This window comes from Prosthecobacter fluviatilis (assembly GCF_042655725.1).
Taxonomy (GTDB): Bacteria; Verrucomicrobiota; Verrucomicrobiia; order Verrucomicrobiales; family Verrucomicrobiaceae; genus Prosthecobacter; species Prosthecobacter fluviatilis.
Genome location: NZ_JBHSMQ010000005.1, coordinates 1 through 57671 on the forward strand (window position 1 = coordinate 1; position 57671 = coordinate 57671).

The window sequence follows — 57671 nt, forward strand, 5'->3', positions numbered from 1 at the left end:
GTGCCCGCAGGCTCCCCGGAACGCTCTGCGGCAGGTTGGTGTAAAGGGCCAGCCTGCCGCAGCATCCAGCCTGCGGCCAGCTTAGCCGCAATCACGATTGCAGAACAACCCCATCATACAAGGAGTGCCCGTCGTACTTCACGGGCTGGCTGTCATGGGTGTAGTGAGAGCTGTGGATGGAGGAACGAGATGGGAGCCGCACTCGGAGAGTGCGGACCCCGCCGCGCAGGGCTGGAATGGCGGCGGTGTGGGAAAAAGTGATGGAGGAGTGAATCGGGGCTTGTGAGGGATGTGGCATGCGGCATTCGTCAGGGCCCGATGAACTGGCTTACTGAACACACGCTCCTGCCCGCAGACACCTGGCAACTTGTGCTGGCGGCGCTGGGGGCGATGTGCATCGGGATGTCGAAGGCGGGGCTGTCGGGGACGTCGACGCTGAATGTAGTGCTGATGGCGCAGATCTTTGGGGCGAAGCAGTCGGTGGGGGTGATCCTGCCGATGCTGATCGCGGCGGATTTCATGGGGTTCATCATCAACCGCAAGGGGGGGAGCTGGCGGCGGATCGTGCCGATGGTGCCGCCGGCGATTGCGGGGGTGGTGGTGGGGTGGCTGCTGCTGGGGAAGTTTGACAACTCGATGGCGCGCATTGTGATCGGGTGGATCATCATTGTGCTGCTGGTCTTTAACTACGTGCTGAACAAGAGGCGGCAGGATTTTCTGGCGCTGACAGAGCACAAGGTCTTCACGTGGTCGATGGGGTTTCTGGCCGGGGTGGTGACGATGCTGGCGAATGCGGCGGGGCCGGTGATGACGGTGTACCTGCTGGCGCAGCACCTGGAGAAGAAGGAGTACCTGGGGGTGTTCAGCCGGTTCTTTCTTTTCATCAATCTGTTCAAGGTGCCGTTCAGCACGGATCTGGGGATCATCAATGGGAGGTCGCTGATGACGAATGTGACACTGATGCCGTGCGTGGTGGTGGGGGTCGTGATTGGGTGGTGGATTTTGAAGCGGCTGCCGCAGAAGGTGTTTGAGAATGTGCTGTTCTGGCTGACGGCGTTTGCGGCGGTGTGGCTGATTCGGGGGTGAGGGGGGAGTTGACCGTTGTTTACGATTGTTGACGGTTGTTGGCCGGAGGTGTGGGAGTGGAGAGGGTGATGGGGCGAATGAGAGATTTGGAGGCAGCGAATGGTGAGGCGAGGGCGATGGGTGTTTGCGGAGCAGATGCGTGGCGGGACGCAGTGCAGACGCTGCTGGGGCCTGGTGTGGGGTGGCGAAGCGCTGGGTTTGCTTCCCCGGGTGTTTGTACGGTTGACCCAGGGCTTGTCGCTGCGCGACTGCTCCCTGGGCTGAATCCGACGCCCCTTTGGGGCTGATGAGCAGCGAATTAGAGAGCTAGAGGTTGTTTACGATCGTTGACGGTTGTTGGCCGGAGGTGTGGGAGTGGAGAGGGTGATGGGGCGAATGAGAGATTTGGAGGCAGCGAATGGTGAGGCGAGGGCGATGGGTGTTTGCGGAGCAGATGCGTGGCGGGACGCAGTGCAGACGCTGCTGGGGCCTGGTGTGGGGTGGCGAAGCGCTGGGTTTGCTTCCCCGGGTGTTTGTACGGTTGACCCAGGGCTTGTCGCTGCGCGACTGCTCCCTGGGCTGAATCCGACGCCCCTTTGGGGCTGATGAGCAGAGAGAGGGCTAAAAGTGGTTTACGACTATTTGACGGAGGCGTGTGGGATGCTGGCATGCCTCCGGTATGCGATCTTGGGTGAGGGAGAGGTGTGAGCTTTCCAGGGGGCTGCGCCCTCCTGGCTACCTGCTGGGATTCCCTTGGGGGATCAGCTGGAGGAATGATGCAGCGTGTGTAGAGGGCGAGGATCCAGACGACCTATGGAATGAGCGGTTCACGCCGCGCTGGGCTGCGGCGATGTGACAGAGAGTGATCGAAACCTACCGGGCAATTCTGCCAGTCATCCTTTTTGCAATCGTTTCACCATGATCAACACTACCGCAGATATGCAGGGGGATACCAGCAACAGCAAAACCACGCCTGCGGCATCGCCACCAAGAACAGAAGGCAGGAACGGCAGAATGCCCAGTACAGGCAGTGATATGACAAGTGATGCGAAGGCGAGCCATTTGGCGAACGAGCGTCGGCGCGGCCACCCAAGCAACAGAGCGGAAAGCAAGGCCATTGGAACTGAGAGAAGGTACACTTTGCCTAGCAACATCATGAATTGGGAGGCCGCATGGGCGAGCAGGTGCATCAGAAAACGGCTGGCGGTTGAGTTGAGACTGAGGGCGACGCAGACTTTGTGTCAAGACAAGCGAGCTGCGATGGAGGCACATTTGGCGGATTAATAATTTGTGGAGGGTCTTGTCAGGGGGGGAGTCCGCAATAGGCTTTGGGCTCCCATGAAGCCTGTATTGTTTGCCCTGCTCTTTTCGTCGCTCGCGTCTGCTGCTGATTTTCCTGCGCTGTATAACAGTGATCCGGGGAATCCGCAGCCGACGCCGGCTGGGGAGGCGCTGAAGATGCTGAAGGTGCCGGAGGGATTTAAGGCGACGCTGTTTGCGGCGGAGCCGGATGTGCAGAATCCGGTGGGGATGAGCTGGGACACGCGTGGCCGCATGTGGGTGGCGGAGAACTACACGTATGCGGAGCGGACGAAGCGCTTTGACCTGAGCCTGAAGGACCGCGTCATTATCCTCGAAGACAAGGACTGGGACGGTGTGGCGGAGACGCGGAAGGTCTTTACCGAGGATGTGCAGATGCTGACGAGCGTGGAGGTGGGACGCGACGGGGTGTGGCTGATGTGCCCGCCGCAGGTGCTCTTCATCGCGGACCGGAATCATGACGATGTGCCGGATGGCGAGCCAGAGGTGGTGCTGGATGGGTTTACGGTGGCAAAGGACAACTACCACAACTTTGCCAACGGGCTGCGCCTGGCGCCCGATGGATGGCTGTATGGACGCTGCGGGCACTCTTGCCCAGGGAAGCTGGGTGTGCCGGGAACGGCGGAGGAGAAGCGTGTGCCGATGAAGGGCGGGATCTGGCGCTACCACCCGGAGAAGAAAGTGGTGGAGGTGCTGACGCATGGGACGACGAACCCGTGGGGGCATGACTGGGATGCGAACGGGGAGATGTTTTTCATCAACACGGTGACGGGGCATCTGTGGCACCTGATCCACGGGGCGCACCTGATGGACTCGAGCAATGCGAACCCGTATGTGTATGAGAAGCTGGACACGATCGCGGATCACTACCACTACGACCGGAGCGGGAGCTGGACGGCATCGCGCGATGGGAAGGCGAACAGCCTGGGCGGCGGGCATGCGCACATCGGGATGATGATTTATCAAGCGGAGCAGTGGCCGAAGGAGTACCAAGGGAAGCTTTTCACGCTGAACATGCATGGCCGCCGCGCAAATGTGGAGCGGCTGGAGCGCAACGGGAGCGGGTATGTGGGCAAGCATGAGCCGGATGTGTTTCTGAGCGATGATCCGTGGTTCCGGGGAATTGAGATCAGCACGGGGCCGGATGGCAGCGGGTTCATCCTGGACTGGAGTGACACGGGCGAGTGCCATGAGTCCACAGGGGTGCACCGCACGAGCGGGCGCATTTTCCGCGTGAGCCATGGTGAGGCAAAGAAGGCGGAGGTGCCGTTTGCGTGGAAGAAGGCGTGGCCTAAGGCGGACCTGAACTCGGCCGACGAGCATGCGCGTGCGCTGGCGATCCGTGAGCTGACGCAGTTCTCGCCGCTGGATGCGATTCCGGGGCCGATGGAAGGAGCGGTTTATCCGGAGCTGGGATTTGATGCGGTGAAGATGGCGCGGGAGGAGAAGTCGAGCTTTGTGAGGCTGACGCTGGCGAGCACGCTGCAGCGGCTGCCGGTGAGCAAGCGCGCGGAGCTGGGAGCGGCGCTGCTGGCACATGCGGAGGACGCGAACGACCCCTTCCTGCCGTATCTGGTATGGTATGGCATTTCGCCGCTGGCAAAGCAGGACCCGATGGCGCTGGTGAAGCTGGCGAAGGAGTGCATGTGGCCGAAGACGCTGAAGTGGATGACGCGGAGCCTGGCGACACAGCCGGAGGCACTGAATGCGCTGCTGGCGGGTGCGAAGGCGGAGCAGGCGGGGATGATTCTTGAGGGGATGGCGGAGGCATTTAAGGGGATACGGAAGGCGGCGAAGCCGGAGGCGTGGGATGGATTTGCCAGCACGGCGGGCAAGGCGGAGGCGGACAGGAAGCTCGTGCAGGAGCTGAGCATCCTGTTTGGCGATGGAAGGGCGCTGGATGATGTGAAGAAGATGGCGCTGGATGAGAAGGCGGATCTGGCGGCGCGAGAGGCTGCGCTGAAGACGCTGATCGAGAACAAGCCGGATGATCTGCGCGCGATCTGCACGCAGCTGCTGGAGGTGCGGGGGCTGAATGTGACGGCAGTGCGCGGGCTGGCGCTGTTTGATGATCCGGAGATCGGCACGAGGCTGGCGGCGAGCTACAAGAAATTTGCACCAGCGGAGCGGACGACGGTGATCGACACGCTGGTGTCGCGCCCGGCTTTTGCGAGGGCGCTGCTGAAGGACATGTCGGCGGGCAAGATCCCAAGAGCGGACTTGAGCGCGTTCCATGCGCGGCAGATCGCGGCGTTTAAAGATGAGGCGCTGAGCAAGGAGCTGGTGGAGGCGTGGGGCGAGCTGCGGGAGTCGGCTGCGGACAAAAAGGAGCTGATCGAGAAGGTGAAGAAGCAGCTGACGCCAGCGACGCTGGCGAAGGCGAACCTGAGCCAGGGGCGAATGCTCTTCACGGCGATCTGCGGATCGTGCCACATGATGTATGGGCAGGGCGGGAAGATCGGGCCTGACCTGACGGGATCTGGACGTGCGAATCTGGACTATCTGCTGGAGAACATTGCGGACCCGAGCGGGGTGGTGAGCGCGGACTACCGCATGAGCCTGCTGACGCACAAGGACGGGCGAGTGCTGAGCGGGGTGGTGACGGAGTCGAATGCGCGCACGATCACGCTGCGGACGATGACGGAGACGATGACGCTGGACCGTGCGGACATCACCAAGCAGGAGGCGTCGCCGCTTTCCATGATGCCGGAGGGTCTGCTGCTGGCCTTTGGCCCGGAGCAGGTGCGCGATCTGATTGCCTACCTGATGCATCCGGTGCAGGTTCCGCTGCCTAAAGCGCCATGAGTGCCTCTCCGAACAAAAAATTTCAGTTTGGCCCCGGGTGGCTGCTGTTCTTTGGCATGATCTTCATCCTGGGCTTCAACAAGAACAGCCGTGAAGTGGTGAAGGTGCTCATGGAGCGCCTGACGTCTGAATCGAAAAAGGTGAACAGCCAGCTGGAGGTGATGAAATCGGCCCTGGAGAAGAAGCAGGAGGGCAAGTGAGGCCGGATCATTTGCTCAGATGAATTTAAGACAATCTTTGTTTGGCAGCAGGCTCCACGGCTGCTGTATTTACCCCCATGTCAAAAGGAACACTCCTCATCACCGGCGGCGCAGGTTACATCGGCTCGCACACCGTGCGTCATTTGCTGGAACAAAACGAACGTGTGGTGGTGCTGGACAACCTTGTCTTCGGACATCGTGAGGCGCTGCCCCTGGACCGGGTGAGCTTTGTGGAAGGAGACATGGCCGACGCCGCGCTGCTGGAGAAAGTTTTCTCGGAGCACCAGCCGGAGGCAGTGCTGCATTTCGCGGCGTTTGCGTACGTGGGGGAATCGGTGACTGATCCCCTGAAGTATTACCGGAACAATCTTGCCGCACCGCTGACGCTTCTTGAAGCCATGCAGCGCCACGGGTGCAAACGTTTCATTTTTTCGTCCACCTGCGCAACGTATGGCGACCCGGTGAGAATCCCGATCGATGAAACACATCCGCAAGCGCCGGTGAATCCGTATGGTGCGAGCAAGTGGATGCTGGAGCGAGTGCTGCGCGACTGCGGCCATGCGTGGGGGCTGAAAAGTGTGTTTCTGAGATACTTCAATGCGAGCGGATGCCATCCGAGCGGTGAGATTGGTGAAGATCACAATCCTGAGACGCATCTGATCCCGCGAATTTTGATGGCGGCGACGGGGGAGATCGAAAACATCACGGTGTTTGGCACCGACTATGCGACGCCTGATGGCACGTGCATTCGCGATTACATCCATGTGTGTGATCTGGCCTCAGCCCATGCGCTGGCATTGAGCTATCTGAGAAAAGGCGGTGAAACAGTCGCGGTCAATCTGGGCACGGGAAGAGGGTTCAGTGTGAAGGAAATCATCACGACGGCGGAAGAGGTGACGGGGAAGAAAATTCCTGTGAGTTTTGGGCCGCGCCGTGCGGGAGACCCCTCAGAGCTCATCGCAGAGCCTAAATTGGCTAAAGAAATTATTCAGTGGGAAGCGCTTCACAAAGACCCGCGGGAGCACATCGAGTCTGCATGGAAATGGATGAGCGGAGAGCGGCATGGACGGTATTCTGCTTGATTCTCAAGGATTCAAGCTGCCGGTGATCGCGCCTCCCGCGACACCGCCAAGCAGCACAAGAATTAGGCATTTAGCCTAAACTTGTAAAACATTTATTCAGCCAGGACGATTCATATCGTTTTGCGAGAGTGTATTGACTCATACGTGAGATGAGCGAATGGAAGGGCATGTGCATCTCACTGTTTGAACGGTCTTCCCTTAAGACTGTCACACTATAGATGCATCGAGTGTCACATTTATAATGAGAACTTTCGGTCATTGGGTTGTCTGCATGATTGCGTGTCTTAGTGGCACGCTGATCCGTGCTGTTGAACTGACCGGGCCAGTGCAGACGACAACCACTGAGAGCACCGCCACCATCCAGTGGCGCACCGATGTGGAATGCGGCACGCGACTGCAATACGGGCAGACCGCTGCGGCGCTTGACCGCAAGGCGGAAGGTGCGGTGACGCGGGAGCATACGATCAAGCTGGAAGCCCTGACTCCGGCCACCACGTATTACTTCAGCGTCGGCAGCGCTCGGACGCGACTGGCGGGAGGGTCCTTCACCACTGCAGGAGCTGCGGCGGCGACTGCAACGCCCCAGCCTTCGCTGGTGCGTCGTGTGCTGGATGTCATCGCCCCGGGGAAAAAGGACAGGGAGCAGACGGACGCCGCGGCAAAAGCTCCGAGTGCCCGCGAGACGTGGGGACACCTGGACTCACTGCAGGATCACTATGACCGCCATGGGCGCGACTTCGGGAGCAAATCGCCGGAAGAGTACGCGGCCCAGGCGTGGCGATTTCTCCAGCGTGCCCGCACTGAGGATCTGCCGATGAAGCTGGACCGCACAGACGGAACGCTGCGCGTCTTTGATCCGGCGACGGGCGTATTTGGTGCATACAACAACGCCGGCAGGACCAAGACTTTTTTCAAGCCTGGCAGTGTCAGCTACTGGCAACGCCAGCCCGGGCAAACAGTGAAGGCAACCCATCTTCGCTTTTTCGAACGCTGACCAAAGCCCTGCGAAAATTCCAAACAACCAACCATGAAAACAAACCCCAACTTCTGCCCCGTCTGCGGCTATGACAAGCTCGCAGAGCCGCCACGCAACCGCACCGGGGGCGCATCGATGGAAATCTGCGCGTGCTGCGGATTCCAGTTTGGCGTCACTGACGACGACAAGGGCGTCAGCTACGATGATTTCCGCCAGCAGTGGATCGCCGGCGGGATGGTCTGGACCAGCGCCGCAAAGAAGGCCCCCAAGGGCTGGAATCCGCAGACGCAGCTGGGATCACTGGCCCTGCGTGCCACGCTGAGCCGTGTGAAGGGCCGCCCGCCACGCATGGCCTTGATGGTGTAGGCTCAGGCAGCGCCTTTGAGCAGGCTGAGGGCATGCACGCGCGCGCTCTCGGCACTGCCGCCAAGCATGCGTGCGAGCTCATTGACACGCTGCTCGTCGCTGACGGGCTGGATCTGTGAGCGGGTGGTGTTGCCAGTGATTTCCTTGGTGACGACGAAGTGGCTTTGCGCGAGCGAGGCGACCTGCGGGAAGTGCGTGATGGCGATGACCTGATGCGTGGCCCCCAGAGCGGCCATCTTGCGGCCGACAGCCTCGGCAATATTGCCGCCGACATTGGCGTCGATTTCATCAAAGACGAGGAGGGGAACCGCGTCCTGCTTGGCGAGGGCGCTTTTCACGGCGAGAAGCACGCGGGACATTTCGCCGCTGGAGGCGGTGAGGCGGAGGGGTTTGGAGGGTTCGCCGGGATTGGGCGCGAAGTGGAAGTCCACTTCTTCGAGGCCGTTGCGCTCGGGAGCAGGCAAAACTGCGAGCTGTGCCTCGAAAACGCTGCGCTTGAAGCCGAGGTCTGCGAGGTGTGTGGCGACTTCCTTGGCGAGTTTGGGGGCGGCATCGGTGCGCTTCTTTGAGAGCTGTTTGCCGAGCTTGAGGACATCGGCTTCGCGTTCTTTGACGAGCTGCTGCAGTCTGGCAATCTCCTCGCCGCGGTTTTCCATTTTGGCGAGCTTGCGCTCGGTTTCGGCGAGGAACTCGAGTATCTCGGCGATGGTGCGGCCGTATTTGCGCTTGAGGGTCTGGATGGTGTGGATGCGGCTTTCGAGCTTGTCCAGCTCAGCGCCGTCGATTTCCAGATCGTCTGCGTAGTCCTGCACGCTGCTTTCCAACTCGGTCAGTTCGATTTGAGCCGACTTGAAGCCTTCAAACATGGTGGCGGTGGCGGGGTCGATTTTTTCCAGCTCGTGGATGCTGCGGCCGAGCTCGCGGAGGCCGTCGATGATGCTGCCCTCTCCCTCGCTGAGGCGGCTGGTGATGCTGCCGCAGAGCTCGGCGAGGCGTGCGCCGTTGGCGGCGATGCGGTGGCGGGCTTCGATCTCCTCCTCCTCGCCGGGTTTGAGGTTGGCGGCGGCGATCTCGTTGGCCTGGAATTTGAGCATGTCGATCTGCTGGCTGCTGGCGCGCTCGGAGTTTTCGAGTTCATCGAGCTCGGTGGCTGCGGTGCGCCAGAGCTTCCAGGCGGCCTGGTATTTGCCCAGGAGGTCTTCGATGCCAGAGTATTTGTCGAGCATCTCGAGCTGGCGCTCGCGGGAGTTCAGCGACTGGTGATCGTGGGGGCCGTGAAGATCGACGAGGAATTCGCCGAGGCTCTTGAGCACCTGGATGGTGACGGGGGAGCAATTGACGAACTGTTTATTCGCCCCGCTGGCACTGATGGTGCGCTTGATGAGGAGCTCGCCATCCTGGCAGGGGTCGAGTCCGGCCTCTTCGAGCACGGCGTCGATGGCAGCGGTGTTTTTGAGGTGGAAGCTGGCCTCGACCGTGCAGGCGTCCTGGCCGTTGCGGATGAGGCTGCGGTCTGCGCGTTCGCCCAAAATCAGCTTCAAGGCGCCCACGATGATGGATTTACCCGCGCCGGTCTCGCCTGTGACTCCGATCAAACCGGCCGCCAAATCCCAGGTCACATCTTCAACGAGGGCCAGATTGCGGATTTTGAGGAAGGAAAGCATGGGTGGAGGGAAATGGTGGACAAATGAACATGCAACGTTCTTTTCGCATTTCAACCACCACGAGGCGATCTTCCACTCCAAGATTTGAATGCGCGCGAGAAATGTGCGGCGGACTTGTAACCGAGCTCGGCGGCGACAGCTTTCACGAGGGCATCGGGCTGACGGAGCTTGATGGCGGCCTGGGAGAGCTTGAGCCGGGTGAGGCAGGCGAGGGGTGTTTCGGTGTCGTAGCGCTGAAACAGCCGGGTGAAGTAGGCGGCGGAGACGTGGCAGGCTTTGGCGGCCTGCTCGATGCTGCTGAGCACCGGGTAATTGCGCAGGAGATGGCCACGGCAGCGGAGGTAGGTGGCGTAGGCGGGGTCGATCTTGGTGGTGGCGGACTGGCGGGAGTCTGCGCAGAGAACGAGGGCGTGCTCGAGTGCGGCGGATGCGGCCCGCAGACCGAAGCGGCCGCCGCGCAGCGCGTGGTCGATGACCTCCTCCAGCAGGGAGACCACGCGGGAGGCATCTGCAACACGGAGAACGCTGCCGGGCGGGAGATCAAGATCGCTCATCAGCCGGAGAGCGCGCTGGCCGGTGAAGTTGAAGAAGTACTTCACCATGGGGTCGTCCGCAGCGCTGCGGATGACCTGGGGCGTGGTGGAGTCGAAGATAAAGGCGTGGCCGGCCTCCAGCTCGTGTGCCTGATCTGCCAGCGTGACGCTGCCGCGCCCTTTGGAAACGAACTCAAAGGCCATGAACGGAAAGCTGCGGCGGTCCACGACGAAGTCGGGTGCGCACCACTCGCAGCCACCGCCAACGAGGCAGAGATGCATCTCGTCATGCGGGCGCTTCTCCCAGTCTGGAAGGAAAAAGCGGCGCGTACGCACGACTTGCTTGGAGAAATAGTCTGCCTGGTCGGTGGCTGGCATGGTTGGGGGACAACTTTCAAAGCCGTGAATGCGGAGATTCTTGCGAGAAAGAGTCAAGAATCGTCATGCCGTTGGCAAACATTCAACGCAGTGAGTGGTTGCCTTGAAGGCCGGTCCCGAGTCCCTTTTCAGGCATGTCCCAACCACTTAGCGGCATCATTCCCCCACTCGTCACCCCATTGCGTGATCGCGACACACTTGACTGCGCCGGTTTGGAGCGGCTGATCGAGCATCTGATCGGTGGAGGTGTCTCCGGCCTGTTCATTCTCGGGACCACAGGTGAAGGCCCGAGCCTGAGCTACCGGCTGCGCCGTGAGCTGATCGAGCGCACCTGCAAGCAGACTGCGGGACGTGTGCCGGTGCTGGTGGGGATCACGGACACTTCATTTACGGAGAGTGTGAACCTGGCCAAGCACAGCGCGGAGGCCGGAGCGACGCATGTGGTGACCGCGCCGCCCTACTACTTCCCTGCCGCGCCGCCGGAGATGCAGGAGTACATCCAGGATCTGGTGGCGGAGATGCCGCTGCCGATGTTTTTGTACAACATGCCGGGTCTGACAAAGGTGAGCTTTGAGATCGACCTGGTGCGCCGGGCGCTAGACATGCCTGGTGTCTGCGGGGTGAAGGACAGCTCCTGTGACATGATCTACTTTCACCGGCTGATTGAGGTGGCGAAACAGCGTGCGGACTGGAGCGTGCTGGTGGGGCCTGAGGAACTCACTGCGGAAGCGGTGCTGCTGGGAGGGCATGGGGGCATCAACGGTGGGGCGAATCTGAACCCGAGGCTGTATGTGGAAATGTATCAGGCGGCCGCAGCTCAAGATTTGAAGCGCACGCGCGAACTGCATGCGCAGGTGATGCAGCTGGCGGGGAGCATTTATACGGTGGGCAGGCACAAGTCCGCGATCATCAAGGGGATCAAGTGCGGGCTGTCGCTGCTGGGCATCTGCGAAGACCACATGGCGGAGCCGTTTCAGCGATTCCGTGAGCCTGAAAGGGCGATGATTCGTGAAAGGCTTGTGAAGCTGGGATTGATCTCTTAAAACCCAAACACAATGAAATTTGTCTCGCTACTCTACCTTGCCATCTTCCTGCTGATCCAATGCGATCTCCACGCACAGATACCCGGAGGTTTCAGCGTCCTTTCTCCAAGAGACAAGGAGGCGCTTGCCGCTGCGGAGTTTGCGGTGAAGACGAAGGATCCGAAGCTGAAGATGGAAGGCATCGCAAGTGCAGAAAGCCAGGTGGTGGCCGGAATGAACTTCAAGCTGGTGCTGAATGTGCTGGATGGCAGCACGCCAAAGCAGGCGGCGGTGGTGGTGTGGCACAAGCTGGACCGGACGCATGAGCTGACCTCCTGGGAATGGCTGGGAGCTGCCAAACCGCAGCCAGGAGTGCTGAAGACGGAGTACATCTATGACACAGGGCCGTACCCCTCGGTGCATGCGACGACGATCGTGGAGACGCCGACGGGGATGGTTTCGGCGTGGTTTGGCGGCACGGCGGAGAAAAATCCGGATGTGTGCATCTGGGTGTCACGACTGGTGGATGGGAAGTGGACGGAGAGTGTTGAAACGGCCAATGGCGTGCAACCGGATGGCACGCGCCACCCGACGTGGAATCCTGTGCTGTTTCAGCCGCGCAATGCTCCGCTGATGCTGTTTTACAAGGTGGGCCCCTCCCCCAGCACGTGGTGGGGTGAGCTAAAGACCTCGACGGATGGCGGCAAGACGTGGTCGGCGGCGCAGAAGCTGCCGAAGGGAATCTTTGGCCCGATCAAGAACAAGCCGGTGCAACTGCCGAATGGCGACATCCTGTGCCCGACGAGCAATGAGACTGACACCAAGCCGAGCGCGTGGGCGATCTACTTTGAGCGGACGAGCGACCTGGGCAAAACGTGGCAGCGCACGGAACTGCTGCACGACGGGCTGAAGGTGAGTGCGATCCAGCCGAGCATTCTGGAGCTGGGTGGTGAGAAGATTCAGGCCATCGGCCGGACGCGGCAGGGGAAAGTCTTCCAGATCAGCTCCAATGACCTTGGCAAGACCTGGGGTGAGATCTCGCTAACGGAACTGCCGAATCCGAATTCGGGAACGGATGCGGTGACGCTGAAGGATGGGAGGCATCTGCTGATCTACAACCATACCGCCAAAGGCCGCAGCCCGCTGAACCTGGCGGTGAGCAAGGATGGGCAGACCTGGGAAGCGGCACTTGTGCTGGAAGACGAGCCGAAGAAGGAATTCAGCTATCCGGCGATCATTCAGACGAGCGACGGGCTGGTGCACATGACATACACGTGGAAGCGCCAGAAGGCGAAGCATGTGGTGATTGATCCGGCCAAGCTGGAGCTGAAACCCATGGTCGACGGAAAGTGGCCCCAGTAATTCACCGTGCGCATGCAACCACGCCCGCTTTTAGCTTTAATCTTTGCCACGACCTGTGCGAGCCTTGCGCCCGCTGAGGAGCCGGGGCTTTCCACCCAGATTGCACAGGCATGGGATGTCACGTGGAGCCGCTTTTATCTGCCGCAGGTGCAGACGTTTGGCGACTACCTGAGCAGCTACGACAAGGGCAAGGAACAGGCGCATCTGCCGACGGCTGAAGAGGTGAAAAGGCAGTATCCGAACCCGTGTGGATACAGCACGGGCATGGAGGATGGCGCGATCCTGGGCGGGGCGATGCTGAGTGTGCTGTGCGACCGCTTTGCCGTGACAGGCGAGGAGGGACTGCGAGAGAAGGCGGCGAGTGTGTTTGCGGGGCTGAAGCTGTGCACCACTGTGCATGGGGTGCGGGGCTTTGTGGCGCGCAATGTGTGCCCGGAGGATGCGAAGAGTGTTTACATCAATTCGTCGCGTGACCAAGTGACCCACTTTGTGCATGGGCTGTGGCAGTATTACCGCAGCCCGCTGGCGGATGAGGCGATGAAGAAGGAGATCCGTGTGGTGCTGGGAGACGTGGCGGAGCGGATGCTGGCCTTTGTGACGCCGGAGAATGACTATGATTTCTGCCGTGCGGATGGGACGCGCTGCCCGCTGGGCATCTGCCGCATGTGGAATGTGCAGGCGCATGAAGCCGCAAGGCTGCCGATGATTTATGCGGCGGCATGGGATGTGACGCGTGAAGAGCGCTACCGTGAAGCCTGGAGGCGCCATGCGGCAGAGGCCATCGCGCAATCAGCCGCACCTGGCGAGAACAAGCCAGCCTATGCGCTGCTGCAGATGCAGTGCTCGCTGGAGGTGCTGCATGAACTGGAGCCGGATGCCGCGCTGAAGGCCACGATTTATGAACGGATGATGCATGTGCGCGACCTGGCGGCGAAACGTTTTGACAGCGTGCGTGCGCAGATTGGCAAAAAGAGTGCGGATGAAATGCGGATGACCGGGCCGGACTGGCGGAAAGTGCCTGAGTGGAAGAATCAAAAAGGCTACCCGAATCCGCAGTGGGGGCCGTTTCGCGAGATCTGGCACATCACGCGTGAAGCCGGGGAGTCCGCACTGATCCTTCTCATGGTCGAGCCCGGCGCGCTCTCCGCAGCGCAGCAGACCGCGCTGGCGGATCTACTGCGGCGGTTTGACTACGCGCATAATTCGAGCTGCGGGATCGTCTACCACCTGGCGGCGTACTGGAAGGCACGCCGCAATCATCTGCTGAATCCCTGAACCGCCCCTGATGAAATCTCTTTCCCTCCTCCTGGCACTGATGTGCCTGCAGCAAGCGGCGGCCGAAACGCCTGCTGCGCCTGCCACCCAAATCTGCCAGACGACAGAACTGGTGGCTGCTGAGAAATTTGACCGGCCCGAGTCCTTTGCGAAGGAAGGGCAGCCTGGCATGGATGGCTGGCGAGCAGGCATCGGCACGTGGAGCATTGTGGATGGTGCGGCGTATGCGAAGCAGGAGGGGCCGAGCAAGAACCGCCCGAACGGGCATGAGGCGGTGTGCGAGCATCTGGTGGAGCTGGGAGACTATGTGCTGACTGGTGAATTCAAACTCGGAGCCTCGCCGCAGATCGGGTTTGTGTGCCGTGACACGAACAAGCCGAACCTGCATCAGGGACGTGTCGTGATCACGCCTACGGCCATCTGGATTCAAAAGATGAGCGGGATCGCCAAGGAAACGCGCCGTGAGGAACTGACGAAGATCGAAGTGAAGCTCGATCCTGAGGCGTGGCACCGCATCACCGTCGAAGTCTGCGGTGACCGCTGGCTGGCGCGAGTAGATGATCACACTTTGGAAGCGCGGCATGAGCGCTTCAAAGACCGCAAGGGCCGGATCGGCATGGTGGCGCGCGGTGAAGGGGCGCAGTTTCGCCATCTCAGCCTGTGGAGTGCGCAGTCGAAAGGATGACCTGAAACGCGACAGAACAGAAACGCACCCTTCACCACAATTCGCTCTCATCGCATGAAAAGCTGTCTCCTTGCCACCGGCCTGTCCATGGTGCTACCGTGCCTCTACGCGGCAGAAACGGGAGATGTGCGTGACGTGCGCGTGATACGCACCGCCGAACAGGAGCCGCGGGCAGCGCTGCTGGGACAGCCGAGCCTGGCGCTGTGGAAGGATAAGCATCTGGTGGCAGCGTACCAGCTGGGCATCGCCGGAAAGACGGACATGGGGAGCATTGATGCGGTGGTGTCCACCGACGACGGACAGAGCTGGAGCATTCCGAGCACGATCTTTGACAGCACGGAGCGGCATGGGGCCATGCAATTTGGCTACTGCAATGCGGTGCTGTACAAACCACCAGGACAGGAGGTGCTGTGGTGCTTTGCGATGAGGTGCCCGCTGAACTATGCGGACAGCGAGGACTCGCACCTGGCGGCAGCGTACAGCGGTGACGGGGGGCGCTCGTGGAATCCGGTGGAGCTGGCGATGCACTACACGGGACCTCTGGTGATCCTGGGGGAGATCCGACGCATCGAGGAAGACGGGCATCCGGTGTATGTGATGCCCGCGCACCGCAACACGCGGCGTGCTGATCCGCATGGCACGAGGGAGCATTTTGTGCTTCGAAGCACCAGCCTGCTGGACTGGCACCTGGGCGGCTATGTGCCCCTGCCGAAGGGGAAAGAGGCCTTTTTACATGAAGGGCAGATCGCGGTGATGGATGCCAAGCAGGGGCGGCTGAAGATGGTGATGCGCACCTCGACGGGAGTGCCCGAGGGGAAGCTGATGGATGGAGGAGCACTGAATCCGCCGCGTGCGTGGTCCAGCAGCAGCGCGGATGGCGGGCGCACCTGGAGCGTGGCACAGGAAGAGCCGGAGCTGTGGAATACTGTTTCAGAAGCCTGGTATGGCCGCAGCGGCGATGGCAGGCTGCTGTATGTGTACAATGACGGCCCGACCTTCAGCCGAATGGCGCTGCGATACAAGGTGGGCAGCGCTGATGGCGCGTGGGGGCCGGAGCAGAACTTCTTTGATGAAGGCATTCACAATTCCTACCCCACGCTGATCGAGGTGGGGCCGGGTGAATTTCGTGCGGTGTGGGACAGCGGAGATGCCAAGCGCCACCGGCGTGCGATCCGCTTTGGCAAGCTGAGCCTGCCAGACCTGAAACCGGCGGCTCCGTGAGGAGCGGCGCGACGCAGCGCAGTTCATTCCACCTTCTTTTTTAAAGGCTTTATGACATACCCCCATCCCATCCTCCGTGCCCTCTTTGTGGCACCGATCCTGACCCTGAACGTCTTTGCCGCTGACGATGCGAAACTGGAGATCGCTGACTCCGCGAAGAAGAAAGCGGCGGCACCCACCCTCGCGCTGCCTGCGGATCAAAAACAAAATGTGATCATCTACAAGGAGCCGGGGCGCTACGGTGGCTGGCCTGCCAATCGTGGGCTGTGGCAGTGGGGAGATGAGCTGGTGGTGGGATTTACCTCCACGTGGTACAAGCAGACGACGACGGATCACCGGATCGACCGGACGAAGCCGAGCTATGAAATCCAGGCGCGTAGCGTGGATGGTGGCAAGACGTGGAAGACGGAGGAGAACCTGCCGTTTGCAGATCCCAGCAAGGAGGCGAAGCCTGCGCCGCTGACTGCGCCGTTTGATTTCACCGCACCGGATTCGGTGCTGATGTTTCGCTTTGGCAGCCTGCATGCAGGCCCCTCGTGGTTTTACACGAGCCTGGACCGCTGCAAGACATGGCAGGGGCCGTACTCGTTTGCGGTGGAGGGAGTGGACCGCATCTGCACGCGCACGGATTTGATCATTCTGGGCAAGCACGACTGCCTGATGTTTGGGAGCTGTGGCAAGAAAAACGATGGCAAGGAGGGGCGTGTGTTTTGCGCGAGGACGACGGATGGCGGAATGAGCTGGAAACTGGTGTCGCTGATCGGGCCTGAGCCGGTGGAAGGCGGGTATGCGATCATGCCTTCGTCTTTGAAGCTGAAGGATGGGACGCTGCTGACGATGATCCGGCGGTCTGATCCGAAGGTGTCGGGATTCATCGAGGCGTGGCGCAGCGCGGACATGGGCAAGACGTGGACGATGACTGGCAAGGCGGTGACCAAGATGGGAGGCAATCCACCCGCCCTGGTGCAGCTGCAGGATGGACGTGTGGCCTTCAGCTATGGCTACCGCCACAAGCCCTCGGGCATGCGGGCGTGCATCAGCGAGGATGGCGGGGTGACGTGGGGGCCGGAGATCGTGCTGCGGGAGGATGGGTTTGACGGGGATCTGGGGTATCCGCGGAGTTTGGTGAGGCCAGATGGCAGAGTGCTGACGGTGTATTATTACAATGGACCGAAGGAGGATGACCGGGCGATCGAGGGTACGTTTTGGACGGCTCCAATGGGGAAATGAGAGAGTTTTGCGGATGCTGGCCATGACAGGATGGAAGCCGCACTCGGAGAGTGCGGACCACTCCGCGCCGGGCAGTGCGGCAGGTTGGGGAAACTCGACCGCTTTTCCGCTAGGAAGGGCGATGTGGAGCGTTTGAGGTAGCACTCATGAAAACTCTTTTTTTCTCCCCGGCTACCTGCCGTGTGATTGTCGCAGCCTGTGCTGCTTTGCTGGCGTGTGATTCTGCGTTTGCGCAGAGCAAGGCACCGAGCCTGCCGGCGGGGATCAAGATGGAGAAAGACATCTCCTACGTTCCGCAGGGAGACGAGGCGCAGAAACTGGACCTTTACCTGCCTGAGAAGGCGGCGGAGAAACCGATGCCGCTGATCGTGCACATCCATGGCGGGGGGTGGATGGGAGGCAGCAAGTTTCCATGCGGGGTGGCGGGCATGGTTTTGAAGGGGTATGCTGTGGCGAGCGTGGAGTATCGCTTCAGCCAGAAGGCGAAATTTCCGGCGCAGATCCAGGACTGCCAGGCGGCGATACGCTGGCTGCGTGCGCATGCCAGGAAGTACAATCTGGATATTGAGCATGTGGGGGTGATCGGCGGCTCGGCGGGCGGGCATTTGTCGTCGCTGGTGGGCACGGCGGGCGGGAAAAATGTGTTTCCTAAAATTGGCGGGAATGAGGAGCAGTCTGACCGGGTGCAGGCGGTGTGCGACATCTTTGGGCCGTCGGATTTCAGCACGGTGGTGCAGCAGGCGGCGGAGGACAAAAATGTGAAGAACATCTTTGAGTTTAACACGCCGAAGGATCCGTATTCGGAGCTGATCGGAACGAGGCTGGATGACAAGCCGAAGTCAGAAGCCGTGAGTCCGGTGCACTACATCAGCAAGGACAACCCGCCTTTCCTGATCCTGCATGGCACGCATGACACGCTGGTGCCGTATGCGCAGAGCGTGGAGTTTGCCGACGCACTGAAGGCCCAGGGGGTGGAGACGTGGCTGCAGACGCTGCCGGGCTCCGGGCATGGCGGGCCTGCGTTTGGCAAACCTGCCGTGATCCAGCTGATGCAGAACTTTTTCGACAAACACCTCAAAGGTGCGGACGTGCCGATCGTGCTGGTGCCTGAAGCGGATGTGGCGGTGGAGGCGCCGACAAAGTAGCCTCGGTCTCTGTGAGCCATGTGCTTTGACCTTTCATCATCACTCCCAACGCAACATACCATGATCAGATTTACCACACGAGCCGCGCTGCTGCTGGCGGCCTTTACCACCGTGACCCGAGCCGAGGACTGGGGAGCTTTTCAGCTCGTGCCTGTGAGTGCGCCGGAGTATGTGCTGGAGGCAACCGAGGGGGCCAAAGCCGGAAGCATTGTCTCGATTCAAAAGCCGAAGGGTGAGGCGAATCAGAAGTGGGTCATTCAGCCGCATGGGGATGGGTGGTTTCAACTGATGCCTGTGGCGCAAAAGGAGCTGGTGCTGACGGTGGCGAATGATGGCAAGAAAAACGGAGAGAGGATCATTGTAGAAAAGGATCGAAAATCAGACGCGCAGCTGTGGTCGATCACGAAGCAGGAAAACGGGAGCTATGCGCTGGAACCCAAGCATGCGCCGGGCATGGGGCTGGATCATTTAGGAGGCAAGAAGGAGGCCGGGGCGAAGATCGACCTCTGGCAGCACAGGCCGGGCGATCAGCATCTGCAGTGGCAGATTCAAGCGCTGGCGGGAACGGGGATCGCGGGTGCGGCGACAGAGGCGGCTGCGCCATCGTATGTGCCGGTGGCCATCAAGCCGGAGGAGATTCTGCCGGGGACGATCAAGCAGACGCAGTTTAACCAGAGCAAGGTGTTTCCGGGCACGGTGCGTGATGTGACGGTCTTTATCCCGGCGCAGTATGACGGCACCAAGCCTGCGTGTGTGTATGTGAAGACCGACGGGTACAATCCACGCGAGAAGACCTTCATGGAGACGCTGATCGCGACGAAGGAGATGCCGGTGACGATTGGCGTCTTTGTGAAGCCGGGCACGCTGCCAGCGCCGATGAAGGGGACGGTGGACCGGCGGAATCGCGATCTGGAGTATGATGGTGTGGGCGATGAGAATGTGCGCTTTCTACACGACGAGCTGCTGCCGTTTGTGGCGAAGGAGTTTGGGCTGAATCTTTCGACGGATGGGAATGACCGATGTATCTCGGGCGGGAGCAGCGGGGGCATCGCGGCCTTTACAGCGGCCTGGCACAGGCCGGAGGCCTTCAGCAGGGTGTATGCGGCGAGCGGGAGCTGGGTGGCCTTCCGTGGCGGGCATGAGTTTCCGACGATGGTGCGGAAGTTTGAAGCGAAGCCGATCCGTGCGTATCTGACGACAGCGACGCATGACATGGAGAACTGCGCGGGCGACTGGTATCTGCTGGATCTGGAGATGGACAAGGCGCTGAAGTTTTCGGGGTATGACTACCAGTTTCGGAGCATCGAAGGACGCCATGTGGCGGGGTATGCAGAGAACTATCTGGAGGCGATGGCCTTTCTGTGGAAGGGCTGGCCGGAACGTGTGAAGGCGGGACCGAGTGCGCCGAGAGCGCAAGAGGTGATCATTCCCGGCGAAGGATGGGAGCTGCTGGCGGAGGGCTTTAAGAGCACGCGCGGACCTTCATGCAATGAGAAGGGGGAGGTGTACTTTGCGGACACAAGCAACAACAAGATCCACCGCATTGAACTGGACGGAAAGGTGAGCGAGTTCGCGAAGGATGTGAATGCGCACTGTGTGAGCGTGGGTGTGGATGGGAAGGTGTACACGATCTCGGAGAAGTCGGGGAAGCTGATGTCTTTTGATGCCACTGGAGCTGGCAGCGTGGTGATGGAGGACATTCTGGGGCATTCGATTTTGGCAATGCCGAACGGCAACCTGTACGTGACGACCAACGGTGAGAAGCCGAGGGAAGAGGGCACGGTGTGGCTGATCAAGGACGGGAAGAAGACACTGCTGGACAGGGGGATCAAGTTTGCGACGGGGATGGCGTACCGGCCTGACCAGTGGCTGCTGTCTGTGGCTGAAGGACACTCGAAGTGGGCGTACAGCTACCAGATCAATGACGATGGCACGCTGAAGAACAAGGAGCGCTTTTTCCATCTGCATGTGGCGGACTGGGATGACGACGCGGGGCCGGAATGCCTGTGCTACTCGATCGAGGGACGGCAGTTCATTGCAACGAAGAGCGGGGTGCAGATCAGTGCGGATGATGGACCGACGCAGATCATTCTGCCTGTGCCGGACCGCAGCCGTGTGACGGCAGTGGCGATCGGCGGAAAGGACAAGGACACGCTGTATGCCTTCTGCATGAACAAGATCTGGAAGCGGAAGATCCTGCAGCATGCGATGGGGGCGTGGAGCCCGTGGACGAAGATGAACGGGACGAAGCTGTGAGCTGACGATGAAACCTATTTTTCTGATTTTGCTTGCCCTCGTGGCAGCAACCGTCTCAGCGGAGACGCCCAAGACAGCGGTGCTCTCGGCGGATGATTATGGCATCACCGCGAAGACGCCGCCGGTGATCAAGGTGGATCCGGGGCCGAGGTATTTTCCAAGACTGCGGACGTGGCAGGGCATACCGAGCATCGAGCGAACGGCGAAGGGCCGCCTGTGGGCCACGTGGTATGCGGGGCCGCTGAGCGAAGGGAGCAACGGGAACTACGCGCTGCTGGTGACCAGTGGCGATGACGGAGTGACGTGGTCGGACCCAGTGGCGGTGTATGATCCAACGACTTTCTTTGACGGGAGCACGGGGGATCCGCACGTGTGGATCGATCCGCAGGGGCGGCTGTGGTGGTTTGTGTTTCGCATTCTGAAGGTGAAACATGCGGATGGCATCCGCTCGGAGTGGGGATTCTGCTGTGAGAACCCTGATGACCCGATGCCCAAGTGGAATGCGCCTGTGTTTGCGGGCTTTGGGCTGGGGCTGAACAAGCCGACGGTGCTGTCCAACGGAGCCTGGCTGCGGCCGATCGACAACAGCCAGGAGGTTAAACAGGGAACGCGAACGCAGTTTTATGTGTCGCACGACCAGGGAAAGAGTTTTGAATTTTTCTCGAAGCTAAGCGTGAAGGATGTGTCCTTTGCGGAGCATATGGCGGTGGAGCGCAAGGATGGCAGCCTGCTGATGATGGCGCGGACGACGTATGGGATTGCGCAGGCGGAGTCATTTGATCATGGAGCGACTTGGGTGAACGAGGGGCCGTTTACGAAGGAACGCGGGGTGAACACGCGCTTCTTTCTGCGGCGGCTCAAATCCGGCGCCCTGCTGATGGTGGTGAATGATGTGCCGCGCGGACGTGACCGCATGACGGCAATGCTGTCTGAGGACGATGGCAAGAGCTGGCCACACAAGCTCTTACTGGATGAGCGCAAGCACGTGAGCTACCCCGACGGCACTGAGGGAGCGAATGGTTTTATCTATGTGACGTATGACCGAGGGCGCTATGAACTGGGAGAGCAGGAGATCCTCTTTGCGAAGGTCACGGAGGCTGACATCAAGGCTGGAAAGCTGGTGAGTGAAGGCAGCAAACTGAAACAGGTAATCAACCGACTGGCGGACGCGCAGGGTGGTGTGCACCACACGCGGGAGCCGCAGCTGATGGAGGAGGCTTTTGAGAAGAGCCGGGGGAAAACGAAGCCCTAGTGGGAGAATCACACATGATGACTGACATGAGATACCAAACACCTGCCTGCCTTGCGGCTTTCCTGCTTGCCTCATTCACGGGGCTGGCAGCGGATACGATCACGAACTCCATCGGCATGAAGCTGGTGCGCATTGAGGCGGGGTCATTTGTAATGGGGCAGAATGGACCGGCGGCGGATTACAAGATGACGAAGCATCCGGAGAAGTTTGATGATGCGGACTGGGATGAGAAGCCTGCGCATCGGGTGGTGATCACGCAGGCTTTTCAAATGGGCGTGACCGAGGTGACTGTGGGGCAGTACCGGCAATACGTGCCGGGGTTTCATGCGAAGGAGTCTGATGATACCGCTGTGAGTGGTGTGACGTGGGATGAGGCGGTGAAGTTCTGCGAATGGCTCTCGAAGAAAGAAGGCAAGACCTACCGGCTGCCAACGGAGGCGGAGTGGGAGTATGCGTGCCGGGCGGGAACGACGACGCTGTTTCATACCGGCGACAGCCTGCCGGATGGCTTTCAGCCGTGGTGGAGCGACATCGGCTATGCGGAGCGCTATTTCACGACTGGCACGATGCCACCGCCCTACCGCAAAGGGGCGAAGACCGGACTGCGGGTGGCGCAGACGGCGGCGAATGCCTGGGGGCTGCATGACATGCATGGGAATGTGGCGGAATGGTGCCTGGACTGGCACGGGCCTTATGAAGCAGGTGAGCAGACGGATCCGCTGGGACGGAGTGCGGGGGATTTCCGTGTCTTCCGAGGCGGGCATCATTCCAGCTTTGTGCGCATGCTGCGCTCGGCGAACCGCGCGGCTTGGCTGCCGCAGACTGGCAGCAACCGGGTGGGGTTTCGTGTAGTGATGGGGGAGATGCCTGCGGGCAAGATGCTGTCGCCTGCACCGCCGCCTTTGAATGCGCAGAAGGTGAGCCAGGAGGTGGCGGAGATTGTGCCGGCAAAGCAGCAGAGGCCGGTCTTTATGGGGCCGAAGCCGTATGTGAAGATCGAGAAGGATTCGTTTGGACCGCTTTATTTCAGTCACAATCACAGCCCTGGAATCGCGGAGTGCCCAAACGGTGATTTGCTGGCGGTGTGGTACTCCTGCGTGGATGAAGGAGGCGCGGAGCTTTGCAATGTAGCGAGCCGTCTGCGGCGCGGTGCCAGCGAATGGGAACCGGCATCGCCCTTCTGGGATGGTGCGGATGTGAACGACCATGGGCCGAAGATCTGGTGGGATGGGAAATCGACCTTGTACCATCTGGTGAAAGGTCGTGATGAAAACCTGGTGAGGACTTCGACAGACAACGGCGCGAGCTGGTCTGTGCCTCTTTTGCTGGAGCCGGGTGGTGAGTTTGGCAATCAGATGATCCGACTCGCAGATGGGACGATGGTCATCACGCATGATTCGAGGCAGTGCAGCCTGGTCTTCAGCCGTGATGAGGGCAAGACGTGGGGCTTTAACGATGTAAAGAAGCGAGCAAGTGACTTCAGGCCGGGTGGCAAAGGATTCCGCCATCCCGGAATTCATGCGCCGATCGTGCAACTGAATGACGGTCGGCTGATGGCGTTCAGCCGCAATGATCCGCCTGAGGATCAGGCGAAGTTTGAGATGAAAACTCCGATCAGCTACAGCAGCGATCTGGGGAAGACCTGGAGCTATGCCGCCAGTGAATTTCCGGCGATCAGCAGCGTGCAACGTGCGGTGATGATCCGCCTGAAAGAAGGGGGCATTCTTTTGTGCAGCTTTACGGATCAATGGCGTGACTGGAAGAACCGGAAGGGGATGATGTTTGCCTCCAAGGCAGGAGAGTTCAAGGGATACGGAATGTTTGCGGCGGTGTCGTTTGATGAGGGCAAGTCGTGGCCGGTACGCCGGCTGATCACACCCGGAGGCAAGGAGCAGTCTGTGAATGGGATTGACCGAGTGATGTTCACGCTCAGTGACACAATGGCGGAGCCGTGCGGCTACCTCTCTGCGACGCAGACACGCGATGGAAACATCCAGCTCATCACCAGCAAGAACCATTATGTTTTAAATCTCGCTTGGCTGAAAACCCTGCCTTGATCTCTCTTTGTATGAACACCCGTATTTTTCTCGCCCTAGTCACCGGTCTCACACTGTCTGCGATAGCACAGGACAATCTGCCGAGGATGGCGGATACTTTTGATGTCGAAGGAAACAAGGCATTCCTCTATGCGGCCCCTGCATCAGCGCCAGGGAAGCCGTGGGTGTGGTATGCGCCGACTTTGAAAGGCGTGTCTCTGGCGGGACGGAAGATGTATTTCGATGCCTTCATGAAGGCGGGGATCAGCCTTGCGGGTTATGATCTGGGGGAGGTGAGGGGTGCGCCAGGAAGCACGGCGAAGTTTTCGCTTTTTTATGAGGAGATGGTGAGGCGTGGCTACTCGCCAAAGCCGATTCTGCTGGGCCAGAGCCGGGGCGGGATGATGACGCTGGCGTGGGCGTTTCGGAATCCGGACAAGGTGCGTGCGTGGGTGGGGATTTATCCGGTGTGCAATCTGGCAAGCTGGCCGATGAAGAACTCGAAGGTGCAGACGCTGGCTGACTACGGCCTGTCTGAAGAGGAGCTGAATGCGAGGCTGAGGGAGTTTAATCCGGTGGACAATCTGCAGGGGCTGCTGGCGAACAAGGTGCCGATGTTTTCGGTGCACGGGGATTCGGATGTGGTGGTGCCTCTGGATCTGAACACCTCGCTTCTGCAGGAACGGTACAAGGCAGGCGGGGGGCAGATCGAGGTGAAGGTCATTCCTGGAGAGGGGCACAAGGTAGGACCTTCATTTTTTGAGTGTCGGGAGCTGGTGGACTTTGTTTTGAAACACGCCGATCACTGAGCGCCTTGATTTTTTGCACCATGCTTCGGACCCTTCTCTTTAACTGCGCTGTTTTTTGGATGCTCCTCACCTGCGGAGCACAAGCCCAGCAGATCATTTTGCTGAAGCTGGATGATGTCATTGCACGAAGGGTGGGAACGAAGCCGGTTTCAGACCGGTGGCTGAAGGTGCATGACTATCTGGTGGCGAATCAGATCAAGGGGTCGTTTGGGATCATCACGGAGTCGTTGGAGAAGGACAATGCGATGTATTTTCAGTGGCTGAAGGATGTGCAGGCGGCGGGGCAGATTGAGTTCTGGATGCACGGCTACCACATGAAGACAGCGAGCGAGCCGGGTGAGTTTGAGCATGGGACGGCTGAGGAGCAGCGGGCGATTTTGGCGAAGGGGGAAAAGCTGGCGAAGGAGAAGCTGGGATTCACACTGCCGGCCTTTGGCCCGCACTGGAGCGGGACCACGGAGGCGACGGATGAAGCGATGGAGCTGGTGCCGGAGGTGACGATCTGGCTGTATGGACCTGAGAAGCCGAAGTACTACAAGCGGCTGAGCATCCCGCGTGTGATGGCACTGGAGAACCCGACGTTTGTGCCAGACCTGGAGAAGTTTAAAACGTTCTATGAGGCGAAGGCGGCGAAGAAGGAGGTGCTGGTGCTGCAGGGACATCCTGATCAATGGGATGACAAGCGCTGGGCGGGGTTTACCGGGATCATTGAGTTTCTGAAATCGAAGAACGTTCAGTTTATGACGCCCTCTGAGTATCTGAAGAAAACCCAAGCGAAACAGCCATGAGAATTTGCTTACTGATTGCCGCGTTTGCGATGGCTGTAGCGCATGGGGCGGAGCCGCCCAAGCCGACGCATGCAGACGTGCCGTATGGAGCGCATGCGCATCAGCTGATCGACATTCATGTGCCGCCGAAGGGAGAGGGCCCCTTCCCCGCCCTAATTTGGTTTGGCGGGATCTGGAAGGCGTCCAAACACGCGGTGGATGTGAACCGCTTTTTTCCGCATGGGATTGCCGTGATCGCGGTGGAGGTGAGGACGATGGAGGATGCGACGGCGGACAAGGTGAAGGAGCCGATCTCGTATGTGCTGGAAGATGCGATGAGCGCGGTGAAGTTTGTGGTGGAGAATGCGGAGAGGTGGAAGCTGGATCCGAAGCGAATCGCGCTGGGCGGGGGATCGCAGGGGGCGCTGCCGGCGCTGTATGTGGGGTGCCAGGCACCGGAACTGGTGACGTGCGTGGCGGCGTATCGCTGCCAGCCGACGATCGACCCGAAGCGGATGCAGGAATGGGTGCCAGGAGTGCAATGGGGCGCACCGGCACTGGGCTGCAGCTTTGAGGAATCTCTGAAGCGCCGCGATGAACTGCTGCCGGTCATCAAGAAGTGGTCGCCGGACTGGCTGCTGAGCCAGAATGCCGCGCCGATGTATTTTGAGAACGAGTGGGGAATGACCAAGCCGGAGGACATCGTGGAGACCAAGATCGACACCAACGGGAAGAAGACTGAAGTGCACAAGCCCCTGACGCAGAACAACTACGATGTGCACTCGCCGGCATGGGCTGTCGGATTTCAGAAACTGGCGCTTGCGGCAGGGGCCGTCTGCCATGTGAAGTATCCGGGTCATCCCACCAAAGGGTATGACGACATCTGGAATTTTATTGTGAAACAACTAACCTCCCAAACATCCAAACCATGAAGACACTGCTGACCTCTCTCATCTGCCTGATCTCAATCCTCTCCTTTGCCGAAGAGGCGCCGGTGGCCGCGGTGCAGGCGGCGGATGATGCGCGTGTGGCGGCGATGAAAGCGCCGGAGCGTGACAAACTGGGAGCCATCTTTTCGGATGAACTGCGCTACGCTCATTCGACGGGTGTGGTGGACACAAAGACGTCGTTTATTGATGTACTGGTGGCGGGCAAGACGAAGTACCAGGAGATCGACTATGTGGAGAGGAAGTTTACGTTTCCAGCACCGGGGATCGCGCTGATGACGGGGAGCGCGAAGCTGAAGATTGGGACGGAGGCAGGCACCCTGGAACCAACGCTGGCCTTTCTGGCAGTATGGAGGCTTGAGGAAGGCAAGTGGCGGTTTCTGGCGTGGCAGTCGTGCAAGCTGACGCCGCCGGGGACTGCGAAGTAGATTTTGAAGCAACGCACGACATGTGCAGTGCCAAGAGCATGTGGGGATCAATACGAAAGCGCACTGGTTAGGAGAGGATCAACCGCCATGGGCGGCGTGGCACATCCGGCAACAGGCTGGATGTGTTTGGCGTCGCAACCGTTTCTTTGCTCCAATGCGCTCTCCGCCATATCACCCGACCACGAGGGTGTTCGCAAGCACCGATGTTTGCGGAACGCTGATGGACGGGCGGGCTGTCGCCACACCCATCCTACGTATGGCAGGCACGCGAGCACTGGCTGCCTGATTTGCCTTGGAATCGCCACCTGAACACAACGTCTTTACTACAGAAGCCGAACTTTCATTGGCTCCAAAACAGACCCGTTTTCAATGCATTATGGCACGAGTCTATTCGAAGGACGAAATGAGGAGTGTAGTGAGCGTGAGGGCTTCGAGTCAAAGATGCGCATGCGGGGTTCAAGATTGTGCCTGTGACGAGGGATAATCTTGGATAACGGGGTGGAAGACGGAGCGTTAGGGGCGATTGCCAAGGACTCTGGTCTGAGGTGACTTTAATTTGAAATGAAACTGCTTTTTCTTCTCCCCTTTCTTGCCACTGCCTGCCTGGCTGCTGAACCTCATCTGCCCAAGGGAACGAAGGCGCTGGCATCGGCGGCGAAGAATGGGCGCGGGCCGCTGGCGCTGGTGAATCTGAACCACCATGTACTGGGGCATGCGAAGGTGTTTGGGGGGAGAGAGGATGATTTGTTTGTGGCGGGCTACGGCGGACCGCAGGCGGTGCATTTGTTTCGCTGGGTGGACACCGCTGAGACGGGAGCGCCGGTGTTTGCACAGCCGGTGGAGGTGAAGTGCGCGTTTAAGGACAAGGGGAGTGTGTTTCAGGGGAAGGATGGTGCGATCGTCGGGCTATGGATCGACAAGGATGAGGTGGTGACGACGGAGTTTGACCGGGAGAAGGTGGAGTTTCGGGAAACGAAACGCACGAAGCTGCCGGGCGCGGTGAAATCGCCTGGGAGCCTGGGGGTGCTGGTGAATGCGGATGGCGGATATGATCTGGCGTTTGAGATGTCGAACGGCGGAAAGGGAGCGGAGGGGAGCCCGAACACGGAGGAGTGGCGGCCGTACAACTCATCGGGCATTGCAGTGGGAGAGCTGAGATATCGCTATCTGATGGGAGTGACGGCGGACGGCAAGGCGAGGCAGATCACGGCGACGAAGAACGAGGTGTATTTTTCGATGCATGGCATCACGGCGATCAACCTGGGGGAAGGACACGAGCGGGATGTGGTGACGGGATCGCGGCAGGGGAATCTGGTGCATTATCACAACACAGCGCCGAGCGGATTTGAGCTGGAGAGGAAGCGGCTGATCGCGGGTGAGGATGGGAATGCGCTGCGGCATCCGAGCATCAACCCGAGCGTGTGCGCGTATGGCGGAGGATTGATCGCGTGTGGGGAGGGATCGCTGTATTTTTACCGGTTCACGGGGAAGTTTACGAAAGCAGGGGTGCCGATTTTTACGGAGCCGGTTTCGGTATTGCAGGAAAACGCGGACCTTTATGCCGGCACGCTGCCCTCTCCGACAACGGTGGACTGGGATGGGGACGGGGTGCTGGACATTCTGGCGGGAAATTCGGAAGGGTTTGTGCTGTTCTTTAAAAACACCGGCAGCAACGAGGCGCCGACGTTTCTACCCGCGACGCGCGTGAAGGCGGGTGGGCGCGAGATTCAGGTGCAAGCGGGCTATGCGGGAAGCCTGCAGGGGCTGCAGGAAGCGCGATGGGGGTACCTCTCGCCGAATGTGATCGACTGGAACGGGGATGAGCTGCCGGATCTGATCACGGGTGACATCACGGGGAACTACATGATCTACATGAATCGTGGCACGAAGACGGAGCCGAAGCTGGAGGCGGCGCATCCGATCTATTGTGACGGGATGGATCTGCACGGCATGTGGCGGTGCCGTGCGGCGCTGGCGAAGGTGGGTGAGCGTGTGGCACTGGCCATCGTGGACGGGGATGATCAGTTCCACCTGTACTGGCGGATCGATGACTCCAATGTGGAGGACGGCGGGAAACTGCTGCTGGAGGATGGGAAGCCAATAGGTGCGAGCGGCGGCGTGGGTGGAATGAGCGGGCGCTGCAAGCTGGACTTCTTTGACTGGAACCAGGATGGAAAACTGGATTTTGTGATCGGGACGGGACGTGTGTGCTGCATTCCTGATCGTGAGACGGGCTACCCGATGGCGGCGCTGGGGCAGAACCCGGTGGTGGGCGGACTGGTGGGGAAGCTGGTGGATTCCGCGCTGCCTGCGAAGCTGAAGAAGACGCTGGGCACGCCGCTGGTGATGCTGAACAGCGGAACGAATGAAGCGATGCGCTTTGCGAGGCCGCTGACGTTTCAGGATGAGGAGGGCAAGGTGGTGCAGCCCGGTGGCGCGCATGAGACAGGCGCTGTGGGCACGATGCTGGGTGGTGATGGGCCAAACCTGCTGATCTGCAATGAGGCGGGAAGGATGTTTCTGCTGCCGGGGAAGAAGCTGCAGCTGAAGCCTTGAGGTTTACACGATGCGCAGTCGTAAACGGGTCTGTATGTCAGAGACGACTGCCATGATTTGCGGAGACTACGATCATACCATGTGCGCTTGGATGTCCGCGGCAAAAGCATGCTGCGGAACTCGGTGCAGACGCTGCTGGAACCCGGCGTGGTGCGGCAGAGCGCCGGGTTTGCTGCCCCGGGTTCTTGCGCGATTGACCCAGGGCTTGCTGCGCAGCGCCCTGGGCTAAATCCTCAGCCCCGTTGGAGCTGGTGCGGGTTCGGGAGCGAATAGAATGGAAGCGTATTTCGCAGAGATTGGTTTGCAGCTATGGGTTTGAGCTGGTTTTCTGCGGAGGCGACTTTCGAGAACCGCACTCGGAGAGTGCGGACCACTTCACGCTGGACGGGCGAGTATGATGTGAGCATGAGAGGGCGCTGGTGGACGGGCGGGCTGTCGTCACACCCATCCTACGATCCGGAGTGGGGCCGTGCTTTATTTCACGATGTCGGTGCAGGTTTGGGGGGCACAATGCTGGGAGAGGACTGAGGTTGTTCGAGGAGGCTTGGGATGAAGCGGAGGGCCTCCCTGTTCCGCAGGAACAGGGCTACTTCACGAAGTCGATGAAGCCGGCCTGGGTGCGCTTGAGCTCGGCTTTCATGGCGGTGCGGAGTTCACTGATGCGGCTGGCTTGGGAGGAATCGTTGATGAGGTTTTTGAGTTCATCGGGGTCGTTTTTGAGGTCGTAGAGTTCTTGGCCGGAGACGCCGTCGAGGTAGTGGACGAGCTTGAACTGATCCTGCACGACGGCGCTGTAGAGGGGAACGCCTTGATGGTTGTCCTGCTTGGCACCGGTGAGAATGGTCTGGCTGACTTTGGAACCGTATTCGTTGCCCATGTGCTCGTAGTAGCAGGGGTGCGGCCATGCGGTTTCGGGTTTTTCGAGCAGGGGAATCAGATCGCGACCGTGGGTCTGCCAGGGGACTTTGACGCCGGTGATGGAGAGAAAGGTGGCGGCGAGATCAGGAGCATTGACGGAGGCGGCGCAGACTTTGCCAGAGGGAAAGCGGGAGGGCATGCTGATGATGAGCGGAGAGCGGTAGTTGGCGTCATAAGGCGCGAGCTTGGTGCGGAAGCCGTGCTCTCCCATGGAGAAGCCCTGGTCGGCGGTGTAGATGATGAGGGTGTTTTCGTACTGCCCTGATTCTTTGAGCGCGGCGATGAGCTGGCCGACGCCTTCATCGATGGCGGGGACGCATTCGTTGACCTGGCGGACCCAGTCGTCGAAGCGTTTGCCCCGTTTGCTTTCGCCAAAGGCTTCGCCGCCTTTTCCTGCCATGGGGTGGCCGTCGGAGCCTTTGAACCATGCCTGAGTCTTGTTGAGGTAGTCGGGCTTGTCTGGGCGTGGGGGGAAAATGTCGGTGGGGAGGAGAACCTCGGCGTTTTTGTAGGTGCCCTTGTGGCGTTTGGCGGGCGTGGAGGGACCGTGGACACTGCCGTAGCAGACCCAGAGATACCAGGGCTTGGCGGTGTCGCGATTTTTGCCGCGAATGTAGTCTGCGGACCACTGCGTGTAGTTGTCTGCGGGATAGCCTTCGATGGTCTGCTCCTTGCCGTCCACGCTCATGATCTGCGTTTCATAGTAGGCGCCGGCGTTTTCGGGATGGAGGGGACGATTCCAGACGATCTGGTGGTCCCAGTCGCGGCCCCAGCCGGTGTCGGTGCCGGTGTGCCATTTGCCGATCTGCGCGGTGTGGTAGCCCTGCCTGCGCATCTCTGCGGGGATGAAAGGGCATTGTTTGGGATCGTACGTGCTGCCGGGGTATTTGCCCTCCATGGACATGGACTCGATGCCATGCGGGAAGCGCCCGGTAAGCATGGTGGCGCGGGAGGGCATGCACCAGGAGCCGAGGTAGGCGGCATGAAAGCGCACACCGTTCTGAGCGAGGGCATCGATGTTGGGCGTCTTGACCCAGGGCCAGGAGCCGGGATAGCAGCCCACCGTTTTGGTGGACTGGTCGTCGGCGTAGATGAAGAGAATGTTGGGACGTTTTGCCTCCGCTGCAAAAAGCTGAAACGCGAAGGTGCAGAGCAGGAGGACGACGAATGCTTTCATGGTGCGCGGTTAACGTAACGCACCATGGCTTTGTAGCCTTAAAAGCATGCCAAGTGACTCAGGCGGCGGTGCCGTGCGAGGGAGGGGGCAGCTTGGTCATGGGCGGGCGTGCGATGACCGTGGGCGGCTTGGCTGCAGGGGGCGCGGGCGGCTTGGCCGTGGGCGGTGCGACGGGCCTGGCGACTGGCTTGGACATGGGCGCGGACGGCGGTTTGGCCACGGGCTTGACCATGCCAGCGGCCAGCGGCGGAGGTTGCGGTCTGGCCACAGGGAGCGCCGGTGGTGCGACGGCCACGACGGGAGGGGCGGCGACGACGACGGGTGCGGGCTGCCGGATGATGGAGGACAGCACGGAGGTGGGCGGAGGCGCGGGAGGCGCGGCCTTGGGGGCATGGGCCTTCTGGATCATGTCCCAAAGCCTAAGACCGCGAAGCAGCGGGTGTCCGCGCAGAGCGGCGAGCACGTTTTCCCTGGTGGCAGGAGGCTCGGTGGCGAGCTGGTCGTAGGAGCCTTCACGCTGAGCGGCCAGCATGCGACCAAGGGCCGAAAGCACGGCGGCCTCCGAGGCGGGCATGTGATGGAAGATGTTCTTTGCCTTGAAGGCATTGAGCAGCTCCATGGTGAGCTGGCCGGAGACGGGTGCGATGTCATTGCGAAGAAGCAGCGTGTCTCCAGCGGCCTCCTTGAGCCGCTCGAGCACGGCGATGAAACTGCCGCGCATGGCATCGCTGGTGACAACACGCACCTGACTGCCGCCCCACTGGAACCAGCGGTCAGCACCGTCGAAGTTATCATAGGTTTTGCGGATATCGCCCTCGCTGATGGTCACGGTGGGAGCGACCATGAGCTCGATGAGGTCGCGGGTGCGCTCACCGAGGTCGATGGCGCTCGGGGAGCCTGCCTCGGCCTTGGCCGCCTGGACGGCGTCCTGGAGGAGGGAGTCCACCTTTTCTGCGAGGCTCTGACGTGGCACGACTGAAACGGCAGGAAGAAAAGCGGGGGGCGGTGGCAGCTGAACTGCGGAAGGCGCAGGGATGGCAGCGAGAGCAGGAGCGGCGGCGAATTCCGCCACCGGAACTGCCACCGCCACAGGTGCTCTGAACTGAGCAGGCATGACCTGCTGTGGCACGGGAGGCGGCAGGGCGACCACTGGCTGAACACTCACTGCGGCGACCACCTCCGGCGGCAGCGACGAAGTGCTGGTGCGCATGGCGTAAACCTCTGCCGCCGCAGCAAGCAGATGGCGCGGTGAGATGGCCCCACCGGCAGTGAGACGCGCGATGTCTTCCTCCTGCAAAGGATGGATGGAGGATGTGATGCCGTCTTTTTTACGCTGCTCCACGAGAGGGGGACTTTCGAGGCGGCAGCTGAGCAGCAGACGCTTCTGCTCACTGGCGATGGGCAGCACGTCGATGACCGGGAGGCGGAAGCCGAGCGGGGCATTGGAGTCCGGAACCCCCACGCGGCCACGCAGGGCCTGGGTGAGCGCGGCATCCCAAGCGGCGTAGCGCTCGGCCACGAGACCGATGAGCACGACCCAGTTTTGGCTTTGATCAATGAGAGCGAAGAGCAGACGCTGCATTTCATCGAGCTGCGGCTGGGTGACGACGAGATCAAGCTGGTCGAGGACGAGCACGACGGGGGCGCCAGCCTGGGCGGCGAGCTTTCCAAAAAGCTGGATGACGATGCCCATCTCCGCCCGGGCGAGAGGCTCGACGACACCGAGGTATTTCAGCTCGGCCTCGGTGAGGTAAGCGGCACCGGAGAGCCACTGCGCGGCGAGATGCTCCTTGTCGTCTCTCAGGATGTTGAGCAGGCAGCGCAGGATGCTGCGAGGGACCATGGGATGCTCGGCCTCCAGAAGCTGGACGGCCTGGTGGATCATGTCCTTGCGGGTCTCCAGCCTGATCGAGGCCCAGGCCTCGTGAAGCTGGGGAAAGGTGAAGTCCTGCTCGACGACGGGCTTGAGCAGAGCATAGGCGAGCAGGCGGAGCTGGCTGTAGGGGGCCTCCCTGCCCTCCCTGCTGCGGGCGGGATGGCGCATGCTGCTGACAAAGCGGGAGAGGATGAAATTTTCCAAGGCCTCGGGCTGCAGCGGCGGATTCGGCGCATAAGCGTAAAAAATGCTGTCGGCACACTCACGACGCAGCCGGGAGAAGAGGTGAGACTTTCCAGAACCGCCCGCACCGCGCACAAAGCGGACCTGGCTGCGATGCTGAGCGCGAACCTGGTCCTCCACCACACGGAGCGAGTCAAAAGGGACCGAATGGATGTGTGGCACGTCCATGAAGGAGGCGGCGTTCCACAAGTCGTTTTCGCCCACACTGGTGGAGGTGAAGGGATTTAGAGCAGCATACAGGGACATGGTCTCGGGAGTCGGTTTAAGATTCGGGAGGAAAAAGCGCTGGGTCAGGAGAGCCAGCACCAGGAGTAGCCGGGAGGACCGAGAGACATCGGGACAAGCAGGGCGCGCTCATGTTCCGGGAGGTCTTGCGGTCGTTCACAGGGTTCTAACAGGAGGCGGCCATCGTTGTAAAGCTTCTCGATAAACCTTCGGAAAACCTGAATGTCAGCCACGCCTCCACATTCTGCGGCCCAGGCCTGGTAGCGGGCGAAGGTGGCAGGGATGGGGATCATCATGGTGGAGGAGCGGATGCGGTCGAGCTCGTACCAGGTTTGCAGGTCCGACTCCGAGGGCGCGATGACGGAGGTGGACTGTGGAGGGGGCGTGGAGGGTGGCTCCTGATCCAGCCAGGCGAGCAAGTCCTCCAGCGATGCAGGCTGAGAGCGTGCGCCATTCACCGTCTGAAGGATTTTCTGCAAAGCGATGCGCTGGGCAGCGCTGAGAGTCTGTGTGGGGCGTGGCCTGCGGGCGTGAATCAGCCTCTTGCCGCCAGTCTGAACGAAGGCATCGCCTGCGGAGGCGAGCTGCGCCAGGGCGGCCTCAAAGAAGGATTGCAAACCCACGGGCAGCTTGGTCTGGAGCTTGGCTGCAGGCTGTTCTTTGGCGGAGGCGTGCACCCAGCTTTTCAAAAAGGCGGCGGTGGCGTCCTCTGGACTTTGAAGAGTGAAAAGAGGCTGCGGCTTGGCGGCAGTGCCTGCGAGGATGCGAGTGAGCGAGCCGGTGGAGGCCTGAGCGTCCAGTGCGGCAGCCACGGCTTTGGGGGAGGCGGCTTTGCCTAGCGCGGGCTTGATGAGCTTGGAGATATCAGCGGCTTTTAATGGCAGCGCACTGCGGGCGAGCGCGTCAAGGATGGCGGTTTCGAGCGTCATGACGGTTCTGCGGCGATGATCATTCTATGTGGCGGTCGAGCCAGCGGGTCACATCGTGCACGACCTCCTGGCGCTGAACATCGTGCAGCAGGAGGTGGTAGGAACGCGTGTACCAGAGCAGTTTTTTGTCGCGGCTGCGGATCTGCGCAAAGAGACTCTGAATCTGGTCTGCCGAGGACATGACATCATTGGGCGAGGCGACAAAGAGCACCGGCATCTTCAGGCGACGGGCTGATTCTGCATTGGCATCGAGCATGCCGCCGATGGAGGAAAGCAGGCGCAGGGAGAAGGCGCTGACGTGATGCGGGGTGACGGCCATCTGCCCGCCGTGGGTGGAGTGGGAGGTGACCTGGATCTTGGACTCGTCCACACCCGCCAGCTCTCCAAGGGAGTAGCGCGAGCGCGGGGAAAGCCGTGCGGCGGTTTCGAGAACGAAACGCTGGAAACCTGTGAGCGTCATGCGCAGCCCGGCCACAGGAGAGGCGAGAATGATGCCGTCGGGGTCGGACCAGTTGCCGAGCAGGTCTGCGGCTGTGTGCAGAGCGATGAGGCTGCCGAGGCTTTCGCCATACCAAAAGACCGGGGTGCGCGGGTGCCTGCGCCTGATGAGAGCATGGAAGGTGGCGAGGTCTTTCTGCCAGGTTTTGGCGCTCTGGATGTCTCCCCTCTCAGAGACGACGGGGTCGTTTCCCTGCCCGCGCAGATCGTAGGAGTACACGGTGTAGCCACGCAGCGGAAGCTGCTCGCCGAGATACCAGAAGTCCGACTTGGCCCCGCTGAGGCCATGCACGGCGATGACCACGCCGCGAGGCTTTGTGCCTGCTGGAACGGGCCAGGCTTTCCATGGCATGGTCTTGCCATCGTAGCTGACCCAGTCGTCAGCGCACAGCACGCCACGGCCTGAGGTGATTTTTTTCACCGATGCGCAGCTGCTGCCGACGACAAGAAGCGTCAGCAGCAGAAGTCGCTGGAGCAGAGTGGCGCGCATGGTTTCAGCCCAAGATGGACAAGGCGGCCTCCACAAAGCGCACCTGCACCTGGACACGCTTGTCGAGGGCAAACTCCGAGGGAGACTCGAAGGTCAGCGTAACCGGACAGCCACGTACATGAAGCTCCACGGCCTCGGGCATGCCGGGCAGGTTGGTGGGGAGATTGCGGCGGCGGATGACGCCCCTGTCGGCACGGCGGCCGTCGATGCTTTTGCGCGGATCAGGGCCGATGACGCGTGCGCAGCGCTCGATGATCTGATGCCCCGTGGTCTGGGACGCCTGATTGAGCTCATAGAGATAGATGCCCTGGGCATCGTAATCTTCATGGAGGCAGAGGCCGAAGCGCATGGCGCGGCCGGTGATCCACTGCTGCCAGGGGCCGCAGATCTCGTCGTCGGACATGTGGAAGCGGCGGTTGATGTCGAAGCCGCGATGGTCGATCCGCGTATTTAAAATGAGCCCCACCGGATTGAGGCAGGGGGCGATCAGGAACGAGCCGGTCTTGATGGTGGCGACATGCTTCTCCGCCCAGGCGAGCAAGCCCCAGGCAGAGCCAGCCTCGTCTCCGTGCACTCCCGTGGAGAGGTAGATGGCCGGTGCTCCTGCCTGCGCTGCCTTTGACTCAAGCACGATGACGGGCATGTCTTTGACCACGCAGAGGACCTTGACCCTGCAGCCTGCGCTGCGCGCGAGCATGCGCCAGCGCTGGATGAGGTGCTGTGCGTCATGCGCACGATGGTTGGGTAGCAGCTTCACGGCGCGCAGCATGGCAGAGCCGGGGCGTTCGTCATTCTGAATTCCGCATTCAGTCCTTTTTCTTCTTTGCCTTTCCTTTTTTGGCCGGAGGGGCCTCCTTGGTGCGGCCTTCGTTTTTGGCCACCTCTTCAGGCTCAGGGATTCTTCCCTGGTCATTCGTGCGCTCAATCCATTCACTGAGGACGGAGCTCAGGCGCTCGCGGGCGGCGCGGTGCTCGGGGATGTTTGATTTGGCGAGATTGTGAATCTCATGAGGGTCCTCCTGAAGGTCGTAGAGCTCCTCCTCGGGCATGGTGGGAGCGGCTAGCGCGGCCTGGGCGGGTGTGAGCTTGTCCTGAGCGGCGAGTTCCTTGATGAGGTTCCACCCGGGATACTGCTTCTCCTTGTAGGCATTGTGCTGGAGGAAGGGACGGTCAGGGGTGAAGTTGCGGATGTAGCGGTAGCGTGCATCGCGCACGGTGCGGAAGCGGAATACCGTCTCGTCGCAGCGATCGCGTGCGCCAAAGACGTACTCGCGTGCGGGCTCGGCTGCAGCCCCCATGAACACCCTGCCCTGCATGCCCTCGGGTTTGGCGATGCCGGCCCAGCCGAGGGTGGTGGCGGTGAGGTCGATGGACATGAGGAGTCGATCGCTGACTTTTCCTGCTTCGTAGCCTGCAGGCGCAGGGATGCCGGAGGGCCAGCTCATTATGAGAGGGGTGTTCAGCCCTTCCTCGTAGCAGAACTGCTTGGCACGGACGTGAGCGGCGCCGTGATCTCCCATGAAGCAGATGACGGTGTTTTCCATGAGACCATCGCGCTGGAGGAGCTCCATCACTTTGCCGATCTTGCGGTCAAGCTCAGTGGCGGCGTCGAGGTACTGCGCCATGTCTTTGCGGGTGACTTCGTGATCGGGGTAGTAGGGAGGGATCTCCACCTTGGCGGGATCGGCGTGGGGTGGGGCGTGGAAGGTGCGGTGGGTTTCCTGGAAATTGAGCTGCGCGTAGAAAGGCTGGTGCTGCTTGAGGTCGTCCCAATTGGAGGAGTCGAAGGGTTTGGCGGGCCCTTGGAAGTTCCAGTCGGTCTTGCCGCTGCCTTTGAATCCGGCCTCGGGAGGCAGGTCTTTGACATTGGCGGTGAAGTAGCCAGCCTCGCGCATGCGCTCGCTGATGACTTGCACGCCTGCGGGCAGGGTGAAGCCGTCATCGCGATGGGAGCGGTGATTGTGCGCGCCGATGGTGGTCTGATACATGCCGGTATTGAAGGCGGAGCGGCTGGCGGAGCAGACGGGGGCGGTGGTGTAGTAACGGGTGAAACGCATGCCTTTGGCGGCGAGGGCATCGAGAACCGGGGTGGAGACTTCCTTGGCGCCGTAGCAGCCGAGGTGCGGGCCGAAGTCTTCGGCGATGAGCCAGAGGATGTTGGGGCGTTTTTCCTCGGCGTGGAGGGTGGCGGCCAGGCAGAGGCTGAGAACAACGAGAAAACGGATCATGCGCACAGCATGGCTAAGAATGCCGCACCGATGCAAGGAAGTATTTGTAGCGAACGCCTGATCTTCACCTGCCGAGGCGAACCATTACTTCATCATCTTCTGCGCCGTGGAGATGATGCGTTCCTCAAGGGTGTCCGCGAATTTGTCTGGATGCAGCGGGTTGGACCAGTACATCAGGGAACGAAAGGCCTCATAGCCGCCCTCCAGCAGCACGCGTCTGCTAGGGATGTAGGCGAGGATGTCGTTGCTGTAGCCTGCGACCCACAATGCTCCGGGCCCCTTGAACTCGCGCTTCAGGCGGAGTGAATAATCCACGCATGTCTCACCACTGAGAGCCACGAAGGTCAGATCATGCCCAAAATGAACCACCTGAAGCGGGTAGTCGTAGTGGTCGCTCAGGCCGCCGTTCTTGATGGCATACAACCGCTTTTCATCCCACTTGCGCTGATAGACCTCGTAGCTTTTTTCATAGCCCTCGCCCGTGCTCAGCCTTTTTTCGATCTGATCTGCCGTAGGAATGGACTGGTAGTCGAGTCGCGTGGTCTGCCAGTCAATTCGCAGCGGGCCGCGGATCGGCTTCGGTTTTGCGTCCAGCGCTGCCTCCACCGCGGTGGCGAGGCTCTGGCCGTGGCGGAGGCTGAAGATGGGACTGAAACGTGGATAGGCGTTTTGATCGCCACCGCAGCCCATCATGAACAATGCGATGGTGCCTGGGTGCGCCTCTTCGATCAACTGCTGCGCATGACCTGCATAATCACCGTGCCATTGCCTGATGCTCATGGATGTGTTGTGGCAGGCGTAGCCAAAGACGATGGCGCTCAGTTTGCCAGCGGCCGTTTGAACCGTGAGCACGGGCACATCATGATCCACCACGCCCCCGGGGTTCGGGCTGTTCAGGTAGGGATCGCCCGAAGGCTTGTCGTTTTTGAGCCTGCGGTTCATCGCAAAACCACAACGCGCGTGGCCATAACTGACCGTCGCCGGCTCCAGCTGCTGCAATGACTCGCCGATGATGGCGATGATCCTGTCCCTCAGCCATGCGTTGTAGCGCAGGCAGCGCTCCTTGCGGAGAGGGTCGGAGAAATTCATGAATTCCAGCTCTGTGTAGCGCAGCTCCGGGCCGCAATGAGTGTGTGAGCAGTTCAACAGAAGCGCCTTCTCCGGCAGACTGAACCTGGTCTTTACGGCCTCAGCCACAGCGTCGCGGAGCTGAGCTGTCACCTCGACGAGATCGAGGGTGACCATGACGAAGCGCTGCCCCTGCGCGTCCTGGAGCGCGAGCGCCTTTGCGTTGAGTTCCATCGCTGTGCCTTCGGCTGGCACCTCGCGGTTTGCGAAGCCGGCGAGATACATGGGCTCTGTCGGTGTGATCACCGTGCTGGCGGCTGCCGCTTTCCATTCCGGTGTCTGTGCCGAGGTCTGGAGAAAGGATGCAAACGCGAAGGCCAGGATCGGGAGAACAGGATTCATGATCGGAGACATACGCACCGAGCAGTGCGGATATGCCAATCCGATGTTTGGAAGGCCGGGGATTCGCTTTTGATGAAGCCGGGGAGCCTTGACTGAACAATTACTCCCGCTTGCTCAGCAGATATTTGAGCAGCTCAAGGGCCTTGCGCTCGGGCATGGATTCGAGGAGGGCGGGGGGCATGAGGGAGACGGGCATCTTCTGGCGGTCTTTGAGATCGGCCTTGGAGATGATGACGGACTCGGTGACGGTGCGGGCAGTGATGGCGGTGTCGGTTTCCTGCTCGATGACGCCGGAGATGACGCTGCCGTCCTTCTTGGTAAGGACATGGAGCTGGAAGTTGTCGCCCACGACAGCGTTGGGATCGACGATGTTTTCGAGGAAGTAGTCAAGGCCGTTGCGCCAGGAGCCGGCGAGATCGGGGCCGAGCTTGCCGCCGACGCCGCCCATGGCGTGGCAGACGGCGCAGACCTGCTTGAAGGTTTCCTCGCCTGACTTGGCGTTGAAGGCCCACAGCGGCGCGGATTGGTAGGCTTTCTTGAATTTGGCGATGCTGGCTTTGGCGGCTTCGCTGGAGTCGTTCACCTTGCCCCAGGTGGCGTCAAGGAGGGTGTTGACCTCGGCATGATTGAGATTGCGCATCTGGCGGATTTGCAGGGAGCTGAGGTTTTTTTTGTCGAAGGTGCCTGCCTTCACGGCGGTGAGCAGCGGCAGGGCTAGTTCGGAGCGGCTGGTGAGGGTGCCGAGTGCGGCGGCGCGGTCGGTGTCGTTGAGAGTGGCGAAGCGAGTCAGCAGTGCCGTGGCTGTGGCGGGATCGCTGGAGCGTGAGAGGAGGGGGATGACGGCGCTGGTGAAGTCGGGGTGGTCGAGGAGCTTGGCGAAGATGGGCGTGGCTTCGGGATCACTGACGCGTTTGAGGAGATCGAAGGCGCTGCGGCGCTGGGGGAGCGGCTGTGTGGCATCGGCAAGAATGCTGCGCATTTTGGCGAAGACGGCTTTGTCTCCAAAGAGGGCGGAAAGTTGGTCTGATGTGGTGCCGGGAAACTTGGCCTGCAGTTGAGGCCAGGATTGAGGCATCGTGGCTTTGGCTTCGTCCTTCATGCCGAAGGCGAGGATTTTGAGATCGCGCTCGGTTTGGATGGTGGGGATGAGGGCTTCGCGGCCTGCCGGAGTTGTAGCAGCATACCACCGGATGGAATCGGCGAGGGATGGGAGTGGCGTTTTTGCCGCGAGTGCGAGGCCGCGGGGCCAGTCTTCTGCGATGACGCGGGCGAGGCCGAACCAGATCATCTTGGGGAGGAAGCGGTCATTTTTGTCCTCAGCGTGCATGGCGAGGGCGGAGGCGACGTCCCAGACGGTCTTGGTGTCGAGATTTGGAAGTGCGGAGGCGAGGGCGAGGCGGACGGTGGGTGAGGGGTCGGTTTGGGCGAGCTTGAGGAGCGTGGCGGAGGTGAGCTTGGGCTTGCCGGGTTCTTCGGTAGCTAGTTGGATGGCCCAGGCGCGGACTATATCGATGGGATCTATTACCGCCCCAGTAAGATCGTCGTCCGCAGCATTTATCACATGAAGCGTCCAAAGGAGAGGCAATAGATGATTTGGATTAGCCTTTTCCCGATCAACGGTCAGCAGCCATTTCATAACATCATCGCCGACTCTCCCTGTCAACATCACCCGCGTTTGAAGCAATCGACGCGCCATTCGTGCACTCCAGTCGTTCGAGTTTAACTGAAGTTTCGCTAACTCGACATCAGTCATCCCCTCCAAATCCACCTTCACGGGCTTGTAGGTTTCCTTCCATGAGATGCGGTAGATGCGGCCGTTGGTGCGGTCCCATTTTTCGTCTTCGGGGTTGTGGCAGTGCTGGGTGTCGGTCCAGTCGATGACATAGACGGCGCCGTCGGGGCCGGTCTGGAGATCGACGGGGATGTAGTCGGGGGCGGGGCTGTAGAGGAGGTCGTAGCCGGCGTGGAAGGTTTCATAACCGCTGCCGGTACGGATCATGTGCTGCTGATTGATCTGATGGCCGTGGAGATTGTGAGTGAAGAGGTGGTCGCGATAGATGGCGGGCCAGTTGTCGCCGTTGTAGATCATCGTGCCGACATGGGAGTGGCCTCCATACACGGCGGTGGTGCCGGGTTTGCCTGCGCCACCTTCGCCGCTGTCGTAGCGAGCGGAGGCTGGGAGGAAGTTTTGCAGATCGGGCGCGAAGTCGGGCGCGGTGGCGGAGATGAAGGGGGCGTATTTGCTGTTGGCCTGATTCCAGAAGTGGCCGTTGCGGATGGCATGGGTGGTGCCGCCTTTGCCCCAGAAGCTGCGGCAGTGTGTCATGAAGAAGTGGCCGTTGCTGTTGTAATCGAGGCCCCACTGGTTGCTGCCGCCGTGGCAGAAGATTTCGAAGACGTGGCGCACGGGATGGTAGCGCCACACGCCTGCATTCATGGAGATGCGCTGGTCATCGGGGGTGCCGGGTTTGCCGATGTGGGACTGGGTAAAGACGCCTTGATTGCCGTAGAGCCAGCCGTCCGGGCCCCAGGTGAAGCTGTTGAGGGTTTCGTGGGTGTCTTGATAGCCCCAGCCGTCGAGGAGGGCATAGGCGGTGAAGTGGAGGCCGGGGACTTTCGAATAGGTCTGATAGGACTTATGCGACGTATTCAAGGCATCTGCGCGGTCGTCGTGATCGATGTCTGGAATGAAAATCAAATAAGGGGCAGCGCCGACCCAGACGCCGCCGAAGCCGACTTCGATGCCGCTAACGAGGTTGAGACCTTCGCAGAAGATTTTCTTTGTTTCGAATGAGCCGTCGCCATTTGTGTCTTCGAAGATGCTGATGCGGTCTTTCCCCTGCCCTTCGGGCTGGCGGTTGGGATAGCTGAAGGCCTCGGCCACCCACATGCGGCCGCGTTCATCGAAGCAGAAAGCGATGGGCTGGCGCACGTCGGGCTCGGCAGCGATGAGCTCGACCTGGAAACCATCCTGCAATTTCATACCAGAGACGATCTTTTGTGCGGCATCGTTTTTGATGCTGGTGGGTTTGGCGGGATTGGGGAGGAGGTGCCAGAGGACGGGGCTTTCATCGCCGCGCTTGGTGCGGTCTGCGCTGATGCTGAAGGAAGCGACGGCGAAGGTTGGCTTTTGAGCGTGGAAGACGAAGTCGTCGAAGTTCACGTGGCCCCAGCCGGATTTGGACTGGTCGACGATGCGGATGAAGATGCGTTTGCCAGCGACGGGTTCCAGATTCACGGCGACGCGCTTCATGTTTTCCTGCTGGGCGGAGCTGCTGCTCTGGATGATTTTGCCGGTGGCTTCTTCGACGACCTCGACGCGCTCGGTGTTTGCATCCGGGGCGGCACCGATGAGGAAGCTGGCCCAGGGATGCGTGGCGATGAAGCTGGTGGAGGTGAGAGTGCCTGTGCCTTTGTCGCCGCTACGTTCGTAGCCGCCGAGCCAGAATTTGCCGACGTGCTGGGAGTTGCCACGTTTGCGGATGGCGACGGTGTCGCCTTCGATGGGCTGCTTGTCCCAGGCATCTCCTTCGGCCTTCCAGCCTGCGAGGGTGCCGGTTTCGAAGCCGAGGTTGAGCTCGGCAGGTGGTGGGATGGAGGGGACGTCGGCAGTGATAGGATTGCGGGCAGGCTGCGCATCCCCGAAGGGAACGCCCGCATCACTTCGGAGCGGCATGGCGGTTTTGCCGAGGTGGGTGAGCTGGATGTTGCGGAACTGCACTTTGGCCGGGCCGGGGCCGCTGTGGAGCTGGAAGGCAATCTTGCCGCTCCATTCGGCGGCTTTGGTCTCGTGGTCGTCTAGCACGCTCATGAGGACGTCATTCACGCGGACCTCGACGTGGGAGGCGGTGGCGGTGATGTGGTATTTGTTCCAGTCGCCGGGTTTGATGACGGTAGCGAGGCTCTTGGGTTCTGCGAAGGCATCTGACCAGCGGCGACCATCTGGCGCGATGGACACGCGGGAGCCGCGCTCGACCAGCAGGGCGCGGCCGTGTTCATCGTAGATGCGGCCGAGCCAGACTGCGCCTTGGTCGAGATCGGCCTGATAACCGCTGGCGTGACCAGCGGCACTCTGCTGGCAGCGGTACTGGATGCCGGAATTGGCGCTGGGGCCGCCTGTGATGCGGAACTCGACGGTGAGATCGAAGTCATGGACCTCGCCGTCCCAGAAGATCCATTCGTTGCCTTTGAGCTGCTGATTCGGCAGGATTTCGCCTGTTATCGCGCCGTCTTCCACGCGCCAGTGTTCGGCTTTGCCTGACCAGTGGGCGAGTGTCTTGCCGTCGAAAATCGATTCAGCGTAGAGCAGCGGTGCGGCCAGCAATATGGCGCAGAGAAGTTTCATGGCGGTTGGAGCAGGGTTGGCGACCCTGCTTATACAACCATCGGCCCTAGCATGATACAGACATGATTTTGGCTGAATCGGCCATAGACGTCACTTTTTCAGCACGCTAGCCACAAAGGTGTCCAGGGCTTTTGTGGCGGGATCGCTGGAAAGGCCGAGATCGTCGTTGAGCTTCACGTGGCTGGTATCCTTGGCACCGAAAACGGTGGTGGGGATGCCGGCTTCCTTGAGGCTATTCCCCAAACGGGCGGCCTGGGCGCTGGTGTCTGGATGGGCGGAGACGTGTAGAATGAGAAAGGGAGGGATGCTCTTGCCTTTGGCGATGTGGGTGACGGCGGAGAAGTCGATGTGCTTCTCGGGAGTGCCGCCGAATTTTTCGCGATGGCCGTTCACACGAGGTGGAAGGTGGTGGACGCGGAGGCGGGTCTCGGCTGTCTCGATGATAGCGGGAACGTCATAGGTGTCTCCATCCACGGGAACGCAGCCGATGAGGGAGTCGAAGGTGGCGCCTTCGGCCTTCAAGTAGCGGTCGTCCGTGCAGATGAGAGCTGCGAGCTCGGCACCGGCGGAGTGGCCTCCTACAAGCACGCGCTTTGGATCGCCTCCGTATTCGGCGATGTGTTTTTCCATCCAGCCGAAGGCTTTGGCGACGTCACGGGTGAGGGTGCCCATGTCCACCTCTGGCAGCAGGCGGTAGTTGGTGGAGACGAAGACAAAACCTTTGTCCATGAACCACTGGGGCTTGAGTTTTACATCCGTTTTGTCGCCCTGCGTCCAGCCGCCTCCGTGGATCCAGAAGACGACGGGCAGGTTTTTGGCATTGGCCGGTGAGTAGATGTCGAGCACGTGGCGTGCGTGGCCGTTTTCGACATAGGGGATGTTTGATTTTACGTTTTGGGCGAGAGCGGTGGCAGCCAATGCCAAGAATGAGAGAACGATGAGTTTCATAATGTAGTGAACAGATTGCTGAACTTAAGCGTCAGTTGCGGCGCAACTGAGCAACTAGGGCCAGATCGCGCATGGCGATGACCTTGCAGCCGGACTCCTTGAGATGCTGCATGCAGGCTTCAAATTTGGCGGGGTCGGTGTTTACCCAAGGGTGCTTGATGTCAGGGACGCCGTGGAAGGTCATGACGGCGACCTTGCCGTCTTTGGCCTGGGCGACGGCGGCCTTGAACTGCTCGAGCGTACTGTCGGGCTTGCCATCGAATGCCTGGGGCATGGTGAGAGGATCGTCTTTGGCGGGATCAAAGGCCCGCGCACCGCCGGCACGTGCGAACTGGTAGCCGCGCTCGCGCAGCAGCTTCACCGCCGCATCGCTGGTCTGGTAGCCGGGGTAGCAGAAGCTCACCGGTTTGGGGATGCCGTAGGTGGCGCACTGCTGCTCGATAAACTCCACGTCTGCCGCGAGCTGCTCGGGCTTTTGTTTGGCGACACCGGCGTGTTTGCGGGTGTGATTGCCGATTTCGAAACCGTCTGCGTGGAGGGCTTTGATCTGCTCCCAGGTCATGTAGTGTTCTTTGTCCACGAGGAACTCGAAGCCTTCGGTGATGAAGAAGGTGGCGCCGAAGCCGTGCTTTTTAAGCAGCGGTGCCACGAAGGTGGCGTGGCTGACGACGGAGTCGTCGAATGTGAGGACTACGAGACGCTCCGCAGCGGGTTCGACAGCGATGGTGCGCCAAGCGAATGTGAGCGTGAGCAGAAGCGCTGCGATGGCCAGATGAGCGGGCTTCATGGGGGGATCACTTCACTTTCCAGATTTTCACATCGTCGATCCAGACCGTGCTAGGCACGAGAAAGCTGAACCAGCGTTTCAGGGGGTGGGCGAAGCCTTCGGAGTGGTGGCTGGCGAGCACTTTACCGTCGATGCTAAGGCGCATTTCGTCGCCTTCGGTGACGAGAACGAGCTCGTGCCATTCAGTGTCGGCCTTCCATGGAACGACGACTTGTTTGGTCTTGAGCAGAGCCTCAAGTTCAGCGGGAAGCTTTTCCTTCCGAGCCTGGGCTTCCTCGCGCTTTTGGCGGATCTCCAGATTCATGACACCGGTCTTGTGGTCGATGAGAGTGATGCTGGTCTGGCTGAGGATGCCGTAGCAGAGGTGACCGGCGTGGACGCCTTTCAGCTCACGGTCCACAAAGCCGAGCTGGAGAGATTCGGCGGGATGGAGACCGGGGAAGCGGAAGCGGACCACGGCGCCGCCGTCAGTAAATCCGGCCTCGTGATGGATGTGAGCGGCGTGCTTTGCCTCCTTGGTGGCGCTGGCGATTTTCAAGATGCCCTGATCCAGGTCTGCCATTTTGATCTGAGGCACGCGGTCAGCGGTGGCGCTGTTCCAGCCGTTGCCGATGGCCTTGGCGAGATTTCCGTCTTCTTCGCGCTCGAAGGCGTCGTGGAAGATCATCAGGCCTTTTTCGCGCAGCCAGGTGGCATCGTTGCGCGGTGTGGTGGTGTCGGCGGATAGAAGGGCCGCGAACGGAGCCAGCAGCAGGGAGGTGAAAAAGAATGCCTTCATGCTTACTTCGGTGTGCTCGCGCCTTTGGCCTTGTCTGCGGCTTCCTTGGCTTTCTTTTCAGCGGCCGCTTTGGCTTTCGCCTCAGCGGCTTTTTGCGCCGCGATGATGCCTGCGGCTTCGAGGGGCGGCCAGGAGGCTTGGGCTTTGTCGAGTTCGACTGCGTTGAGGCCCAGAGCCTGCAGCACACCGACGGCCATGAGCTTGTTGCCTTCCAAGTTCATGTGGACGCCGTCGCTGGTGAGCACTTTCACATCCGGCTTGTTTTCAGCCTTGATGCGTTCCTGAAACATGGCGTTCAGATCGGCGAGGGGGATCTTCTTTTCCTTGGCGAGCTCACGGAGGAAGGCGTTGTAGGGAGCGAGAAGGCCGTTCTCCTTGCTGTCAAGATTCTCCTGAATCACGGTGGCTGTGAGCATGACGGGCTTCACGCCTGCGGCCTGTGCCTGATCGATGATCGCGGTGATGTTCTTTTTGTAGGTGCCGCGGCTGGAGACCTTGTCATCGTAAGTGCCAGACTGTGCCATCGCCTCATCGAGGGGCACACCACGGGGGCCGTGCCAGACGTCATTCACACCGCAGCTCAGTGTCATCCACTGCGGCTTCTTGCTCAGCACATCCTTGTCGAGACGTGCGAGCATTTGATCGGACTTATGACCGCTGATGCCAGCTGGAACAGCCTCGGCTTTGATGCCATTGGCTTCCAGACCGGCGATCACCAGCCGCACATAGCCGGCGGGATTGCTCCAGCCGCCTGCGGTGATGGAATCGCCGAGGAAGGCGATTTTCTCACCGCTTTTCACGGCGATTTCGGCTTGGGCAAAGTGTGGCGCCGCCATGAAGGCGAGCACTGGAAGGAGTCGGAGAGAGAAGCGGTGCATGGTAATTGAGTGTGAAATGATACAGCAGGCAAACGATGTGCCTGCCGTATCCTTTCTTTCTCAATCGCGGCCATTCAGGCTTCGGAGAGAAAAGAATGCGGAGTGCTGCGGACTGAAGTCCGCGCTCCAAGGGTGCTGGATCTCGGATCAGGGCTTGAAGACTGCGATCTCCTTTGCCGTGGCGACATCCCAGGCACGGACGTTGCCATCCTGGTCACCGCCGAGAACGACATCACCGAACTTGCTGGTGGCGAGTGATTGCAGGAAGCCCGTGCTGCCAGCCAGCTTTTTCACCTCGCCGCCGTCACTGGTGATGAGGCGGAGCTTGGTGTCCCCTGCACTGGTGGCGATCTGATCTGCGGCACCGAGGTAGCGAATGCCGGTGACTTCCTTGTCCCAGCCATCAACGCTCTTGCGGCGGTCGCCAGTGGTCCAGTCCCAAACTTTGACGACGTTGTCGGCACCGCTGCTGGCCAGCACGCGGCCATCGGCACGCCATGAAAGGCCGAGCACGTGGTGGGTGTGACCTTCGAAGACCTTCACGACTTTGCCTGTGCTCAGATCGGTGATGCGCACGGCTTTGTCCGCGCCGCCGGAGGCGAGGAGCCTGCCATCGGGCGAGAACTCAAGCGCGAGGATGCTGTCGAGATGACGCTCAGCGTAGTTCACGGTCAGATTTCCAGTGGCCATGTCCCAGAGGGTGATGTCGCCACTGCGGGAGGGCTCGCCGCTGCCGATGGCGAGGGTTTTGCCGTCGGGGCTGAAGGCGAGGCTGTTGGCGCGGTCGGTGATCTGAGAATTGCCATCGCCGGTGCCCAAGGTGCGTTCGAGGGTCCACGTAGCACTGGTGCTGCCTGGCGCGATGGGTTTGCCATTCACGGTGCTCCAAGCGAGCGGGGGGCCGCTGTCCTGTTCGGCAATGAGTTCGAGGCCATTGGCGGAGAAGTGCAGCGCCTTGGCTTTCTTGAGGCTGGTGGTGAGCGTTTTGGCAATGAGGTCGCGGTCTGCGTTCGCTTTCACCGCCTCTTTTTTCACGACTTCCAGGCGAGCCTTTTCGTCAATGACGGCCTGCCGGGCCTTCTTTTCATTTTCGGTGACGAGCTTGATTTCGTTCGCGGTGTCGGTGATCGCGGCTTCGGCGCGGGCGAGAGCTTCCTGGGCGAGCTTGAGATCTGCGGCGGCCTTCGTGGCCTTTTCCTGAGCATCGGTGTTCTTTTTGGCCAAGGCTTCGTCTGGTTTGGCCTGGGGAGCTTTGGCGATTTGATCCGCGATTTCCTTCGCAGTCTTCTCTGCAGCGCTCCTGGCATCTTCCAGAGGCTTGAGCGTCTTCCGCTTTGCTTCGAGGCCCGTCTTCGCGAGTTCCACGAGCTCGGTCAAGGCGGCCGCCTTTTTGGCATCGCCGGTGGCGGCAAGCTTGATTTCTGCTGAAGCGGTTGCCAAGGCTGCTTCGGCGCGTTGGAGAGCGGCCTGGGCTTGAGAGAGGTCGGCTGTGGCTTTGGCAAGAGCGGCTTTTGCAGCCGCCTGCTTTTGGGCCAAAGCCTCATCCGGTTTGCCAGCAGTGGCTTTGGCCACTTCGTCCGCGATATCCTTGGCGGCTTTGTCGGCTGCGATTTTTGCGTCCTCCTTGGGCTTGATGTCCTTCTTCTTGTCTTCGAGCGCTTTTTTGGCGAGTTCTGCGAGTTCATTCGCTTTCTTCAAGCGATCGGTCTGTTCGGTGACAGCTTTCTCCGCCGTCCGGATGGCCGAACCCTGATAAGTCTCTTCCAGCGCAGCACGCACGGCGATGAGCGTGCGCTGAGCCAGGGCCTGCTCGGTGGCGAGGTCGGATTTGATGTGGGCGACGAGTTTGCCACCGGCGGTTTCGGTGAGCTTGATGGAGTTGTCCGCCTCCTGAGTAGCGGTGAATTTGGCGGAGGGAGCGTAGGCGGGAGCTGCGGGGGTGGTGCGCTTCCACAGCTTCACCTCGCGAAAGCTGCCGGTGGCAAGGCGCGTGCCGTCGGGGCTGAAGGCGACCGATTGAACGAGATCGCGATGGGCGACGCCGGGCTGCTTGTAGAGACCGGTTTTGAGGAGCGTTTCATCCGTGAGCTTGGTGATGAGGCTCTGCGTGGGCAGGTGGTAGATGCTGATCTGGTTGGCGCGAGCGGCCGCAGCCAAGTCTCCCTGAGGTGTGACCGCGATGGCATAGATGGGCTGCAAGCCGGCTGGCAGGGGCTCCCAGGCGATGACCTGCACTTTTTTGGGCGAGGCTTTCGCGCCCTGGTCGATCCACACTTTCAAGAGCGCGAGCTGCTCCGGGGTGAGATTCACAGCACCGACCTTGTTGCCCTTAGGAGGCATCTCGGAGTCCCAAGAGTGTGCGGCGGCCTGATAGATGATGCTGTCGGCGCCCTTGCCGGGGATGATGCCCTTGTCGCTCTCGCCGCCCTTGGCCATGAGCTCGGGCGTCTCCATGTTGAGGCCGCCTTTGGTGGTGGTCTTGTTGTGGCAGGCGATGCAGTTGTCCTTCAGGAACGGACGAATCTGCTGATCGTAGTCGATAGGCGCGGGAGCCGCGGCCATGACAAAAGACGAATTCAGAATGACAAGTGGGAGGATGATTCTCATTTCTTGGCGACCTCCTTCACGCGAATGCGGATGGGATTGGAATAGACAATGAAGGTGGCGTCTTTGGGGGCGGACTTCGCAGTGAGGTCTTTGACGAGCTTGTCAGCGGTGGCTTTGGAGGCATCTGCTGTCTTGAGGGCAGCGGTGGCGGCTTTGACGAGGTCGGCCTTTTTCGGCGTTGCATCGGCATTGGCCGTTTCGAGCTGCTTCTTGGCGGCGGCCTGGGCTTCGGCGGCTTTTTTGGCGTCTGCCTCGGCAGCGTTGAGCTCTTCGACGCCACGGCGGAATTTCATCTTTGCCGGGCCTTGAAGGATGAAACCGTAATCACCAGGTGCGAGTTTCAGCGCTTTCACATCGAGCGTGAATTTGCCTGCTGCGGCTTTGGCGGGGATGTCGGCTTCAGGAGCTTTGGCGATGTCGATGAGGCCCAGGGCTTTGAGCTTGAGGGCGTCTGTGAAGTCGGCGTGGCGGGTGACTTTGAGGGCGATATCGAGTTTGGCGTCTGCAGCGACTTCGAGGATGTCCGTTTTCTCCGTCTGCACGGATGCCGGTGCGGGCAGGACGCTGACACCGAGGGCGGGTGCACCGGCGGTGCGGTAGAGGACGTTTTCCCGGGCGGCGTCAGCCACGGCAAAGCTCACGAAGCGGCTGTGAGGAATGCCGTCGAGGAGGCTTGCGCCGGCAGGGGCATCTGCACTGGCCTGAAAGGCGATGTAGCCCAGCGACTGGCCTTTGCCGATGAAGCCGCCGAGGCAGGTGACGCCCGCAGGGATCTTTTCGGCCTTGAGCTCAATGGGGTCGCTCAGGGCATTGCGGTTTGGAGCAATGATTTCCAAAGCTGCGATGCCGCCACGCTGGACATTGGCGCTGCCAATTTCACCGCCCTTGGTCTTGGCTCCGGGCAGGATGGGATTGAGAGCGATGAGGGCCTCCAGCTTCGGCGCCTCCTTGAGGATGCGCAGCTCGTAGGGCTGGGTGGTGGCGAAGTTGTCGCTGAGGGTGATTCGGAATGCGCCGTCCGCCTTGGCCTCATAGGCATAGGAGGGATCGCGGCTGGGAAGATTGATGCTGGGAGCGGGCACGATGGCCGGTGCATCAGCGATTTCCGCCTGCGGTTTGAGCGTTTCTTTGCCTGCGGGATCTTTGGCAAGATTTTCAATGACCAGATGCGGATCGGTGGCATGGCCGAGCTGATGGGAGTGCACCTCAATGATGAATTTTTCACCCGCTTTGAAGGGCAGATCAAAGGCCTGTGGCAGACCTACGGGCAGGAAGTAGTCCCGAACAGTCTGGCCGATCTGGATGGGGCGAACGTCCTCAAGCATGACGGTCTTTTGAGCCGGAGGGGCCGCGGATGAAAGTGTGATGAGGTAGCCGTAATCATCCCCGGTGCGGTACATGAGCTCGTTGAAGCGGAGGAGATAGGTGGCATCGGCCGCGGCAGTGAAGGCAAGAACTCCGGCACGCATGTGAGCCAATTCACGGCCGGTGGGCGCGAGCAAAGCGCCGATGAGTTCGGTGCGTGTGTCAAAACGCCTTCCATCAAAGGTGGCGGTGAGATGCTGCCCTTTTTTCAGATCCACGCTGAACCAGTGCGGTGAATTGGATTTGAAGCTGCCTTCAACAACCGAATTGAGGGTGACTTTGAGCGCTTTGTCAGGCCCGGTGTTTGAGCCGGGGGAGGCAACGGAATCAAGCGTGCCGACCTCAAAGACGCGCGGATTGGAGGCACCGTAGCGGCCAACGAAACGGCAATCGTAGAGGGCAGGCTTGATGTCTGGGGGCAGTGTGATGCTGAAGACGTTTGGCTTGAGGGTCTTGAGCGGGATGGCGCGCTCGTTGAGCAGGACCGACTGCGGGCCTTCGAGGTCGGTGCCGCGCAGGGTGATCTCGACTGTCGCGCCGGGTTTTCCCCCGAGAGGAGAAACCGACGTCAGCGTCGGAGACGGGAAGGTGGCCTGGGAGAACGCTGGAGCAGAGCAGGCCAGCAGAACTGAAAATTGCAAACTAAGAACTGAGAACTGAAAATTGGGGCAAGGCATGGCACGAGCACTTAATGATTGAAGAGGAACTCTTTCGTGTTCAGCAGCGCCCAGAGGATGTCCTCATAGGCCTCCTTTTTGCCTTTGAAGGCTTCGTCGCCGGTTTTGCCTGCGGTTTTTTTGTCGAGATGAGTGCGGGCAAATTTGATCTCGGCGGCGTTGGGGTCGCGGCTGAGGGCGATGTGGTAAAGGTCAGCGATCTTGTCATCATCAGGACGCGTGTCCTTTGTGAGGGTGTCGGCGCGACCGTTGCCACGAGAAAGCTGGGTCTGAATTTCGGCGGCGTTCAGCAGGTGGAGGCTCTGCGCGAGGCTGGCCTCCTGGGTGCGCTCACACTCGCAGGCGCTGGAGGAGTCGGGACGGCCAAAGACACTGAGGAAGTAGGTGCTCTGGTTGTAGCTGTTGTCCGGGAGGGCGACGGCACGGGTGCCGGGGGCCTGACCGGCGAAATTCGTTTGTACATCTAGCAGCGTGTTGACGGAATCGTAGAGGACTTCGGCATTGAGACGCTTCGGATAGTAGCGGCTGAAGTTCTGGCGGTCCTTTGCGTTGTAGGTATTTGGAACGGCGCTGAGCTGGTAGGTGGTGGAGTTGGTGATGGTGCGAATGAGCTGCTTCAGATCGTAACCGCTTTTCACGAAATCTGCGGCGAGGGCGCTGAGAAGCTCGGGATTCACCGGGGGATTGGTCTCGCGCATGTCATCCTCGGGCTCGACGAGGCCGCGATTGAAGAAATGCTTCCAGTAACGGTTCACCAGCGTGTGGGCAAAGAAGGGGTTGTCCTTGCTGCTCATCCAGTCGGCGAGGGCCAGACGGGGGTCCTGCTCGGGTTTCAGCTTCAGGGATGGCCCGCCGAGGCTGGTGGGTGTCACGGCTTCCTTGGTGCGGATATTGGTGGTTTGAGCGACCCCACGTTTGTTGAAGATCAGCTCCTCGCCAACGAAGATCGAGGGCTTGCGGCTGACATTGCTGAAGAAGGCGGCGAAGCCGTAGTAGTCCTGCTGACTCCACTTCTCGAAGGGATGATGATGGCACTGTGCGCACTGCATGCGGGTGCCGAGGAAGAGCTGCGCCACGTCTTCCATCTGCTGCTTCATCTCCTTGACCTGACGATACCAGGCCACGGGAGGATTTTGGTCGATGTCTCCCGCCGCGGCGACGACTTCACGGACGAACTTATCGTAGGGTTTGTTATCGGCGATGCTGTCGCGAATCCACTGCCAGAAAAGGTAGCTGCCGCGTGCGAAGACGGGCTGCGTGCGCTGGTTGCGCAGGAGGGCGCTCCACTTGTTGGCGAAGTATTCGGCGTATTCCGGGCTGTCCAGCAGGCGGTCAATGAGGGCGCTGCGCTTTGCCGCATCTTTGGAGGCCATGAAGTCCTTCATTTCAGCAGCAGTGGGCAGACGGCCGGTGATGTCGAGCGTGACTCGGCGGATGAAGGTGCCGTCGTCTGCGATGTCTGACGGCGGCATGCCGATGGTCTTCAGCTTGGCGAAGACGAGATCATCTACAAAGCCGCGAGAGGCCGGCAGCTTTTCCACCGGAGCGCCGAGCGGCACGGTGGCGCGGAAAGTGGAGACCTTGCCCTGGTAGCGGACCATCACGGCGACATCACCGGGGAGATCAAAGAGCTGCACGCGGCCGGTTTCGCTGGTCTCGGCCATCGCCTTTTCGTTGGCCTCATAGAGGGCGCGTTTGGTGACATCCCGCGTGCTGCCGTCGGTGTAGTGCGCAGTGACTTTGAGCTGCTGCACCCCTTTCAGAGGCATGGTCAGCTTGGCGGGCTCGACGCTGATGCTTGCCATTTTGGGGTCGCTGTCCTTGCCGTAGGGCATGCCCTCGCGAATCCAGCGGGCGAGGTCGGCGTAGTCTTCAGAGTTTGGATCAAGCTTTTTGCCACCGCCATGCGGGAGCTGAGCGGTGCCTTTGGTGAGCAGCAGACTCTGCTCTGCCGCCGCTGGAAACACGCGGCGACCGCGCGCCTCCTTGACGATGTGCTCATAGTCCTCCTGGGGCTCAAAGCCAAGCAGCGAGAGCTTGAAGCCGTTCTGCCCGCCCGATTTGCCATGGCACCCACCGGAGTTGCAGCTGCCTTTGGTGAGGATGGGCACAATGTCGTTCGCAAAATTCAGCGGACGCAAAGCTTCGGCCGCGAAACTGGGTGCGGCGGCAGAGAGAGCGGCGATGAAGGTGAGGCGTGAGAGAGTCATGACGGGAAGAACCTACGGAGCAGGAGGGGAGATTTTGTCGTAACAAAGAAAGTATCGGGCAAGCTGATGACGAATGCCGAATTCAGAATGTCGGATGAGGCGCCGGAATGGGCCCGGCGGCTTCATTTTCAGACCAGCTCTGCCATCGGCAGATGGCTATCGACCAGATACTGCGGTCTGCCGGTGAGGTCGGTGAGGGTGGCTTTGGTGACGTCGATGCCCATCTGCTTGTATAGGGTGGCGAAGACTTCGCCGAAGGCGACGGGGCGCTCGGTGGGTTCACCAGCCAGCTTGTCAGTGGCACCAATGACCTGCCCGTGGCGCATGCCGCCGCAGGCGAGAAGTGCCGATGCGACGCGCGGCCAGTGATCGCGACCTCCGTTGGCGTTGATCAGCGGCGTGCGGCCAAACTCTCCCCAGACGACGACGGAGACATCCTTGTCCATGCCGCGCTCGTGCAGATCGGCAATGAGGGCGGAAAGTCCGCTGTCGAGCAGCGGCAAATCTTCGCGCAACTGGCCGAAGTTGTTGGAATGGTAGTCCCAGCGGCTGAAGGCGAGGGTGACGACGCGCGCGCCGGCTTCGACGAGACGGCGTGCGGCAAGGAAGTGCTCGGGCAAGCGCGGGCCGCCGTCGTCGCGATTGCGATTTTCGCCTTTGCCATAGCGCTCGACCACACGCGGGTCTTCGCGGCTCAAATCGAGGGCGTGGAGCAGCTTCGGGCTGGTGAGCACATTGAGCGCCTGCTCATTGAAGACATCCACGCCGCCCATGAGGCCGGTGGCATCAAGATCACGGCGAAGAACGTCAAAACTGGAGAGCAGGGACTTGCGATCACGAAGACGATCCAGCGTGATGCCACGGAGTGACATGTCTTCTGTGCCGCCGCCGCGATTTGGCTGGAAGGGTGCATGCGCAACGCCGAGATAGCCCGGCTCACCCGTGCGGGCCCATTCCATGTGGCCCATCTTGGGGGCAAGTCCAACGAACGGCGGCATGGCGGGATTGGTGCTGCCCTGCAGCCTCGAAACGATGGAGCCGAGCGAAGGCCAGCCGCCGGGAGGCTGCTGCTTGGTGCTGCGGCCAGTGAGGCACTGAAAGGCATCGTGGCGCGAGTCGCAGTCGGCGAGCGATCGGATGATGGTGCACTTGTCCATCATCTTCGCGAGACGCGGGAGATGCTCGCAAATCTGGATGCCTGGGACGTTGGTGGAGATGGGTTTGAACTCGCCTCGAATCTCACTCGGCGCGTCCGGCTTCATGTCGAACATGTCCTGGTGCGACGGTCCGCCGGGCAGGAAGATCATGATCACCGCCTTGTGTGACTTGCCGGTCTTCTGCACGGACTCGGCACGCAGCACGTCATTCAACGACAGTCCGCCCATGGCGAGTCCGCCGATCTTGAGGAAGTTTCGACGCGACACGCCATCGCAATAGCCGCCGCTGGGATGTGAGTAGAGATTGAGCATGGCTGTGTGGAGGGCCACTAACCTACGGGGCGAGTGATGGGACTCTTGCCAGACCGGCAATTCAGAATGCGTTTGGTTCTAAACATGAGCGGACTGATCGGACACACGATGTATGGCATCCTCGCGGCGAAAGCTGCGAAGGGGCGCGGGCTGCCCATCACGCCGATCATCGAGCGGCATCTGCCGAGCTTTTTATGTGGTGCGTATCTCGGCTGCGACATCCAGGTGATGCCCGAGGCTGTCTGTGTGGACACCGGACGAGAGGTGGGCTTTGGCACGGTGCCGCTGGAAAAAAGCCCGATCACGGGCGGAGCGGTTAAGCCGTGGACGCTGGAACATGAGGGGCGCCAATACAGGCCGAAGGAAATCCATGAGCTGTTTTATGGCCGTGCGCATCTCGTCTTCGGCTGGGCGAAACCGGAGGTGAATCTGCGTGTGCCGTGGGACCATCTGGCGGACTACTGTACGCGGGCCATCTGCGATGACATGAACTCTGAGCGCGGCCTAGCCTATGCGCTAGGCTGGATGGTGCACATCGTGGGCGATTCATTGATCAAGTCGGTGCAGCCGGGCATTCGGATGCATTTGCTGGATGGTGTTTACACGCCGCGAAACCGCATCGTGCAGGATCAGTTCACGTTTCACACGATTGGCGGCGAGCTAGGCATCGACTGGAACAAAACTTTCCGCGACATGGCGGCGACTCCGGTGGAGGCGATCCAGCCGCACTACATGCGGATTGGCGAGAAACGAGGCGAGCTCGCCCTGTTGTTTGATAATGGCTGGAAGCCCGAGCTGCAGTCGCTGCTAGCTGCGGTGCTCGCTGAAAACCGCCGCTGGCTACCGCACCACACTGAGGATGTGCTGCGGGTGGTGCAGCGTGACAGCGAGGAGGCAAAACGCGTGAGCGGCGGGCTGGAGTTTGATGCGATGATCGAAATGGCCGAGAGCGCGGGCATGAGGGAGACGCTGGTGACGATCGCGGAGCAATGCGCCGATTTGATGGAGCAAACCATCGCACAGGTGCCGGAGTGGCGGAAATTGGCTCGACAGCCAGCCGAGGGCTGGAACAAGCTCAAACGTCCATGAACCGCCTCATCCTTTTATGCCTGCTGCTGGCTACCGCGCTTCACGCGGCGGATGGCAAGCTCATCATCACCTACTTGAACATGCCGAAGCACGGGCTGGCCGTGGTGGTGCAAACCCCGGGCGGCGGAACATGGATGATCGACACCGGCCCGCAATCCGACACCTACGATGCCGGACGCGACACCATTGAGCCGTTTCTCAAAGCGCGCGGAATCACGCAGATTGACGGCATCGCCATCAGCCATCCGCATGGCGACCACTATGGCGGCGCGATGTGGCTGCTGGATCACATGCCGGTGAAGACCTTTGTGGACACGGGTTATTCCGCACGTGGCTTCTCACTGGCCTACAGCCGACTCCGCCAGCATGCGCAGGAGCGTGGGGCAAAGTACATCGCCGCCACCGAGGGGGACAAGCTCGACTTTGATTCCGCCCTGACCGTCGAAGTGCTCTCGCCGCCGAAAACCATGCACAACTTGGACAGCGATCCCGCCAAGATCACGGAACACGGCCTGCTGAACACGAACTCGCTCTTCCTGCGCATGCAGCATGGCCAGAACGTTCTATTCTTCCCAGGTGACGCCTACGGCACCGGGCAGCGCTACGTGCTGGAAAAGACACCGGAGGAGAAACTGAAAGCGGCGGTGGTCACGGCACCCCATCATGGATTCAACACGCATCCCGAGTTTGCGGCGGCAACGAAGCCGAAATATGCCATCGCCTCATGCCTGGATTTTTACGCCGGAAGCGAGGTGCCATCGCCCGGGGAGAAACTGACGAAGCAATTCGAGCCGCTGGGCACGCAGGTGTTTGTGACTGCGTGGCATGGCAACATCGAGATAACCTCTGATGGAAAAGACGTGGCAGCGAAGACTGAGAAGTGATAACAAGATCTCTCTTTTTTCTTCAAGTCTGATCATGAGCTCACCCAACCTCGACACACTCGCCAAAGCGCCCCTGTTTGTTCATCTCGCGATCACCGGCGTCAATGCGGGTCCCACTGCGGTTGATTCCGCCCGGTTCAACGAGCATGTCGAGGCGGCGGGTGAGCCCAATGCGCGCATCTGCCTCTATACTGACGCGC

The 57671-nt window shown here is 60.5% G+C and carries 43 protein-coding genes (1 of these 43 running past the window's edge); 24 read left to right on the forward strand and 19 right to left on the reverse strand.

Annotated features, from left to right (window positions below; translation table 11 throughout):
* The first annotated feature begins 318 nt into the window (after positions 1 to 318).
* A complete protein-coding gene (locus tag ACFQDI_RS14150) occupies positions 319 to 1086 on the forward strand; it encodes a sulfite exporter TauE/SafE family protein (protein WP_377167789.1) in 768 nt (255 codons plus the stop codon).
* A gap of 872 nt (positions 1087 to 1958) precedes the next feature.
* On the opposite strand, the gene ACFQDI_RS14155 is transcribed toward ACFQDI_RS14150, so the two are convergent.
* Positions 1959 to 2255: a hypothetical protein gene (locus ACFQDI_RS14155; RefSeq protein ID WP_377167791.1), complete on the reverse strand. Its 297-nt coding sequence runs from the start codon at positions 2253 to 2255 to the stop codon at positions 1959 to 1961.
* Positions 2256 to 2403: 148 nt separating this feature from the next.
* Between ACFQDI_RS14155 and ACFQDI_RS14160 the strand changes: the two genes are divergently transcribed.
* The 5 genes from ACFQDI_RS14160 (at position 2404) to ACFQDI_RS14180 (ending at position 7814) form a co-directional block, all read left to right on the forward strand.
* Entirely contained in the window at positions 2404 to 5190 is a 2787-nt protein-coding gene (locus tag ACFQDI_RS14160) for a PVC-type heme-binding CxxCH protein (RefSeq protein WP_377167794.1), read from the forward strand.
* Positions 5187 to 5390 (forward strand): hypothetical protein, encoded by a 204-nt coding sequence (locus tag ACFQDI_RS14165; RefSeq protein WP_377167797.1) that lies wholly within the window; start codon positions 5187 to 5189, stop codon positions 5388 to 5390. Before ACFQDI_RS14160 ends, ACFQDI_RS14165 begins: the two co-directional genes overlap by 4 nt.
* Positions 5391 to 5467: 77 nt before the next feature.
* A complete protein-coding gene (gene galE / locus ACFQDI_RS14170) occupies positions 5468 to 6472 on the forward strand; it encodes a UDP-glucose 4-epimerase GalE (protein ID WP_377167800.1) in 1005 nt (334 codons plus the stop codon).
* A gap of 271 nt (positions 6473 to 6743) precedes the next feature.
* On the forward strand, positions 6744 to 7466 hold the full coding sequence (locus ACFQDI_RS14175) for a fibronectin type III domain-containing protein (protein WP_377167803.1): 723 nt from the start codon (positions 6744 to 6746) through the stop codon (positions 7464 to 7466).
* Positions 7467 to 7499: 33 nt separating this feature from the next.
* The gene (locus ACFQDI_RS14180; RefSeq protein ID WP_377167806.1) at positions 7500 to 7814 is read left to right on the forward strand and encodes a hypothetical protein; all 315 of its coding nucleotides are present in this window, start codon (positions 7500 to 7502) and stop codon (positions 7812 to 7814) included.
* Between the two features lie 2 nt (positions 7815 to 7816).
* Here ACFQDI_RS14180 and recN read toward each other — a convergent pair whose 3' ends face one another.
* Both recN and ACFQDI_RS14190 read right to left on the reverse strand, forming a co-directional pair.
* Positions 7817 to 9478 (reverse strand): DNA repair protein RecN, encoded by a 1662-nt coding sequence (gene recN, locus ACFQDI_RS14185; RefSeq protein WP_377167809.1) that lies wholly within the window; start codon positions 9476 to 9478, stop codon positions 7817 to 7819.
* 50 nt (positions 9479 to 9528) lie between these two features.
* Positions 9529 to 10389: a helix-turn-helix transcriptional regulator gene (locus ACFQDI_RS14190; RefSeq protein WP_377167812.1), complete on the reverse strand. Its 861-nt coding sequence runs from the start codon at positions 10387 to 10389 to the stop codon at positions 9529 to 9531.
* 134 nt (positions 10390 to 10523) lie between these two features.
* Between ACFQDI_RS14190 and ACFQDI_RS14195 the strand changes: the two genes are divergently transcribed.
* The 15 genes from ACFQDI_RS14195 to ACFQDI_RS14265 all read left to right on the forward strand — a co-directional run bounded on the left by ACFQDI_RS14195 (position 10524) and on the right by ACFQDI_RS14265 (position 29380).
* On the forward strand, positions 10524 to 11432 hold the full coding sequence (locus ACFQDI_RS14195; protein WP_377167815.1) for a dihydrodipicolinate synthase family protein: 909 nt from the start codon (positions 10524 to 10526) through the stop codon (positions 11430 to 11432).
* A gap of 12 nt (positions 11433 to 11444) precedes the next feature.
* Positions 11445 to 12773 carry an exo-alpha-sialidase gene (locus ACFQDI_RS14200; RefSeq protein WP_377167818.1) on the forward strand — a complete coding sequence of 443 codons (1329 nt, stop codon included), beginning with the start codon at positions 11445 to 11447 and terminating at the stop codon, positions 12771 to 12773.
* A gap of 12 nt (positions 12774 to 12785) precedes the next feature.
* Positions 12786 to 14048, forward strand: a complete 1263-nt coding sequence (locus ACFQDI_RS14205) for a hypothetical protein (RefSeq protein ID WP_377167821.1) — start codon at positions 12786 to 12788, stop codon at positions 14046 to 14048.
* Positions 14049 to 14058: 10 nt separating this feature from the next.
* Positions 14059 to 14733, forward strand: coding sequence for a hypothetical protein (locus ACFQDI_RS14210; RefSeq protein ID WP_377167824.1), 675 nt, complete (start codon positions 14059 to 14061; stop codon positions 14731 to 14733).
* A gap of 54 nt (positions 14734 to 14787) precedes the next feature.
* On the forward strand, positions 14788 to 15954 hold the full coding sequence (locus tag ACFQDI_RS14215) for a sialidase family protein (protein ID WP_377167827.1): 1167 nt from the start codon (positions 14788 to 14790) through the stop codon (positions 15952 to 15954).
* A 51-nt stretch (positions 15955 to 16005) separates the two neighbouring features.
* Entirely contained in the window at positions 16006 to 17184 is a 1179-nt protein-coding gene (locus ACFQDI_RS14220; RefSeq protein WP_377167830.1) for a sialidase family protein, read from the forward strand.
* 146 nt (positions 17185 to 17330) lie between these two features.
* On the forward strand, positions 17331 to 18329 hold the full coding sequence (locus tag ACFQDI_RS14225) for an alpha/beta hydrolase fold domain-containing protein (RefSeq protein ID WP_377167833.1): 999 nt from the start codon (positions 17331 to 17333) through the stop codon (positions 18327 to 18329).
* Between the two features lie 60 nt (positions 18330 to 18389).
* The gene (locus ACFQDI_RS14230) at positions 18390 to 20585 is read left to right on the forward strand and encodes an RICIN domain-containing protein (protein ID WP_377167836.1); all 2196 of its coding nucleotides are present in this window, start codon (positions 18390 to 18392) and stop codon (positions 20583 to 20585) included.
* 7 nt (positions 20586 to 20592) lie between these two features.
* Complete coding sequence (locus ACFQDI_RS14235; RefSeq protein WP_377167839.1) at positions 20593 to 21837, forward strand: sialidase family protein; 1245 nt, start codon at positions 20593 to 20595, stop codon at positions 21835 to 21837.
* A 26-nt stretch (positions 21838 to 21863) separates the two neighbouring features.
* A complete protein-coding gene (locus ACFQDI_RS14240) occupies positions 21864 to 23894 on the forward strand; it encodes an SUMF1/EgtB/PvdO family nonheme iron enzyme (protein WP_377167842.1) in 2031 nt (676 codons plus the stop codon).
* A gap of 11 nt (positions 23895 to 23905) precedes the next feature.
* Positions 23906 to 24682, forward strand: coding sequence for an alpha/beta hydrolase family protein (locus ACFQDI_RS14245; RefSeq protein WP_377167845.1), 777 nt, complete (start codon positions 23906 to 23908; stop codon positions 24680 to 24682).
* A gap of 20 nt (positions 24683 to 24702) precedes the next feature.
* Positions 24703 to 25470: a DUF2334 domain-containing protein gene (locus ACFQDI_RS14250; protein WP_377167848.1), complete on the forward strand. Its 768-nt coding sequence runs from the start codon at positions 24703 to 24705 to the stop codon at positions 25468 to 25470.
* Entirely contained in the window at positions 25467 to 26381 is a 915-nt protein-coding gene (locus ACFQDI_RS14255) for a hypothetical protein (protein ID WP_377167851.1), read from the forward strand. Before ACFQDI_RS14250 ends, ACFQDI_RS14255 begins: the two co-directional genes overlap by 4 nt.
* Positions 26378 to 26824, forward strand: coding sequence for a nuclear transport factor 2 family protein (locus ACFQDI_RS14260; protein WP_377167854.1), 447 nt, complete (start codon positions 26378 to 26380; stop codon positions 26822 to 26824). The genes ACFQDI_RS14255 and ACFQDI_RS14260 overlap by 4 nt, the downstream gene beginning before the upstream one ends.
* A 561-nt stretch (positions 26825 to 27385) precedes the next feature.
* Positions 27386 to 29380, forward strand: a complete 1995-nt coding sequence (locus ACFQDI_RS14265) for an FG-GAP repeat domain-containing protein (protein WP_377167857.1) — start codon at positions 27386 to 27388, stop codon at positions 29378 to 29380.
* Between the two features lie 586 nt (positions 29381 to 29966).
* On the opposite strand, the gene ACFQDI_RS14270 is transcribed toward ACFQDI_RS14265, so the two are convergent.
* The 16 genes from ACFQDI_RS14270 to ACFQDI_RS14345 form a co-directional block, all read right to left on the reverse strand.
* Positions 29967 to 31475: a sulfatase-like hydrolase/transferase gene (locus ACFQDI_RS14270; RefSeq protein WP_377167860.1), complete on the reverse strand. Its 1509-nt coding sequence runs from the start codon at positions 31473 to 31475 to the stop codon at positions 29967 to 29969.
* Between the two features lie 58 nt (positions 31476 to 31533).
* Positions 31534 to 33840 carry a hypothetical protein gene (locus tag ACFQDI_RS14275; protein WP_377167863.1) on the reverse strand — a complete coding sequence of 769 codons (2307 nt, stop codon included), beginning with the start codon at positions 33838 to 33840 and terminating at the stop codon, positions 31534 to 31536.
* A gap of 44 nt (positions 33841 to 33884) precedes the next feature.
* The gene (locus ACFQDI_RS14280; protein WP_377167866.1) at positions 33885 to 34748 is read right to left on the reverse strand and encodes a hypothetical protein; all 864 of its coding nucleotides are present in this window, start codon (positions 34746 to 34748) and stop codon (positions 33885 to 33887) included.
* 19 nt (positions 34749 to 34767) lie between these two features.
* The gene (locus ACFQDI_RS14285; RefSeq protein ID WP_377167868.1) at positions 34768 to 35736 is read right to left on the reverse strand and encodes an alpha/beta fold hydrolase; all 969 of its coding nucleotides are present in this window, start codon (positions 35734 to 35736) and stop codon (positions 34768 to 34770) included.
* Positions 35737 to 35740: 4 nt separating this feature from the next.
* Positions 35741 to 36493 carry a M14 family metallopeptidase gene (locus ACFQDI_RS14290; protein WP_377167871.1) on the reverse strand — a complete coding sequence of 251 codons (753 nt, stop codon included), beginning with the start codon at positions 36491 to 36493 and terminating at the stop codon, positions 35741 to 35743.
* A 49-nt stretch (positions 36494 to 36542) separates the two neighbouring features.
* Positions 36543 to 37964 carry a sulfatase family protein gene (locus ACFQDI_RS14295; protein ID WP_377167874.1) on the reverse strand — a complete coding sequence of 474 codons (1422 nt, stop codon included), beginning with the start codon at positions 37962 to 37964 and terminating at the stop codon, positions 36543 to 36545.
* An 84-nt stretch (positions 37965 to 38048) separates the two neighbouring features.
* Positions 38049 to 39434 carry a neutral/alkaline non-lysosomal ceramidase N-terminal domain-containing protein gene (locus ACFQDI_RS14300; RefSeq protein WP_377167877.1) on the reverse strand — a complete coding sequence of 462 codons (1386 nt, stop codon included), beginning with the start codon at positions 39432 to 39434 and terminating at the stop codon, positions 38049 to 38051.
* 100 nt (positions 39435 to 39534) lie between these two features.
* Complete coding sequence (locus ACFQDI_RS14305; protein WP_377167880.1) at positions 39535 to 43779, reverse strand: PVC-type heme-binding CxxCH protein; 4245 nt, start codon at positions 43777 to 43779, stop codon at positions 39535 to 39537.
* A gap of 90 nt (positions 43780 to 43869) precedes the next feature.
* Positions 43870 to 44727, reverse strand: a complete 858-nt coding sequence (locus tag ACFQDI_RS14310; RefSeq protein ID WP_377167883.1) for an alpha/beta hydrolase — start codon at positions 44725 to 44727, stop codon at positions 43870 to 43872.
* 31 nt (positions 44728 to 44758) lie between these two features.
* Complete coding sequence (locus ACFQDI_RS14315) at positions 44759 to 45514, reverse strand: polysaccharide deacetylase family protein (RefSeq protein WP_377167886.1); 756 nt, start codon at positions 45512 to 45514, stop codon at positions 44759 to 44761.
* A gap of 7 nt (positions 45515 to 45521) precedes the next feature.
* The gene (locus ACFQDI_RS14320) at positions 45522 to 46292 is read right to left on the reverse strand and encodes a hypothetical protein (protein WP_377167888.1); all 771 of its coding nucleotides are present in this window, start codon (positions 46290 to 46292) and stop codon (positions 45522 to 45524) included.
* Between the two features lie 2 nt (positions 46293 to 46294).
* Positions 46295 to 47170: an SGNH/GDSL hydrolase family protein gene (locus ACFQDI_RS14325; RefSeq protein ID WP_377167890.1), complete on the reverse strand. Its 876-nt coding sequence runs from the start codon at positions 47168 to 47170 to the stop codon at positions 46295 to 46297.
* A gap of 147 nt (positions 47171 to 47317) precedes the next feature.
* Positions 47318 to 49732 (reverse strand): WD40 domain-containing protein, encoded by a 2415-nt coding sequence (locus ACFQDI_RS14330; RefSeq protein ID WP_377167892.1) that lies wholly within the window; start codon positions 49730 to 49732, stop codon positions 47318 to 47320.
* A gap of 41 nt (positions 49733 to 49773) precedes the next feature.
* Positions 49774 to 51783, reverse strand: coding sequence for a hypothetical protein (locus ACFQDI_RS14335; RefSeq protein WP_377167894.1), 2010 nt, complete (start codon positions 51781 to 51783; stop codon positions 49774 to 49776).
* 47 nt (positions 51784 to 51830) lie between these two features.
* Entirely contained in the window at positions 51831 to 54029 is a 2199-nt protein-coding gene (locus ACFQDI_RS14340) for a DUF1549 and DUF1553 domain-containing protein (protein ID WP_377167896.1), read from the reverse strand.
* Between the two features lie 128 nt (positions 54030 to 54157).
* A complete protein-coding gene (locus ACFQDI_RS14345) occupies positions 54158 to 55498 on the reverse strand; it encodes a DUF1501 domain-containing protein (protein ID WP_377167898.1) in 1341 nt (446 codons plus the stop codon).
* An 84-nt stretch (positions 55499 to 55582) separates the two neighbouring features.
* Here ACFQDI_RS14345 and ACFQDI_RS14350 point away from each other — a divergent pair, with 84 nt between their 5' ends.
* The 3 genes in view from ACFQDI_RS14350 to ACFQDI_RS14360 are tightly spaced (at most 34 nt apart) and all read left to right on the forward strand, a layout consistent with a single transcriptional unit that may run on beyond the window.
* A complete protein-coding gene (locus ACFQDI_RS14350) occupies positions 55583 to 56587 on the forward strand; it encodes a hypothetical protein (RefSeq protein ID WP_377167900.1) in 1005 nt (334 codons plus the stop codon).
* Positions 56584 to 57471: a ComEC/Rec2 family competence protein gene (locus ACFQDI_RS14355; RefSeq protein WP_377167902.1), complete on the forward strand. Its 888-nt coding sequence runs from the start codon at positions 56584 to 56586 to the stop codon at positions 57469 to 57471. The genes ACFQDI_RS14350 and ACFQDI_RS14355 overlap by 4 nt, the downstream gene beginning before the upstream one ends.
* A 34-nt stretch (positions 57472 to 57505) precedes the next feature.
* Positions 57506 to 57671: the 5' portion of a hypothetical protein gene (locus tag ACFQDI_RS14360; protein ID WP_377167904.1), read on the forward strand. It continues 1184 nt past the right edge of the window; only the first 166 of its 1350 coding nucleotides appear in the window; it begins with the start codon at positions 57506 to 57508; the stop codon falls past the right edge of the window.

Excerpts from the sequence above, each read along its gene's own strand:
- ACFQDI_RS14150 (WP_377167789.1), top strand. The coding sequence starts at position 319 with ATGAACTGGCTTACTGAACACACGCTCCTGCCCGCAGACACCTGGCAA.
- ACFQDI_RS14155 (WP_377167791.1), bottom strand. The coding sequence starts at position 2,255 with ATGCACCTGCTCGCCCATGCGGCCTCCCAATTCATGATGTTGCTAGGC.
- ACFQDI_RS14160 (WP_377167794.1), top strand. The coding sequence starts at position 2,404 with ATGAAGCCTGTATTGTTTGCCCTGCTCTTTTCGTCGCTCGCGTCTGCT.
- ACFQDI_RS14165 (WP_377167797.1), top strand. The coding sequence starts at position 5,187 with ATGAGTGCCTCTCCGAACAAAAAATTTCAGTTTGGCCCCGGGTGGCTG.
- galE (WP_377167800.1), top strand. The coding sequence starts at position 5,468 with ATGTCAAAAGGAACACTCCTCATCACCGGCGGCGCAGGTTACATCGGC.
- ACFQDI_RS14175 (WP_377167803.1), top strand. The coding sequence starts at position 6,744 with ATGATTGCGTGTCTTAGTGGCACGCTGATCCGTGCTGTTGAACTGACC.
- ACFQDI_RS14180 (WP_377167806.1), top strand. The coding sequence starts at position 7,500 with ATGAAAACAAACCCCAACTTCTGCCCCGTCTGCGGCTATGACAAGCTC.
- recN (WP_377167809.1), bottom strand. The coding sequence starts at position 9,478 with ATGCTTTCCTTCCTCAAAATCCGCAATCTGGCCCTCGTTGAAGATGTG.
- ACFQDI_RS14190 (WP_377167812.1), bottom strand. The coding sequence starts at position 10,389 with ATGCCAGCCACCGACCAGGCAGACTATTTCTCCAAGCAAGTCGTGCGT.
- ACFQDI_RS14195 (WP_377167815.1), top strand. The coding sequence starts at position 10,524 with ATGTCCCAACCACTTAGCGGCATCATTCCCCCACTCGTCACCCCATTG.
- ACFQDI_RS14200 (WP_377167818.1), top strand. The coding sequence starts at position 11,445 with ATGAAATTTGTCTCGCTACTCTACCTTGCCATCTTCCTGCTGATCCAA.
- ACFQDI_RS14205 (WP_377167821.1), top strand. The coding sequence starts at position 12,786 with ATGCAACCACGCCCGCTTTTAGCTTTAATCTTTGCCACGACCTGTGCG.
- ACFQDI_RS14210 (WP_377167824.1), top strand. The coding sequence starts at position 14,059 with ATGAAATCTCTTTCCCTCCTCCTGGCACTGATGTGCCTGCAGCAAGCG.
- ACFQDI_RS14215 (WP_377167827.1), top strand. The coding sequence starts at position 14,788 with ATGAAAAGCTGTCTCCTTGCCACCGGCCTGTCCATGGTGCTACCGTGC.
- ACFQDI_RS14220 (WP_377167830.1), top strand. The coding sequence starts at position 16,006 with ATGACATACCCCCATCCCATCCTCCGTGCCCTCTTTGTGGCACCGATC.
- ACFQDI_RS14225 (WP_377167833.1), top strand. The coding sequence starts at position 17,331 with ATGAAAACTCTTTTTTTCTCCCCGGCTACCTGCCGTGTGATTGTCGCA.
- ACFQDI_RS14230 (WP_377167836.1), top strand. The coding sequence starts at position 18,390 with ATGATCAGATTTACCACACGAGCCGCGCTGCTGCTGGCGGCCTTTACC.
- ACFQDI_RS14235 (WP_377167839.1), top strand. The coding sequence starts at position 20,593 with ATGAAACCTATTTTTCTGATTTTGCTTGCCCTCGTGGCAGCAACCGTC.
- ACFQDI_RS14240 (WP_377167842.1), top strand. The coding sequence starts at position 21,864 with ATGAGATACCAAACACCTGCCTGCCTTGCGGCTTTCCTGCTTGCCTCA.
- ACFQDI_RS14245 (WP_377167845.1), top strand. The coding sequence starts at position 23,906 with ATGAACACCCGTATTTTTCTCGCCCTAGTCACCGGTCTCACACTGTCT.
- ACFQDI_RS14250 (WP_377167848.1), top strand. The coding sequence starts at position 24,703 with ATGCTTCGGACCCTTCTCTTTAACTGCGCTGTTTTTTGGATGCTCCTC.
- ACFQDI_RS14255 (WP_377167851.1), top strand. The coding sequence starts at position 25,467 with ATGAGAATTTGCTTACTGATTGCCGCGTTTGCGATGGCTGTAGCGCAT.
- ACFQDI_RS14260 (WP_377167854.1), top strand. The coding sequence starts at position 26,378 with ATGAAGACACTGCTGACCTCTCTCATCTGCCTGATCTCAATCCTCTCC.
- ACFQDI_RS14265 (WP_377167857.1), top strand. The coding sequence starts at position 27,386 with ATGAAACTGCTTTTTCTTCTCCCCTTTCTTGCCACTGCCTGCCTGGCT.
- ACFQDI_RS14270 (WP_377167860.1), bottom strand. The coding sequence starts at position 31,475 with ATGAAAGCATTCGTCGTCCTCCTGCTCTGCACCTTCGCGTTTCAGCTT.
- ACFQDI_RS14275 (WP_377167863.1), bottom strand. The coding sequence starts at position 33,840 with ATGTCCCTGTATGCTGCTCTAAATCCCTTCACCTCCACCAGTGTGGGC.
- ACFQDI_RS14280 (WP_377167866.1), bottom strand. The coding sequence starts at position 34,748 with ATGACGCTCGAAACCGCCATCCTTGACGCGCTCGCCCGCAGTGCGCTG.
- ACFQDI_RS14285 (WP_377167868.1), bottom strand. The coding sequence starts at position 35,736 with ATGCGCGCCACTCTGCTCCAGCGACTTCTGCTGCTGACGCTTCTTGTC.
- ACFQDI_RS14295 (WP_377167874.1), bottom strand. The coding sequence starts at position 37,964 with ATGATCCGTTTTCTCGTTGTTCTCAGCCTCTGCCTGGCCGCCACCCTC.
- ACFQDI_RS14300 (WP_377167877.1), bottom strand. The coding sequence starts at position 39,434 with ATGAATCCTGTTCTCCCGATCCTGGCCTTCGCGTTTGCATCCTTTCTC.
- ACFQDI_RS14305 (WP_377167880.1), bottom strand. The coding sequence starts at position 43,779 with ATGAAACTTCTCTGCGCCATATTGCTGGCCGCACCGCTGCTCTACGCT.
- ACFQDI_RS14310 (WP_377167883.1), bottom strand. The coding sequence starts at position 44,727 with ATGAAACTCATCGTTCTCTCATTCTTGGCATTGGCTGCCACCGCTCTC.
- ACFQDI_RS14315 (WP_377167886.1), bottom strand. The coding sequence starts at position 45,514 with ATGAAGCCCGCTCATCTGGCCATCGCAGCGCTTCTGCTCACGCTCACA.
- ACFQDI_RS14320 (WP_377167888.1), bottom strand. The coding sequence starts at position 46,292 with ATGAAGGCATTCTTTTTCACCTCCCTGCTGCTGGCTCCGTTCGCGGCC.
- ACFQDI_RS14325 (WP_377167890.1), bottom strand. The coding sequence starts at position 47,170 with ATGCACCGCTTCTCTCTCCGACTCCTTCCAGTGCTCGCCTTCATGGCG.
- ACFQDI_RS14330 (WP_377167892.1), bottom strand. The coding sequence starts at position 49,732 with ATGGCCGCGGCTCCCGCGCCTATCGACTACGATCAGCAGATTCGTCCG.
- ACFQDI_RS14340 (WP_377167896.1), bottom strand. The coding sequence starts at position 54,029 with ATGACTCTCTCACGCCTCACCTTCATCGCCGCTCTCTCTGCCGCCGCA.
- ACFQDI_RS14345 (WP_377167898.1), bottom strand. The coding sequence starts at position 55,498 with ATGCTCAATCTCTACTCACATCCCAGCGGCGGCTATTGCGATGGCGTG.
- ACFQDI_RS14350 (WP_377167900.1), top strand. The coding sequence starts at position 55,583 with ATGAGCGGACTGATCGGACACACGATGTATGGCATCCTCGCGGCGAAA.
- ACFQDI_RS14355 (WP_377167902.1), top strand. The coding sequence starts at position 56,584 with ATGAACCGCCTCATCCTTTTATGCCTGCTGCTGGCTACCGCGCTTCAC.